54 protein-coding genes (1 of these 54 only partly in view) are annotated in these 56,301 nt (G+C 63.9%); 18 read left to right on the top strand and 36 right to left on the bottom strand.

Going from position 1 to position 56,301, the window contains the following annotated elements; genetic code table 11:
* The 11 genes from FZZ93_RS12695 to FZZ93_RS12645 form a co-directional block, all read right to left on the bottom strand.
* Window positions 1–715 carry the 5' portion of a TRAP transporter large permease gene (locus FZZ93_RS12695; protein ID WP_149322689.1) on the bottom strand. It extends 602 nt beyond the left edge of the window, so 715 of the gene's 1,317 nt are visible here — the first part of the coding sequence; its start codon is at window positions 713–715; its stop codon lies beyond the left edge, outside the window.
* Window positions 716–758: 43 nt separating this feature from the next.
* Window positions 759–1,271: a TRAP transporter small permease gene (locus tag FZZ93_RS12690; RefSeq protein WP_149322688.1), complete on the bottom strand. Its 513-nt coding sequence runs from the start codon at window positions 1,269–1,271 to the stop codon at window positions 759–761.
* Between the two features lie 64 nt (window positions 1,272–1,335).
* The gene (gene dctP / locus FZZ93_RS12685; RefSeq protein ID WP_149322687.1) at window positions 1,336–2,313 is read right to left on the bottom strand and encodes a TRAP transporter substrate-binding protein DctP; all 978 of its coding nucleotides are present in this window, start codon (window positions 2,311–2,313) and stop codon (window positions 1,336–1,338) included.
* A 57-nt stretch (window positions 2,314–2,370) separates the two neighbouring features.
* On the bottom strand, window positions 2,371–3,498 hold the full coding sequence (locus tag FZZ93_RS12680) for an FAD-dependent monooxygenase (RefSeq protein ID WP_149322686.1): 1,128 nt from the start codon (window positions 3,496–3,498) through the stop codon (window positions 2,371–2,373).
* 314 nt (window positions 3,499–3,812) lie between these two features.
* The gene (locus FZZ93_RS12675; RefSeq protein ID WP_149322685.1) at window positions 3,813–5,018 is read right to left on the bottom strand and encodes an NAD(P)/FAD-dependent oxidoreductase; all 1,206 of its coding nucleotides are present in this window, start codon (window positions 5,016–5,018) and stop codon (window positions 3,813–3,815) included.
* A 12-nt stretch (window positions 5,019–5,030) separates the two neighbouring features.
* Entirely contained in the window at window positions 5,031–5,786 is a 756-nt protein-coding gene (locus FZZ93_RS12670) for an SDR family oxidoreductase (protein ID WP_149322684.1), read from the bottom strand.
* Window position 5,787: 1 nt separating this feature from the next.
* Window positions 5,788–6,813, bottom strand: a complete 1,026-nt coding sequence (locus FZZ93_RS12665; RefSeq protein WP_149322683.1) for an aromatic ring-hydroxylating oxygenase subunit alpha — start codon at window positions 6,811–6,813, stop codon at window positions 5,788–5,790.
* 49 nt (window positions 6,814–6,862) lie between these two features.
* Window positions 6,863–7,168 (bottom strand): recombinase-like helix-turn-helix domain-containing protein, encoded by a 306-nt coding sequence (locus FZZ93_RS12660; protein ID WP_149322682.1) that lies wholly within the window; start codon window positions 7,166–7,168, stop codon window positions 6,863–6,865.
* A 3-nt stretch (window positions 7,169–7,171) separates the two neighbouring features.
* Window positions 7,172–7,489, bottom strand: a complete 318-nt coding sequence (locus FZZ93_RS12655; RefSeq protein ID WP_149322681.1) for a non-heme iron oxygenase ferredoxin subunit — start codon at window positions 7,487–7,489, stop codon at window positions 7,172–7,174.
* A gap of 303 nt (window positions 7,490–7,792) precedes the next feature.
* A complete protein-coding gene (locus tag FZZ93_RS12650; protein WP_246146211.1) occupies window positions 7,793–8,575 on the bottom strand; it encodes a GntR family transcriptional regulator in 783 nt (260 codons plus the stop codon).
* A gap of 274 nt (window positions 8,576–8,849) precedes the next feature.
* Window positions 8,850–9,626, bottom strand: a complete 777-nt coding sequence (locus FZZ93_RS12645; protein ID WP_149322680.1) for a ferredoxin--NADP reductase — start codon at window positions 9,624–9,626, stop codon at window positions 8,850–8,852.
* 145 nt (window positions 9,627–9,771) lie between these two features.
* Between FZZ93_RS12645 and FZZ93_RS12640 the strand changes: the two genes are divergently transcribed.
* Window positions 9,772–10,698, top strand: coding sequence for a LysR family transcriptional regulator (locus FZZ93_RS12640; RefSeq protein WP_149322679.1), 927 nt, complete (start codon window positions 9,772–9,774; stop codon window positions 10,696–10,698).
* A gap of 187 nt (window positions 10,699–10,885) precedes the next feature.
* Window positions 10,886–11,377, top strand: coding sequence for a hypothetical protein (locus FZZ93_RS12635; RefSeq protein ID WP_149322678.1), 492 nt, complete (start codon window positions 10,886–10,888; stop codon window positions 11,375–11,377).
* Window positions 11,378–11,398: 21 nt separating this feature from the next.
* Here the strand turns inward: FZZ93_RS12635 and speE are convergent, their stop codons facing one another.
* Both speE and hemE read right to left on the bottom strand, forming a co-directional pair.
* The gene (speE, locus tag FZZ93_RS12630) at window positions 11,399–12,259 is read right to left on the bottom strand and encodes a polyamine aminopropyltransferase (protein ID WP_149322754.1); all 861 of its coding nucleotides are present in this window, start codon (window positions 12,257–12,259) and stop codon (window positions 11,399–11,401) included.
* 85 nt (window positions 12,260–12,344) lie between these two features.
* Window positions 12,345–13,409, bottom strand: a complete 1,065-nt coding sequence (gene hemE / locus FZZ93_RS12625) for a uroporphyrinogen decarboxylase (RefSeq protein WP_149322677.1) — start codon at window positions 13,407–13,409, stop codon at window positions 12,345–12,347.
* Between the two features lie 129 nt (window positions 13,410–13,538).
* On the opposite strand from hemE, the gene ribA reads away from it, so the two are divergent.
* Both ribA and FZZ93_RS12615 read left to right on the top strand, forming a co-directional pair.
* Window positions 13,539–14,174 (top strand): GTP cyclohydrolase II, encoded by a 636-nt coding sequence (gene ribA / locus FZZ93_RS12620; protein WP_013330846.1) that lies wholly within the window; start codon window positions 13,539–13,541, stop codon window positions 14,172–14,174.
* A gap of 123 nt (window positions 14,175–14,297) precedes the next feature.
* Window positions 14,298–14,588: a hypothetical protein gene (locus FZZ93_RS12615; RefSeq protein ID WP_149322676.1), complete on the top strand. Its 291-nt coding sequence runs from the start codon at window positions 14,298–14,300 to the stop codon at window positions 14,586–14,588.
* Between the two features lie 98 nt (window positions 14,589–14,686).
* Here the strand turns inward: FZZ93_RS12615 and FZZ93_RS12610 are convergent, their stop codons facing one another.
* The 5 genes from FZZ93_RS12610 to FZZ93_RS12590 all read right to left on the bottom strand — a co-directional run bounded on the left by FZZ93_RS12610 (window position 14,687) and on the right by FZZ93_RS12590 (window position 20,450).
* Window positions 14,687–16,240, bottom strand: a complete 1,554-nt coding sequence (locus FZZ93_RS12610; protein ID WP_149322675.1) for a Na+/H+ antiporter NhaC family protein — start codon at window positions 16,238–16,240, stop codon at window positions 14,687–14,689.
* Between the two features lie 213 nt (window positions 16,241–16,453).
* Window positions 16,454–17,224: a co-chaperone DjlA gene (gene djlA / locus FZZ93_RS12605; RefSeq protein WP_149322674.1), complete on the bottom strand. Its 771-nt coding sequence runs from the start codon at window positions 17,222–17,224 to the stop codon at window positions 16,454–16,456.
* A gap of 118 nt (window positions 17,225–17,342) precedes the next feature.
* Window positions 17,343–19,283 (bottom strand): 1-deoxy-D-xylulose-5-phosphate synthase, encoded by a 1,941-nt coding sequence (dxs, locus tag FZZ93_RS12600; RefSeq protein ID WP_149322673.1) that lies wholly within the window; start codon window positions 19,281–19,283, stop codon window positions 17,343–17,345.
* Between the two features lie 14 nt (window positions 19,284–19,297).
* Window positions 19,298–20,182: a (2E,6E)-farnesyl diphosphate synthase gene (gene ispA / locus FZZ93_RS12595; protein ID WP_149322672.1), complete on the bottom strand. Its 885-nt coding sequence runs from the start codon at window positions 20,180–20,182 to the stop codon at window positions 19,298–19,300.
* The gene (locus tag FZZ93_RS12590) at window positions 20,166–20,450 is read right to left on the bottom strand and encodes an exodeoxyribonuclease VII small subunit (RefSeq protein WP_149322671.1); all 285 of its coding nucleotides are present in this window, start codon (window positions 20,448–20,450) and stop codon (window positions 20,166–20,168) included. The genes ispA and FZZ93_RS12590 overlap by 17 nt, the downstream gene beginning before the upstream one ends.
* Window positions 20,451–20,719: 269 nt before the next feature.
* Between FZZ93_RS12590 and serA the strand changes: the two genes are divergently transcribed.
* On the top strand, window positions 20,720–21,970 hold the full coding sequence (serA, locus tag FZZ93_RS12585) for a phosphoglycerate dehydrogenase (RefSeq protein ID WP_149322670.1): 1,251 nt from the start codon (window positions 20,720–20,722) through the stop codon (window positions 21,968–21,970).
* A gap of 48 nt (window positions 21,971–22,018) precedes the next feature.
* On the opposite strand, the gene FZZ93_RS12580 is transcribed toward serA, so the two are convergent.
* From FZZ93_RS12580 to FZZ93_RS12560, 5 genes are all read right to left on the bottom strand, one after another.
* Window positions 22,019–23,029 carry a Csu type fimbrial protein gene (locus FZZ93_RS12580; RefSeq protein WP_149322669.1) on the bottom strand — a complete coding sequence of 337 codons (1,011 nt, stop codon included), beginning with the start codon at window positions 23,027–23,029 and terminating at the stop codon, window positions 22,019–22,021.
* A complete protein-coding gene (locus FZZ93_RS12575) occupies window positions 23,029–25,338 on the bottom strand; it encodes a fimbria/pilus outer membrane usher protein (protein WP_187774528.1) in 2,310 nt (769 codons plus the stop codon). Before FZZ93_RS12575 ends, FZZ93_RS12580 begins: the two co-directional genes overlap by 1 nt.
* Window positions 25,339–25,417: 79 nt before the next feature.
* The gene (locus tag FZZ93_RS12570) at window positions 25,418–26,155 is read right to left on the bottom strand and encodes a fimbrial biogenesis chaperone (RefSeq protein WP_223111789.1); all 738 of its coding nucleotides are present in this window, start codon (window positions 26,153–26,155) and stop codon (window positions 25,418–25,420) included.
* Between the two features lie 26 nt (window positions 26,156–26,181).
* Window positions 26,182–26,655, bottom strand: a complete 474-nt coding sequence (locus FZZ93_RS12565) for a Csu type fimbrial protein (RefSeq protein ID WP_223111788.1) — start codon at window positions 26,653–26,655, stop codon at window positions 26,182–26,184.
* Between the two features lie 56 nt (window positions 26,656–26,711).
* On the bottom strand, window positions 26,712–27,269 hold the full coding sequence (locus FZZ93_RS12560; RefSeq protein WP_149322665.1) for a Csu type fimbrial protein: 558 nt from the start codon (window positions 27,267–27,269) through the stop codon (window positions 26,712–26,714).
* Between the two features lie 452 nt (window positions 27,270–27,721).
* On the opposite strand from FZZ93_RS12560, the gene FZZ93_RS12555 reads away from it, so the two are divergent.
* Both FZZ93_RS12555 and FZZ93_RS12550 read left to right on the top strand, forming a co-directional pair.
* Window positions 27,722–29,077, top strand: a complete 1,356-nt coding sequence (locus FZZ93_RS12555) for an 8-oxoguanine deaminase (protein ID WP_149322664.1) — start codon at window positions 27,722–27,724, stop codon at window positions 29,075–29,077.
* Between the two features lie 62 nt (window positions 29,078–29,139).
* Window positions 29,140–30,486 carry a uracil-xanthine permease family protein gene (locus tag FZZ93_RS12550; RefSeq protein WP_149322663.1) on the top strand — a complete coding sequence of 449 codons (1,347 nt, stop codon included), beginning with the start codon at window positions 29,140–29,142 and terminating at the stop codon, window positions 30,484–30,486.
* 81 nt (window positions 30,487–30,567) lie between these two features.
* On the opposite strand, the gene FZZ93_RS12545 is transcribed toward FZZ93_RS12550, so the two are convergent.
* From FZZ93_RS12545 to FZZ93_RS12535, 3 genes are all read right to left on the bottom strand, one after another.
* Window positions 30,568–32,304: an OFA family MFS transporter gene (locus tag FZZ93_RS12545; protein ID WP_149322662.1), complete on the bottom strand. Its 1,737-nt coding sequence runs from the start codon at window positions 32,302–32,304 to the stop codon at window positions 30,568–30,570.
* Window positions 32,305–32,550: 246 nt separating this feature from the next.
* Window positions 32,551–34,560: a cache domain-containing protein gene (locus tag FZZ93_RS12540; RefSeq protein ID WP_149322661.1), complete on the bottom strand. Its 2,010-nt coding sequence runs from the start codon at window positions 34,558–34,560 to the stop codon at window positions 32,551–32,553.
* 1 nt (window position 34,561) lies between these two features.
* Window positions 34,562–35,938: a sigma-54-dependent transcriptional regulator gene (locus FZZ93_RS12535; RefSeq protein WP_149322660.1), complete on the bottom strand. Its 1,377-nt coding sequence runs from the start codon at window positions 35,936–35,938 to the stop codon at window positions 34,562–34,564.
* Between the two features lie 245 nt (window positions 35,939–36,183).
* Here FZZ93_RS12535 and bhcR point away from each other — a divergent pair, with 245 nt between their 5' ends.
* Window positions 36,184–37,020 carry an HTH-type transcriptional regulator BhcR gene (bhcR, locus tag FZZ93_RS12530; protein WP_149322659.1) on the top strand — a complete coding sequence of 279 codons (837 nt, stop codon included), beginning with the start codon at window positions 36,184–36,186 and terminating at the stop codon, window positions 37,018–37,020.
* A gap of 24 nt (window positions 37,021–37,044) precedes the next feature.
* Here bhcR and FZZ93_RS12525 read toward each other — a convergent pair whose 3' ends face one another.
* A complete protein-coding gene (locus tag FZZ93_RS12525) occupies window positions 37,045–37,503 on the bottom strand; it encodes a MarR family winged helix-turn-helix transcriptional regulator (RefSeq protein WP_149322658.1) in 459 nt (152 codons plus the stop codon).
* 114 nt (window positions 37,504–37,617) lie between these two features.
* Between FZZ93_RS12525 and hmgA the strand changes: the two genes are divergently transcribed.
* From hmgA to maiA, 3 genes are all read left to right on the top strand, one after another.
* Window positions 37,618–38,925 carry a homogentisate 1,2-dioxygenase gene (gene hmgA / locus FZZ93_RS12520; RefSeq protein WP_149322657.1) on the top strand — a complete coding sequence of 436 codons (1,308 nt, stop codon included), beginning with the start codon at window positions 37,618–37,620 and terminating at the stop codon, window positions 38,923–38,925.
* A 179-nt stretch (window positions 38,926–39,104) separates the two neighbouring features.
* On the top strand, window positions 39,105–40,124 hold the full coding sequence (locus FZZ93_RS12515) for a fumarylacetoacetate hydrolase family protein (RefSeq protein ID WP_149322656.1): 1,020 nt from the start codon (window positions 39,105–39,107) through the stop codon (window positions 40,122–40,124).
* A gap of 19 nt (window positions 40,125–40,143) precedes the next feature.
* Window positions 40,144–40,788 (top strand): maleylacetoacetate isomerase, encoded by a 645-nt coding sequence (gene maiA / locus FZZ93_RS12510; RefSeq protein WP_149322655.1) that lies wholly within the window; start codon window positions 40,144–40,146, stop codon window positions 40,786–40,788.
* Window positions 40,789–40,877: 89 nt separating this feature from the next.
* Here maiA and FZZ93_RS12505 read toward each other — a convergent pair whose 3' ends face one another.
* The 3 genes from FZZ93_RS12505 to lhpI form a co-directional block, all read right to left on the bottom strand.
* Window positions 40,878–42,146, bottom strand: a complete 1,269-nt coding sequence (locus FZZ93_RS12505; protein ID WP_149322654.1) for an FAD-binding oxidoreductase — start codon at window positions 42,144–42,146, stop codon at window positions 40,878–40,880.
* Window positions 42,143–43,600, bottom strand: a complete 1,458-nt coding sequence (gene nhaC / locus FZZ93_RS12500) for a Na+/H+ antiporter NhaC (protein WP_149322653.1) — start codon at window positions 43,598–43,600, stop codon at window positions 42,143–42,145. The genes FZZ93_RS12505 and nhaC overlap by 4 nt, the downstream gene beginning before the upstream one ends.
* A gap of 75 nt (window positions 43,601–43,675) precedes the next feature.
* Window positions 43,676–44,638: a bifunctional Delta(1)-pyrroline-2-carboxylate/Delta(1)-piperideine-2-carboxylate reductase gene (lhpI, locus tag FZZ93_RS12495; protein ID WP_149322652.1), complete on the bottom strand. Its 963-nt coding sequence runs from the start codon at window positions 44,636–44,638 to the stop codon at window positions 43,676–43,678.
* A gap of 120 nt (window positions 44,639–44,758) precedes the next feature.
* Between lhpI and FZZ93_RS12490 the strand changes: the two genes are divergently transcribed.
* From FZZ93_RS12490 to FZZ93_RS12470, 4 genes are all read left to right on the top strand, one after another.
* Window positions 44,759–45,544 carry a helix-turn-helix domain-containing protein gene (locus FZZ93_RS12490; RefSeq protein ID WP_149322651.1) on the top strand — a complete coding sequence of 262 codons (786 nt, stop codon included), beginning with the start codon at window positions 44,759–44,761 and terminating at the stop codon, window positions 45,542–45,544.
* 234 nt (window positions 45,545–45,778) lie between these two features.
* The gene (locus FZZ93_RS12485) at window positions 45,779–45,985 is read left to right on the top strand and encodes a ParD-like family protein (RefSeq protein ID WP_149322650.1); all 207 of its coding nucleotides are present in this window, start codon (window positions 45,779–45,781) and stop codon (window positions 45,983–45,985) included.
* Complete coding sequence (map, locus tag FZZ93_RS12480; protein ID WP_149322649.1) at window positions 45,978–46,763, top strand: type I methionyl aminopeptidase; 786 nt, start codon at window positions 45,978–45,980, stop codon at window positions 46,761–46,763. The genes FZZ93_RS12485 and map overlap by 8 nt, the downstream gene beginning before the upstream one ends.
* Before the next feature lie 380 nt (window positions 46,764–47,143).
* A complete protein-coding gene (locus FZZ93_RS12470) occupies window positions 47,144–48,361 on the top strand; it encodes a multidrug effflux MFS transporter (protein WP_149322648.1) in 1,218 nt (405 codons plus the stop codon).
* Between the two features lie 13 nt (window positions 48,362–48,374).
* Here FZZ93_RS12470 and FZZ93_RS12465 read toward each other — a convergent pair whose 3' ends face one another.
* Together FZZ93_RS12465 and FZZ93_RS12460 are read right to left on the bottom strand one after the other, a co-directional pair.
* Window positions 48,375–49,244: a PhzF family phenazine biosynthesis protein gene (locus FZZ93_RS12465; protein ID WP_149322647.1), complete on the bottom strand. Its 870-nt coding sequence runs from the start codon at window positions 49,242–49,244 to the stop codon at window positions 48,375–48,377.
* Between the two features lie 113 nt (window positions 49,245–49,357).
* Entirely contained in the window at window positions 49,358–49,525 is a 168-nt protein-coding gene (locus tag FZZ93_RS12460; protein WP_149322646.1) for a DUF1127 domain-containing protein, read from the bottom strand.
* A 167-nt stretch (window positions 49,526–49,692) separates the two neighbouring features.
* On the opposite strand from FZZ93_RS12460, the gene FZZ93_RS12455 reads away from it, so the two are divergent.
* From FZZ93_RS12455 to FZZ93_RS12445, 3 genes are all read left to right on the top strand, one after another.
* Entirely contained in the window at window positions 49,693–51,144 is a 1,452-nt protein-coding gene (locus FZZ93_RS12455; protein ID WP_149322645.1) for an aminotransferase-like domain-containing protein, read from the top strand.
* A gap of 43 nt (window positions 51,145–51,187) precedes the next feature.
* On the top strand, window positions 51,188–52,216 hold the full coding sequence (gene pyrB / locus FZZ93_RS12450) for an aspartate carbamoyltransferase (RefSeq protein ID WP_149322644.1): 1,029 nt from the start codon (window positions 51,188–51,190) through the stop codon (window positions 52,214–52,216).
* A gap of 127 nt (window positions 52,217–52,343) precedes the next feature.
* A complete protein-coding gene (locus FZZ93_RS12445) occupies window positions 52,344–52,988 on the top strand; it encodes a hypothetical protein (RefSeq protein ID WP_149322643.1) in 645 nt (214 codons plus the stop codon).
* Here the strand turns inward: FZZ93_RS12445 and ruvX are convergent.
* The 4 genes from ruvX to FZZ93_RS12425 all read right to left on the bottom strand — a co-directional run bounded on the left by ruvX (window position 52,985) and on the right by FZZ93_RS12425 (window position 56,119).
* Window positions 52,985–53,419, bottom strand: coding sequence for a Holliday junction resolvase RuvX (gene ruvX, locus FZZ93_RS12440; protein WP_407650276.1), 435 nt, complete (start codon window positions 53,417–53,419; stop codon window positions 52,985–52,987). The genes FZZ93_RS12445 and ruvX overlap by 4 nt on opposite strands.
* Before the next feature lie 56 nt (window positions 53,420–53,475).
* A complete protein-coding gene (locus tag FZZ93_RS12435; protein ID WP_149322641.1) occupies window positions 53,476–54,033 on the bottom strand; it encodes a YqgE/AlgH family protein in 558 nt (185 codons plus the stop codon).
* Between the two features lie 181 nt (window positions 54,034–54,214).
* Entirely contained in the window at window positions 54,215–55,174 is a 960-nt protein-coding gene (gshB, locus tag FZZ93_RS12430; RefSeq protein ID WP_149322640.1) for a glutathione synthase, read from the bottom strand.
* A gap of 204 nt (window positions 55,175–55,378) precedes the next feature.
* Window positions 55,379–56,119: a CvfB family protein gene (locus FZZ93_RS12425; RefSeq protein ID WP_407650277.1), complete on the bottom strand. Its 741-nt coding sequence runs from the start codon at window positions 56,117–56,119 to the stop codon at window positions 55,379–55,381.
* Window positions 56,120–56,301: the final 182 nt, after the last annotated feature.

The raw sequence follows: 56,301 nt of genomic DNA, 5'->3' as shown, positions 1-56,301 counted from the left end.
CGACCACGGCGAAGACGATGATGCCGATGGGCAGGATGTTGCGTGCCCCGGCCTCGAGTTTGACCCGCATCGGCGTGGGCGCGACGTCGAAGGATGGCGCCACTTCCGGCTGCAGCGTGCAGCGACCGAGGATGTAGATGGTATAGAGCACCGCCATCAGCAAGCCGGGCAGAATGATGGCAATCAGCAACCGGCCGATCGGCAATTCGGCCACGACCCCCAGCACGACGGCCAGCGAGCTTGGTGGAATCATGATCGCCAGGCCGGCAGAGCCAAGAATCGGCCCCAGCGACATGGGCTTCTGGTAACCGCGCTTCTCCATCTCGGGCACCAGGCTGGAGCCCAGCAGCGCGATGGAGCCCATGCTGTTGCCGGTCAGGGTGGAAAACAGCACCCCGCCGCCCACGGCCATGAAGGCCAGGCGTCCACGAAGCTTGCCGAACCACTTGTCGAGCGTGTCCAGCAGGTCATTGGCAATGCCCGAACGGAACATCACCTCGCCCATGATCATGAACATGGCAATGGGAACCAGCGTGAAACTGGTCAGCGCGCCGGTGGTGTTGATCACCAGTTGCTCGACGCCCGACATGCCGCCCAGCAGCACATAGGCGCCCACCAGATTGACAACCAGGAAGGCGAACGCCACCGGCATGCCAAGCATCATCAGTAGCAGGAGCGGTCCCATGAGCAGGAGCAGCGTCAGCCACCAGTCCATATCAGCCTCCAGAGGAGATTATTGTTGCGCGAGCCGACGGGGCTCAGCGCTTGAAACTGTCGAAAGTCTGCGCCACGAACTGGATCGCGAGCAGCAGCATGCCGAGGGGAAAGACCAGGGTGATCAGGTAGCTCGGCGGGCGCATCAGTGTGGTTTCGCGCATCCCGTGCTCGAGCTGGTCGAGCGTCACCAGCCCGCCTACCCAGGCGCAGTAGCCGCAGGCCACCGCGGCCAGCGCGCTCATGGCCGCGACCAGCAGGCGCCGCGGCCACTCGGGCAGGGCTTCGGTCACCAGGTCGATGGCCACATGCCGATGCTTTTCGAGCAGGTAGGGCGCGCCGAGAAAGGTCATGTAGAGCAGCGCATACTCGCTGAGCTCGACGACCCAGACCAGCGAACGATCGAAGATCAGCCGCGACAGGATTTCCAGGAATACCAGCCCGGTGGCGAGCACCAGCACCAGGCCACTGAACCAGGCCAGCCACAGGTTGAGTCGACTGACGCCACGCATGAAGGCGTTGGACGTCGCGTGCTCGACGGTGAGGGAATCATCCATAGCGAAAGCCCCGGGAAGTGGATGGATACCGGCGCCACGACCGGCACCGGCATCGGGTCACATTTCAGTCGACGAGCATCGCCTTGAGTTCGGCATGCAGCTCAGGGTCGACATCTTCGGCGAGATGCTGCCAGGCGGCCTCGATCGCGGTATTCAGGTACTCGTCGGCAGCGTCCCCGGTCAGCTTGACCTCCTGGAACCCGGCGTCTTCCATCTGCTGGTAGCCGGTAGCGATGATCTCGTCCCAGCTCTGATCGATCTCCGACGCCAATTCCTCGCGCAGATAGGTTTGCACCCGGCCGCGCAGTTCCTCGGGCAGTTCGCTCCAGGCATCCGGATTGACCAGCACGCTGAAGCCGGCGCGATAGTAGGGGGGCGTGATGTAGTAGTTGACCACGTCCTCGAACTGGTCGACCCAACCCAGGTTGCTCTGGGCGAAGCCATCGATGACACCCCGCTCCATGGCGGTGTAGATCTCGCCCATGGGCATCACCAAGGGTTCGGCGCCCAGGGATTCCACGAACGGCAGGATGGTCGGGAAGACACGAATGCGCTTGCCTTCCAGGTCGTCGAGGCCGGTCACCTCATCCTTGAAGAACAGGAAGAACTTCACCGGGCTGGCCGGAATCTCGCCGAGCAAATGCAGGCCACGCTCGGCATGCACCTGGGTCATGCGCTCCAGGTAGTCGGTTTCGGCGATTTCCTCATAGGTCTTGAAGGAAAGGTTGGACGCCGTGGCCGACGGCACGAGCCCGGAATAGTAGCTGGGACTGGTCAGCGCCATGTCGATGGAGCCATTGCGCACGGCATCGGCCAACCGGAAAGGCGGCATCACCTCGGGGCCACCGCGCCAGTTGATCTCGAGCTCACCATCGAACTTCTCGTTGATGGCCGTGACGAATTCTTTGAAACCGTGGGACACCACCGCCGTCTTGGGCGTGAAGGAAACGGCGTTGAGCGTTACCTCCTCGGCGTGAGCGACCGTGGCCGCCCCGATCAACGACAGGCTCAACAGGGACTTGAACAGGAGCTGCTTGGTCATGGTCGGTCTTTCCTCGGGTGTTGTTATTGAGTTCGATGAGTCGGTGCCCGGGCGATATCAGGGCAGTTCCAGGCCCCAGGCATCATAGCCATAGACCCAGTCGGCATTGCCTTCGCCCTTGAGCCAGTCATTGGCGCGCGAGCCTCGCTGTACCTGAGCGGTACGCTCTTTCCTGGCCTGCTCATAGCGCTCCAGGGCCAACGTCAGGTCATCGCGACCGACACCTTCCAGGCAGCGCGACAGCACCACGGCATCCTCGATCGCCATGCAGGCCCCCTGGGCCATGAAGGGCACCATCGGATGAGCCGCATCGCCGAGCAGGGTGGCGTGCCCAACCGACCAGCGCGACATGGGTTCCCGCACGTAGAGCGCCGACTTGGTCACGCTGTCACAGGCCGCCAGCAGGGCGCGAACATTGGGATGAAAGTCCTTGTAGACTTCTCTCAGTTCCTCGACGTCGCCGGGCAACGTCCAGGATTCATCGCGCCAGTCGTCCTGAGGGGTGGTCGCGAAGACGAAAACCTCTTCGCCGCGCGTCAGGGGGAAGACCACGACCTGGACGTCGGGCGTCGGTCCCCACCACTTGGTGAAAGCATCCAGGTTCTCGACCTCGGGCACGGCGCTACGTGGCACCACCGCGCGATAGGACACCAGGCCAGTGAACTCGGGCCGATCCGCACCGAACAGCTCGCGACGCACAGCCGAGTGAATACCGTCGCCGCCGACCACCAGGTCGACGTCCTCGTGGCTGCCATCGGCGAAGTGAATGCGCATCGGCTCGCCATCTTCGATGCGCTCGGCCTGCTTGCCCAGGCGAATGGCCTCCTGCGGAAGCGACGCCTCGAGGGCCGTGAGCAAGTCGCCCCGATGGATCGTCAGTTGCGGCGCACCATAGCGCTGCTCGGCGGCCTCGCTCATGGGCAGACGCGAGGTCTCCTCCCCGGTGTCCCAGGTGCGACTGATGCGATGGGTGGGACGCGCCGCCGTCTCGCGCAGGACCTCGCCGACACCCAGACGATCCAGGGCGCGTACGGCATTGGGAGTGAGGTTAACGTCGGCACCGATGCGCAGAAATTGTTTGGCGCGCTCGAAGACGACGGCCTCATGGCCCTGCCGACGCAACGCCAACGCCGCGCACAGCCCACCGATACCACCACCACATATTCCGATTTTCAGCTTTGTCATATTCTTGTTCCTGCCCACGACTGCGGGCTGATGGATCATATTTGAAACTTTGTTTATTATTTGATTAAGGCAAAGATAAGTCGCTGCACCCACGTTGTCAAACAGCGGTTATCGATGCGCATGAGGCTCGGTAATTCTGCCGGCATACCGACGGATGCGGGGCCGTCGACAAGGCTGGCTCGGCAAGGTGACAGAAGCGAAGGATGCTGGCCCATGACCGGCACGCCAGTCGGGTGGATGAGGCACGGTAGTTGGCCAGGAGCGAGATGGCGGGAGCCGCAACTCCCGCGACGATCAATGTGGCTCGTCCGTTTTCAACGTAATTGCATCAGGTTGTACTCGGGATCTCCCAGCGCCTCCGGATCGAGGACCCGCCCGGCGGCCAGCCAGCGCTTGCCGAGCTTGATGGCGCGCGGCTGATCGAATGCCACCATCTGGGCCAGCCGCTGCTCGCCATCCAGATAAAAGAATACCGTTCCCTGAGCATCCCGACGCTCCACGCACCGCACCTGCCCTCCCGGCACCCCGAGAATCTGGATATTGACGCCGTGCTGGTCCGACCACAGCCAGGCCGGCTCATCGTAATGCGCGTCCTTGCCGAGCATGGCATCGGCCACCACGCAGGCCTGGTTCTGGGCATAGGCCCAGGACTGCAGGCAGAGCCCCAGGTGAGGATGCTGGGCGACATCGCCGGCGGCGAAGATTCGCGGGTCCGAGGTACGCCCCGCAGCGTCGACCACGATGCCCTGGCCGATCTCGAGCCCCGCCTCGCTCGCCAGCTCCCGGTTGATCTCGACACCGACGCCGACCACGACCAGGTCGTAGGGCTCACGGGCCTCGCCGTCAGCCGTGATCGCCACCCGGCCGTCGACCTGCTCGTCGAGCCGGGTATCCTGTCGCTCAAGCGCCAGGCCCACACCGTTACGCTCGTGGAGCTCACGGATCGCTTCCGCCACCTCGGCACCCACGCTGCGACCGCACAGCGCCGGGGCACGCTCGAAGACATCCACCTCGACGCCCAACTTGCGGGCACTGGAGGCCACCTCGAGACCGATCCAGCCACCGCCGATGATGCCGATGCGACGGCTCTGCTCAAGCTGTTTCCTGAGCCGGGAGGCATCGTCCCAGGTCCGCAGGGTCATGACATTGCCGATCTCGGCCCACTCGGGTACCGGCATGCGGGGGCGGCTGCCCGTGGCGATCAAGAGACGGTCATAGGGAAGGCTCTCGCCATCATCGAGCACTACCTCGCGCGCGTCGCGATCGATCGCGGCGGCATGTCGCGGACGCCGCCATTCGATGTCGAGGGCAGCCTGGCTGTCCTCGGGGAATAACCTGGGCAGTGGTGCGTCGTCGGTCACCACGCCCTTGGAAAGCGGCGGCCGCTCGTAGAAGTCATGGGGTTCGTCGGCGACCACCATCAGCCTTCCCGCGAAGCCCTCGCCCCGCAATGCCTTGCAGGCATGTCCGCCGGCCTGACCGCCACCGATCACCACGATGCGCTGGATATCGTCTGTCATGTTCGCCGCTCCTCAGTTGAAGACGAAGCCGCCATTGACGGGAATCACCTGGCCGGTAACGAAGGTCGACCAGTTCGACAACAGGTAGAGAATGGTGCCGTCCACGTCGTCGGGCTGCTGTTCGCGTTTCAGGGCTCGGCCCTGGGCATAGAAGTCGTAGCGTTCCTGGGGCACGTACTCGGTGGCCTCGCAGTGGGTCAGCCCCGGCGCCACGGCATTGACGCCGATACCACGCTCGCCGAGCTCGCGGGCCATGGCTCGCGTCATGGAGATCACCGCGCCCTTGCTGGCCACGTAGGCCATCAGCCTGGGAGCGCCCCACAGGGCGGTATCCGAGGCCAGATTGACGATCCGGCCGCCATCTCCCGACTCGAGCAATGGCATCGCTGCCCGTGTCATCAGCCAGGTCCCTTTCACGTTGACCGTCATGACGCGGTCCCAGAGGTCCGCGTCGTAGTCCATCAGGGTCTCGCCGCCGACACCCGTAGCAATGGCGGCATTATTGACCAGGCCATCCAGGCCTCCACCCCCGGCAACCCTGGCCATGCCCGCCTCGATGGAGGCCGGGTCGGCCTGGTCGATGCTCAGGGCCTCCACCTCGGCACCCCGGGCGCGCAACGCCTCGGCGGTCGCTTGCAGTTCGTCGGCGAGGATATCGCTGATCACCAACCGCGCCCCTTCGGCGGCGGCGGCTTCGGCGACGCTACGTCCCAGGCCGCGGGCGGCACCGGTCACCAGGATGCGCTTGCCGGATAGCATCTCGGTCATCTCAGGCCGCCTGCTGGCGCTCGGCCAGCTGCTTCTTGGCTGCCTTGAGCATCACACGCCGCAACCGGGAAAGGCCCACGTCATGCTGATAGAGGTTCTCGTGATGGCGGGCGTCCGGCGCGAGATTTTCGAGAATGACACGATCCTGCTCGAGCACGTCCCAGTGCAGTCCTTCCAGCTTGGTGCGATAGAAGAAACGCCACACTTGGCGTTGCCAACCGTCCGCCTTGCGGATCCGCCAGAAGAAAACCCGGGTGTTCTCCTTGTCCTCGGGCACGGCCATGCCCACGATCCAGAAGGGACCGCCCGGTCCGAAGCGCTGCTGATAGGGGATCGAAAGGCGCAACCACATGACACCGGTGTTGCCGTATTCCACCCAGTCGAAGTTGACCCCGGCCTGCCCCGTCTTCTTGAAGATGAAACCGCTCGGGGTGGGCTCGAGCTCCATCTCGGCCTGACGATCACCATCCGCCATGGAGTGGGAATCGGCATGCAGGTAGGTGCCATGCATGGGGTCCATGACATTGTCGATGGCATACTGGTAATTGCACTTCCAGGTCGCGGTGCACAGGAAGTGGCCGTATGTCTCGCCATCGGTCAGTTGCTCCGGCAATTCCAGCTCGCCGGGCGCCTCGTCGGGAGTGACACCAAAGTAGACGAAGATGGCGCCCTGAGCTTCCTGCACATGATAGCGGCGCACGCAGGGTTGCCCGACCAGGGGGCTGTTGCTGATCGCCGGCACGTCGCAGACCTCGCCCGCACCATTGACTTCAACACCGTGATACCAACAGGCCAGACGGTCGCCCAGATTCCAGCCCTTGGAGAGGCGAGCGCCACGGTGGGGGCAGCGATCCTCGATGGCATGCAGGGTGCCGTCGTAGCCGCGCCACAACACCAGGTTCTCGCCCAGCCGGGTGATTCCCAGAGGGTGGCTGCCCACTTCCCAGCTGGCGGCAACGGGATACCACAGCGAACGCAGGCCGCTGTCCAGATAGTCCTGCACGGCGTCGGTAGATGCACTAGTCATGATCGACCTCGTTATTGATTGTGTACTGACAGGCGTGGCGTGAAGGGGATTACTGGCCCAGGATCGCCATTTCCTGGAGAAAGCTCTCCTGGGTCCAGGGATGCCCTTGGCGATCATGGCACTGGCGGGCATTAAGGCCTTCGACCAGGGCATCCAGCTCGGTGACGCCATCGGCGAAGACCACTTCCAGGGCATCCACCAGCGCCAGCTCGAATGGCCCCGGCGCACTCGGCCGGGTCTGCCACACCGGGTTGGCAAAGTCTCCCGGCGCTTCGATGTATCCCTGATCGGGCTCGCTGGACGGAATGATGCGCTGCCAGTTCTTCAACTGGGGGTTGTAATCCTGCTGGGCCATGGCTCAGTGCTCCTCGCTGACTTGGAGTTGTATCTGATCGTCGATGATGCGGACCGGATAGACATGCAGGTCACGGTCGGCCGGCTCACGAAGGCACTTCCCGGTCCGGATATCGAAGGTCGCCTCGTGCAGGGGGCATTCGACCTGCCCGTCCTCGACGAACCCCTGGGACAACAGCGCATAGGCGTGAGGGCAGACATCCTCGAGGGCGTAATATTCGCCATCCAGCACGTACACGCCGACTTCCTTGCCATCGAGCTTGGCGGAATACGGGAAATCTTCCTGCACCTGGGCGGTCTTGCAGACGGTCGTCCAACTCATGACGTAGTCCTCATCGGTCGGATGCATGAGCTGCATGCATCAATTATGGAACTTTGTTTTTTATATGATCCTTGGCGGCAGTATAGGAGCACTGCCGCGCATGTCAATACTATATAGTATTAAGGGCACACGAAATGCCCAGCACCTGACGACCTGGGGACAGGTCTTGTACGAAAAGTCGACGAACGAAGGTGAGGCTAGGCGAAATCGGCCGAGAAAAGCGCAGTCTACGAGGGGTAAATGAGCATTTTCAGGCCGATTTCAACGCGGTAAGCAGCGAGTGCAGGCACTGTTCGTACAGCCTTAGCGCAATTCAGTATGCAGCGAGAGAGAGTAATCGTTGGCGGGAATGTGCATGACTTGCCAGGCGACGACCGTGCCGTCCTGATGGCAATAGAAGGTTTCGAGCCGCAGGCCGGATGCCGGCTGCTCCGCATCGGGTGCGATAGCCCTGGCCACGGCTCGGGGCAGGCGCACCAGGCGCACTCGATTGTCGGCATGGTCGACGACCATACGAGTACGTGCCTGCAACAGGGGCAGGACGCTTTCGTGCTCGAATGCCTCGACCGGCGCCTCAAGCAGGGCCTCGGCCTGGTCCGCACGTAGATAGATCTCGGTGTGGCAGTCGAAGGCGCCATCGATACGATCCTGACGCACCAGGCGAACATAGCCCGCTTCGCAGTGGCCGAGCGCTTCGCTCCACCCTCCGGGCCGCTCCGCTCCGACCCGTTCCCGCTTCATCAGTCGGATGAAGACCATGCGTACCCGAGAACCATCGGGACGCAGAAAGCGGAAGGCCGGCGTGGTGATCTCGCGCCGATGATCGCCCGCGGCGACGAAGGTCCCCAGACGACGACGCCGATACAGTTCGCCGCTCTCCACCAGATCCCGCAGCGCCTTCTGTACCGTACCCAGGCTAAGGGGAAGTGCCTCGGCCAGCGCCTGTTCGGTGGGCAAGCGAGTGCCCTCGCGCAACTGCCCTTCGACGATCAGCTCGATGAGCGCATCACGCATGCACAGATACTTGGGAGACTTGGGGGAGCGCTCGAGATGTCGCGAGACACGCTCGGCAAGCAGCGTCAACACGGCAACGTCCTGACCGGGAACATGAAGGAGAGACATGGTAGCAAGGTTGGGGGCTCGAAGCTCGAAGAGGAAAGCATACGAGCGGCGGGACACGAGATACGAGCGGCGAGCAACGAGTCGTTCGGAGCCGGGGTTGATTTTCGTGGCTCGTTTCCCGTATCTCGCAGCTGAGTTGCTTCCAGCGGCGAAGCCGCGTTCTTCAGACTTCCCGCCCGGACAACGTCCGGGCGTTCTTCCAACTTACGGTTTACCGCTCCCGGCGCAGCCGGGCGGCTTACTTCTCGACGAAGGCCCGTTCGATGACGTAGTCGCCCGGGTCGCCCATGCGCGGCGAGATGTTGAAGCCCAGTTCGTCGAGCAGCGAGCTGGTCTCGTCGAGCATCGCCGGGCTGCCGCAGAGCATGGCGCGGTCCTGCTTGGGGTCGATGGTCGGCAGGCCGGTGTCCTCGAACAGTTTTTCCGTACGGATATGATCGGTCAGGCGGCCGGTGGTGTGGAAGTCTTCCCGCGTCACCGTCGGATAGTAGACGAGCTTTTCGCTGATCTCCTCGCCCAGGTATTCGTGCGCGGGCAGCTCCTTGGAGATGAAGTCGGCATAGGCAAGCTCGCTGACGGTACGCACACCATGGACCAGCACGATCTTTTCGAAGCGCTCGTAGGCCTCGGGATCCTGGATCAGGCTTATGAACGGCGCCAGCCCCGTGCCGGTGGACAGCAGGTAGAGGTTGCGGCCTGGCAGCAAATCGTCGGTGACCAGCGTACCGGTGGGCTTGCGGCTGACCATGATCTTGTCGCCGACCTGAAGATGCTGGAGCCGTGAGGTCAGCGGGCCATCCGGTACCTTGATGCTGAAGAACTCGAGATGATCCTCGTAGTTGGGGCTGGCGACGGAGTAGGCACGCATCAACGGCTTGCCCTCCACCTCCAGGCCGATCATCACGAACTGGCCGTTCTTGAAGCGCAGGCTACGCTCGCGGGTGGTGCGAAAGCTGAACAGCGTGTCGTTCCAGTGATGCACGCTGAGGACTTCTTCCTCGGCAAACTTGCTCATGTCGACTCCTACATATTCCGGAAGCGCATATATGCGCCATTCACTCTTTGCAACTGATTCTAAGCAAGGCCAGAATATCTGTTAAATGGATTGTATGGATAAAGCTTATCTATACTTTGGATAGAAATGCTCTGGAGCCAGCCGAATGCGCTATACCCTGCGTCAGCTCGAGGTCTTCGTGGCCGTGGCCCAGCACGAGAGTGTCTCCCGAGCCGCCCGCGCCCTGGCACTCTCCCAGTCGGCCGCCAGTACCGCCCTGGCCGAGCTCGAGCGACAGTTCGACTGCCGATTGCTGGACCGCATCGGCAAGCGGCTCAAGCTCAACGCGCTGGGCTTCCAACTGCTTCCCAAGGCCGTGGCACTGCTCGACCGTGCCGAAGAGGTCGAAGAGTTGCTGCGCGGGCAGCAAGGCATTGGCACTCTGGACGTAGGAGCCACGCTGACCATCGGCAACTACCTGGCCACCTTGCTGATCAGCGACTTCATGCAACGCCATCCCGGCAGCCGCGTTCGTCTGCAGGTCCGCAATACGCGCACCATCATCGAGGAGGTTCGCCAGCATGAGCTCGACCTGGGGCTGATCGAAGGCCAGTGCGAGGAGGACGATGTCATCACCCAGCCCTGGGTGGAGGACGAACTGGCAGTGTTCTGCTCACCGCGCCACCACTTGGCGAACCAGGGGCCGGTGGAACTGGATCGCCTGCTGCGGGAGGCCTGGATCATGCGCGAACAGGGGTCGGGCACCCGCCTGACGCTGGAACAGGCCGCACGTCATCGCCGCGGGCGCTTCAACACCCTGCTCGAGCTGGAACATACCGAGGGCATCAAGCGTGCCGTGGAGTCGGGGCTGGGTATCGGCTGCGTCTCCAAGCTGGCCCTGCGCGACGCCTTCCGTCGCGGCAGCCTGGTGCAGATCCCGACGCCCGAGCTGGACCTGAGCCGCCAGTTCGCCTTCATCTGGCATCGCCACAAGTACCTGGCGACCGGCATGCGGGAATTCCTCAAGCAATGCCGTCACATGACGGAAGGCATTCGCAGCAGCGACCAGATCGACCTGCCCTATTATTCTTGAGGATCTGTACTCCTGAGGGCCCACCGCCCGTTCGGCGGCACGATAGACGGCAGTTGGCGACACCCGGCGTCGGTCTTCGCGGACACTGCCCGACCGTCGTCGTCTAGGGTAGGATGCGGGCTCACCGGCAAGGAGCGCCGGCGCAACCTCGGCACTTCAACCGCCGATGCTATTCAGAGGACTCAACATGCGGCAATTCCTGTTTCCGCGCCAACCCCTGCCACGGCGCACCCTGCTGTTCTGCCACGCCGTCATCCAGCTCGGCTTGCTGGTGGCCGGCGGGCTGTGGCTGGCGCCGCGCACCCCCTGGCTCGCCGATACCACCTGGTTGGCCGCCTGGCCACACCTCGCCCTCGGGGGCGGTGTGCTGTTGCTGGCCATGGTCGGCGTTCGCTTGATCGCCGAACTGTGGCTGCTGCCCTACCACCTGGCGGGCCTGCGCTCCGGCTTCGCTCCGGGCGATGTGGTCACCCGCTCCTTCGATCGGCGCCCGGCCGTCCACGACAACGAGCGCGCCTGGACCTCCGCGGCACGCTCGGTATCGATGGACGATGAGGTCATCGGCAGCGCTCGCGTCGCCCAACCGGGATCACGCCAGCGCCACGCGGGCAACGAACCGACCCTGAACCCGAGCGACGGCGAGGCGGAACCCGACTCTCGTCACGAACCACGACTATGAAGGCACCGCCGGCGTCGGGCCTCAATCAAATGCCCGACGCATGAACGGCGGCAATGCCAGGGCGCCACGGTGAATGTCGGCGGTGTAGTAGTCGAGCGGCAGGCCAGCCTCTCGTGCATCCTGCTCGCGGAAGTCATTCACCTCGCCGCCCTTGCCGGCCAGGGTGACGCTCCACCAGCCGGAGGGATAGACAGGCTGCGGAAATGGCAGGGTCGCCACGCTGTCGAACCCCGCCTCGCGCATGTCGCGACGCAATGAGCGGATGATCGAGCCGCTATGGTAGAGAGGCGACTCGCTCTGCTGCACCATCACTCCTCCGGGGCGCAGAATGCGATGACAGCGACGCAGGAAGTCGGTCGTGAACAGCCCTTCTGCCGGCCCCACCGGGTCGGTGGAGTCGATGATCAGCACATCGACGCTCTCGGCCTCCGCCTCGTCGACCCAGCGCACGCCGTCGGTAAAGGCCAACTCGGCGCGGGGATCGTCGTTCGACTCGGTCAGGGAAGGGAAGAAGCGCTCGGCGGCCCGGGTCACCTCCTCGTCGATGTCAATCTGGGTCACCTTCTCGACACCGGGATGACGCAGCACTTCACGCAGCGTACCGCAGTCACCACCGCCGATGATTACCACGCGTTTCGGATCGGCGTGGGTAAAAAGCGCAGGGTGCGCGATCATCTCGTGATAGAGAAAATTGTCGCGGTCGGTCAGCATCACGCAGCCATCGAGCACCATCAGGTTGCCGAAGGTCTCGGTCGCATAGACCTCGAGATGCTGATAGTCGCTCTGCACATCGTGCAGCTTGCCGGTGACCTTCAACGAAAAGGCACTGCCCTGGCTGTCAAAGACTTCGGTAAACCAGCCGGAATCAAGAGACGTGCTCATCATGAACCCTCGAGGTAAACGAATGGTGACGGGCCGCGCATGCATGTCCGCGACGGCCCGCAAGATAGTGTGATCCGGCACGCCATCATCCCCGATGGTAGGCGGGGCTCAGCTCGTGCAGCGCCTCGACGAAGGCCGTGACACGCTCGGGGTCGGTGAACTGGCTGATGCCATGCCCCAGGTTGAAGACATGGCCAGGTCCCGCACCGTAACTGTCGAGAATCCGCGCCACTTCGTCACGGATCGCCCGGGGATGGGCGAACAGCACATTGGGATCCAGGTTGCCCTGCAGCGCGACACGCTGCCCGACCCGGGCCCGGGCGCCGGAAAGCTCGGTGCTCCAGTCCAGGCCCAGCGCATCGGCGCCGGACTCCGCCTGGGCCTCAAGCCACTGGCCACCGTTCTTGGTGAACAGGATCACCGGCACGCGCCGTCCCTCGCGCTCGCGGATCAGGCCATCCACGATCTGCTTCATGTAGCGCAGCGAGAAGGCCTCGTAGGCCGGCGTCGATAGCGCTCCGCCCCAAGTGTCGAATATCTGCACGACCTGGGCGCCGGCGCGGATCTGGGCATTGAGGTAATCCGTCACCGCCCGGGCCAGCAGGTCGAGCAGTCGATGCATGGTGTCCGGCGTGTCGTAGAGCATGGCCTTCACATGGCGGAAATCCTTGCTCGAGGCGCCTTCCACCATATAGGTGGCGAGCGTCCAGGGGCTGCCGGAAAACCCGATCAGCGGCACACGTCCATTCAACTCGCGACGGATGGTGGTGACGGCATTCATCACGTAATCCAGGTCGCGTTCGGCATCGGGCACACTGAGCGCTTCCACTGCCTCGGGCGTGCGCACCGGCTTGCGGAATTTCGGCCCCTCGCCGGTCTCGAAATACAGGCCCAGGCCCATGGCATCGGGAATGGTCAGGATGTCCGAGAACAGGATGGCGGCATCCAGCGGATAGCGCTCCAGTGGCTGCAGCGTCACCTCACAGGCCCTGTCACGATCACGACAGAGATCCATGAAGCTGCCCGCCTGGGCGCGAACTTCGCGATATTCCGGCAGGTAACGGCCTGCCTGACGCATCATCCAGACCGGCGTGCGGTCCACGGGCTGACGCGCCAGGGCGCGCAGCAGGCGGTCGTTCTCGAGTTCCATGCGTTCGCTCATCCACGGAAAATGTGGTCGCCATTGTAACCCATCCGGCTCGACCGTGAGCCCGCCTCACCTTCCTGATAGAATGAAATCATCCCGACGGCCACGCCCGGTCCTTCATCGAGGTATATCGTGACGATTCGCTACATCGCCGCCTCCCGGCTCCCCACACCCTGGGCCACCTTCACCATGCACGGCTTCGAGGACGAAGCCACCGGCAAGGATCACGTCGTCCTCACCCTCGGTGAGGTCGGCGACGGCCAGCCGGTGCTCGGCCGTGTGCATTCCGAATGCCTCACCGGTGATGCCCTGTTCTCGATGCGCTGCGACTGCGGCTACCAGCTTCAGGAGGCGCTCAAGCGCATTGCCGAGGCGGGACGCGGCGTGCTGCTCTACCTGCGCCAGGAAGGTCGCGGTATCGGCCTGCTCAACAAGATCCGCGCCTATCATCTTCAGGACCAGGGCGCCGACACCGTCGAGGCCAACGAGCAACTGGGCTTCTCCGCCGACCTGCGTCGCTACGACCTCTGCCTGCCGATGCTTGAGCACCTGGGCATCGACTCGCTCAGGCTGATGACCAACAACCCCCGCAAGGTCGAGGCCCTGACCCGTGTCGGCGTGGATGTCGTCGAGCGCGTGGGGCTGACCACGGGCCTCAACCCGCACAACGAACACTACCTGTCCACCAAGGCCGGCAAACTCGGCCACATGATGGCACTAGGCGATTTCACTCCGGCCAGCGATGTGGACATAGAACGCAAACCCTGAGATCGCGCTCCAGCAGTCCAGATAGCCTGTATTGATCGAACCGATCGAAATATTTCTCTGGCCTTACACTTAGCTTGCTAATAACATGCAAGTTATCAAATCATCGCAAGCGAGGACCCAGAGATGAAAGCCAAACTGATGACCGCCAGCCTGCTGTTCGCCGCCCTGCCCCTGGCCGCCCAGGCCGATCCGGCCACCGAGCGGACCCTGCAGCTCAACGAGCCGCTGGCTGCAGTAAGCCAGCACGCACCGGCCACCCAGGCCCAGGCCGACGCCTCTTCCGACATCGTCGCCGAAGGTGGCAGCGATGCCATGGCCAAGGCCCGTCTCAAGCTGCGCGCCCAGCAGCAGCACGAGACCGATATCGCCGACAGCGGCGATTCCCTGGCGCCGGCTCGCGAAGCCACCACCTGAGCCGCCGGCACTGAAGCGCTCAGACTTGCTCCAGACGCAAGAAGGCCCCTCATCGAGGGGCCTTTTTCATGGGCGAGCGCCGTCATGCGTGGACTCTCTCAATCGGCAAGCGCCTCGTCACGCGACTTCACTCCGCCCCAGAGGAGGCGCAGCAGCACCACCGTCGTCACCAGGGCCCCGGCACCGGCGAGACCACCGACCAGAGCGCTACCGGTCAGGCCGGCGACGAAGAAGGCCAGGATACCGGCCAATCCGGCGGATATCGCGTAGGGCAGTTGGGTGCGCACGTGGTCGATATGATCGCAGGAGGAACCCGCCGAGGAGAGAATCGTCGTATCGGAAATCGGCGAACAGTGATCGCCGAAGATGCCGCCGCTGAGCACTGCGGCGATCGCCAGCGACAGCGGTAGGTCCATGGCCATCGCCACCGGCATGGCGATGGGAATCATGATCGCGAAGGTGCCGTAGGACGTACCGGTCGTGAAAGCGACCAGGGCACCGATCAGGAACAGCAGCACCGGCACCAGGCTGGGCGCAATGTTCGCCTCCGCCAGGGTCACCAGATAATCAGCGGTGCCAAGCTCCGAGGTCACGCTGCCGATCGACCAGGCCAATGTCAGGATGATGTAGACCAGCGTCATGCTCTTGATCCCGGAGACGACGATGTCCATGGACTCACGGAAGTCGAAGAGCTTCTGCTGCATGCCCATGACCAGGCCGACGACCACTGCCACGAAGGTGGCGATCAGGATCGACAGGCCGCCATTGGCCTCGCCCACGGCGGTGACCAGGTCGTTCTCGGGATAATTGCCGGTCCACAGGAACATCGGCGGAATCATCAGCACCAGCACGGCGATCGGCACCAGCATGTTGCGCTTGCGTGCCTGGGCCTCCGGAATCACCTCCATCTCGGCGACCTCCCGGTCGGAAGGCGGCGTGGCGTCCTTGGCCAGCACTTCGCCGGTGGTCCGGGCACGATGTTCGGCGCGTGCCATGGGCCCGAAGTCCCACTGGGTGATGACGATGAAGGCGATCAGGCCAAGCGCCAGCCAGGCATAGAAGTTCAGCGGAATGGAAGAAAGATAGATCAGGTACTCCGAGCCGCTGATATTCATCTCCGTCAGCTGCGTGCCGATCAGTCCCATCACGAAGACGACCCAGGTGGACACCGGACCCAGCAGGCACATCGGGGCCGAGGTCGAATCGACGATATAGGCCAGCTTCTCCCGGGAGACCCTCATGCGGTCGGTGATCGGGCGCATCACGCTGCCCACCGTCAGGGCATTGAAGTAATCCTCGAAGAAGATCAGCACACCGAGCCCCAGGGTCGCGCCCTGGGCCCCACGGCGCGAGACGACCCGCTCGGAAATCGCCCGGGCAATGGCCTGGGCACCGCCGGTGCGCTGCAGCACCATGATCAACACGCCGAACAGGCCGCAGTAGATCAGGACGGTAACGCTCCACTCATCGCCCACACTCGGGATGATGAAGTCATTGAAGCTGGCATAGAGGCCAGCGGCCGGGTTGCCACCGCTGAGCATGGTGGCACCCAGCCAGACGCCACAGAACAGCGCCGGAATCACGTTGCGCGTCGCCAGCGCCAGCACGATGGCCAGCACAGGCGGCAGGAGGGAAAACGGACCGAAAGACATCGAGGGTCTCCTTGGAATTCTTGTCGATCACCACAAGAATGCCTCGGCATCCGTTGTTTGGCCGGATCGAGGCAGAGGCGTCGTCCCCACCGGGTCGGCGGGTCGCCGCGCATCCTAGGCGGGTACGAGCGCCCCGGCAACCGTCATGTCACATTCCGGAAAACGCGGGCCGTCGTGAAGAAAGGTCATCGAGAGGAATGCGCCGCGTATCGATCAAGCGGCGTCAGCGGAGCGCGCCTTGCGGATACGCTCATAAGCATTGCCGATCTCGCTGGTGCGCTCCTTGGCCACTTCGCGCATGTTCTCCGGTAGCCCCTTGGCGGCCAGCTTATCGGGATGGTTCTCGCTCATCAGGCGACGGTACTGACGCTTGATCTCGGCATCGCTGGCCTCCGACGATACGCCCAGCACCTGGTAGGCATCCTCCAGCGAGGTTTCGTGCGGGGCACCGCCGCCCTCGGCCGCGCCTCGCAGCATGGCCTCGATCTGGGCAATCTCGGCCTCAGAGCAACCCAACCCACGCACCACCCGCATCAGCATGTCACGCTCGGCGGGATGAAGCTGACCGTCGGCGGTGATGGCCGCGAGCTGCACTTGCAGGAACACTTGCCGCAAGGCCGGCTGGCTGCCCACGATCTGACGAATCTTGGCCAGCTCAGCTTCGAGGTCGAAATCCTCGCTCTTGCCACGGTTGAAATCGGCCCGCGCCTTGGTACGTTGTTCCTCGCTCAGCCGCAGGCGGTCCCACAACTGACGGGACGCGTCCAGCTCGGCCTCGGAGACGCGCCCATCGGCCTTGCACATGCAGCCCATGACCGCAAAGGTCGACTCGAGAAACTGGGCTTGCACGCCGGCCAGGCGGCCCAGCATGCTCCGGCGCAAACGCCGGACGAGCCAGTAGCCGAGGCCCCCCCCGATCAACAGACCCACGGGACCACCGATCAGGAATCCCAGCACCCCACCAATCAGCACCATGGCCAGCATGTCGACTCCTTGAAACACGTCTCGCAAAAAAGATGGCGGGAGCATAGCACTCCGCCAAGGACGGGCGCGATGCGCGATATCTCATCCAGGAGTGCGCGCATCGAGTCCAGGAGGATATTCAACCGAGGCGGCGCCTGATCGAGGCCTCGATTCCTTCGGCATCGAGGCCGCATTCGGCCAGCAGTTCCGCCGGCTTGCCATGCTCGACGAAGACATCGGGCAGGCCCAGATGCAGCAGCGCCGTGCGGCGGCCTGCCGCGGCCAGCAGCTCGCCGACGCCACTACCGGCACCACCGGCGACCACGTTTTCCTCCAGGGTCACCAGCAGGTCATGCTCGTCGGCCGCAGCCAGTACCTCCTCGCGATCCAGCGGCTTGACCGAGCGCATGTTGAGGTGGGTGGCATCGAGGCGCTCGGCCACCTCGGCGGCCGGCCCGTTGAGACTGCCGAAGGCCAGCAGCGCCACTTTCGGGCCCTCGCCGCCGGCCCGGCGACGCATCTCGGCCTTGCCGATGGGCAGCGCCTCTAGATGCTCGGGAATCAGCGTGCCGGGCCCGGTACCGCGCGGATAACGCACCGCAGCCGGGCCGGGATGATGATAGGCGGCACTGAGCAGTGCACGGCACTCGGCCTCGTCGGCCGGCGCCAGCACCACCATGCCCGGTACACAGCGCAGGTAACTCAGATCCAGCGCACCGTGGTGAGTCGGACCGTCTTCGCCCACCACACCGGCGCGATCGATGGCGAAGGTCACGTCCAGCTCCTGCACCGCCACGTCATGAATGAGCTGGTCGTAGCCGCGTTGCAGGAAGGTGGAGTAGATGGCCACCACCGGCTTCATCGCCTCGCAGGCCAGGCCGGCCGCCAGCGTCACCGCGTGCTGTTCGGCGATCGCCACGTCGTAATAGCGTTCGGGATATTCCTGGGAGAAACGGACCAGATCCGAGCCCTCGCGCATGGCCGGCGTGATGCCAATCAGACGCTCGTCCGCCGCCGCCATGTCGCACAGCCAGTCGCCGAAGACGTTGCAATACTTGCGCGGCTTCGGGGGCGATGCCTCGTTCTTTTCCCCGGGCGTGGCGGCCGGCTGAGTCGGTTTGAACGGTGGCGGCGTTTCGCCGTTCTTCTCGAGCTTGGTGATGGCGTGGTAGCCGATGGGATCGGCCTCGGCGGGCAAGAAGCCCCGCCCCTTGCGCGTCTTCACGTGCAGGAACTGCGGCCCGTCCATGTCGCACATGTTGCGCAAGGTCTGGGCCAGGGTCGGCAGGTCATGGCCATCGATCGGGCCGATGTAGTTGAAGCCCATTTCCTCGAACAGCGTGGCCGGGCTGACCATGCCCTTCATGTGTTCCTCGGTGCGCCGGGCCAGCTCCAGGGCGCCGGGCAGGTGCGAGAGCACCTTCTTGCCGCCTTCGCGCATGCTGGTGTAGGGCTTGCTGGCCAGGATGCGCGCCAGATAACTGGCCATGCCGCCGACGTTCTCGGAGATCGACATCTCGTTGTCGTTGAGAATCACCAGCAGATTGGCATCCACATGACCGGCATGGGCCAGGGCTTCGAAGGCCATGCCGGCGGACAGGGCACCGTCGCCGATCACCGCGCAGACCCGACGCTTCTCGCCGCGCGTGCGAGCGGCCAGCGCCATGCCCAGGGCGGCGGAAACGGAGGTGCTGGAATGCCCCACACCGAAGGTGTCGTACTCCGACTCGCTGCGTCGCGGGAAGGCTGCCAGGCCGCCGAACTGGCGGATGCTCTGCATCGCCTCGCGGCGGCCGGTGAGAATCTTGTGCGGATACGCCTGGTGGCCCACGTCCCAGACAAGACGGTCGTGGGGCGTCTCCAAGGCATGATGCAGCGCCACGGTCAGCTCCACGACGCCGAGCCCGGCGCCGAAATGGCCGCCGGAAACGCCCACGCTGTAGAGCAGGTAAGCACGCAACTCGTCGGCCACCTGTACCAGCTGAGCCTCGTTCATGGCGCGCAGTGCGGCCGGTATTTCCAGGGTGTCGAGCAGCGGCGTGGCCGGACGCTCGACCGGGATGTCATCGAACAGCTTCATGTTGGCCCTGTGGTTCAGTGGTCACGCTCGATCATGTATCGGGCCAGGTTAGCCAGCACGCTGCCGGCCTCGCCCAGCGGCGCCAGGGCCGATACGGCCTCGTCCACCAGGGATCGGGCCTTGTCATCGGCCCCCTTCAGCCCCAGCAGGGTGGGATAGGTCGGTTTGTCTCGGGCGGCGTCCGCCCCCGAGGTCTTGCCGAGGACGGCCGTGTCGCCGGTTACGTCGAGCACGTCATCGCGAATCTGGAACGCCAGCCCGATGGCGGCGGCGTATCGCCCCAGCGCCAGCAGACGTTCATCGTCCTCGGGTACCGCCACCAGGCCTCCCAGGCGCACGGCGGCATGGATCAGCGCGCCAGTCTTGTGGCGATGCATCGTCGCCAGCGCCGTCAGGTCGGGGTGGCCCCCCACGGCATCCAGATCCAGTGCCTGGCCGGCCGCCATGCCATCACGCCCGGCGGCTTGGGCCAGGGTGCCGACCATCGCCGCCAGACGCGGGTGGCCGGTATCGGCCAGCACTTCGAAGGCCAGGGTCTGCAGCGCATCGCCGGCCAGGATGGCGGTGGCCTCGTCATAGGCGCGATGCACGGTGGGCCGGCCACGGCGCACGTCATCGTCATCCATGGCCGGCAGGTCGTCGTGCACCAGGGAATAGGCATGCACCAGCTCGACCGCCATCGCCGGACCGTCGAGCGCTTCGTCGCTCGCCCCCAGGGCACGCCCCGTGGCATAGAGCAGCACCGGCCGCAAGCGCTTGCCACCGACCAGCACGCCATGACGCATGGCCGCGTCCAGCTGCTCCGAAGGCGCCGACTCACCGCGCGCGAAGAGCGTTTCCAGGCATTCGTCCACGCGGCGACGATCCGCGGCCATCAAGCGTTCAATGTTCACCGTCATCCTCCTCGGGTGACGCGAAGGGCTTGAGGTCGATGCCGCCTTCCTCTCCCTCGGTCAGGGTGCGGACCTTGAGTTCCGCCTCGTCGAGCCGACGCTGGGCGTCGCGGGTCAGGCGAATGCCCTGCTCGAAGGCCGTCAGCGACGCCTCCAGCGACAATTCACCGGATTCCAGTCGTTCCACCAGCGCCTCCAGACGCTCCACGGTCGCCGCGAAATCCTCCGGCGCCGTCTCTTCGCTATCCTGCCGCTGCTTGTCCTGTCCCGCCATGGCTACCCTCGTCGGCCATCTCACCATGAGGGCGATAGTATACACGCTCCCCCGGGGGGGTCGTCTGCCCCGCGCCCGGCGCGTCTTGGTCATCATGCACGCCACTCATCCAGACGACGCGGCATTTTCATCCGCAACGGGCCGGGCTGTGGTAGCATGTTGGCCCTCGTTTGGAGCCTGTCGCGGCCAGGGCCAAGGGCGTCTGGCAAGCTCGGGCTTCACCTGCTGAACTGCATGCGGCGCGCACCATAGAAGGGGTTGATTCGACCATGGCCAAAACGTCCCTGGACAAGAGCAAGATCAAGATCCTGCTGCTCGAGGGCGTCCACCAGAGCGCGGTGGACAATTTCTTGAATGCCGGGTACACCAACATCGAACACCTGTCGACTTCGCTGGACGAAGAAACGCTGATCGAGAAGATCCGCGACGTCCACTTCATCGGCATCCGTTCACGTACCCAGCTCAACGAGCGCGTCTTCGCCGCCGCCGAGAAGCTCGTGGCCGTGGGCTGTTTCTGCATCGGTACCAATCAGGTCGATCTCGACGCGGCACTGGTGCGCGGCATCCCCGTCTTCAACGCACCCTATTCCAACACCCGCTCGGTGGCCGAACTGGTACTGGCAGAGGCCATCATGCTGCTGCGCGGCATCCCCGAGAAGAGCGCCAGCGCCCATCAGGGAGGTTGGCTGAAGTCAGCCAAGAATTCCCACGAGGCCCGCGGCAAGACGCTCGGCATCATCGGTTACGGCAGCATCGGCGCCCAGCTCTCGGTACTCTCGGAAGCCCTGGGCTTCGACGTCATCTACTACGACGTGGTAACCAAGCTCGGCATGGGCAATGCTCGCCAGGTGGGCAGCCTCGAGGAGCTGTTGGCCCGCGCCGACATCGTCACCCTGCACGTGCCGGACCTGCCTTCCACACGCTGGATGATCGGTGAAGAACAGATCGGCCTGATGAAGCCGGGCAGCATCTTGATCAATGCCTCCCGCGGCAGCGTGGTAGTGATCGAGGCACTGGCCGAGGCCCTCCAGGCCGGCCGCCTCAACGGTGCGGCCGTCGATGTCTTCCCGGTCGAGCCCAAGGGTAACAACGAGGAGTTCGTCAGCCCGCTGCGCGGCCTGAACAACGTCATCCTCACGCCTCACATCGGCGGTTCCACCCTGGAGGCCCAGGAAAACATCGGCATTGAAGTCGCCGAGAAGCTGGTGACCTTCTCCGACAACGGCACCACCATCACCTCGGTGAACTTCCCCGAGGTCGCTCTGCCGGCCCACCCCGGAAAGCACCGCCTGCTGCACATCCACGAGAACGTGCCCGGCGTGATGTCCGAGATCAACCGGGTGCTTTCCGAGGACAACATCAACATCCTCGGCCAGTACCTGCAGACCAACGAGCGCATCGGCTACGTGGTCATCGACGTGGACAAGGAGTATGGCCCCCGCGCCCTGGAGGCCCTGAGCAAGGTGACGCACACCTTGCGCGTACGGGTGCTCTACTCGGAAACCAGCTTCGAGGGTTGATCCGCTCTCCTCCCGCCGCAGGCGCCGCCAGAAGGCGGCGCCTTGCGTTCAGAACTCGACATCCACGACGACGGTATCCGTATAGACGCCAGCGGGTGGCGTCGATTGAGTCTCATCGATGATGCCACGGTAGATGAACCCCTGAGCGGTCACGCCATCATGGTTGCCCGGCGCGTTGTCAGCCTGGGTCGAATCGCGTCGCTCAGCCCCTTGGGGTCCCCAGCGTGACAGCCCGCTGGCCCCCTTGTAGAGCTCATAGCGCAGATACTCTCCCGACGATGCCATGCGCCGTTGGCCGGACGCAGCATGCTGACCATCGCTCAACCCCACGCTGTAGGCCTGCCCTTTGGTACAACGCACCGAAAGCGTCCGGGTGACCGGGCTAAAGCCGGCCACCAGCGGTGCCGAGCCGAAATCCAGATCGGGGGCATCAATCACGCAATCCGGCAGGACCTCGAGCTGCAGAGTGATAGTACTGGTACCACTCCCGTTGTCTCGCCCCAGGCATAACCCACCGATCCCGATCCCCTCGCAGACGGACCAGTTCCAGTTGACGGTCAGGGTATCGATATAGAGACCGGCGGCGACATTATCCGCAGAGCCCGGCAGGGTGCGGAAATACATCGGCAGTTCGATCGGGCCGCTGCTCCCCAGCAGACCGAGCAAATCCAACAAGGTAGCGTTGTAGTAATCGTAGGTAGTACCAAGCGTCAGGGGCACCTCGCCGCCGGGGTCGGCCGAGATGTCATAGTCGATGGTGTCGCCGGTTGGCACCTGGAGTTGGCCGCCGTTGGCGCTGGTGATCGTCGCATTCACGTAGTCGCTGCCAAGCACCGACAATAGCGGAGCCGAGCACTCCACCCCGGCGTTGGGCTGTGCCGATGTCTGCTGGGCACTGCCGGCCACCGTCAGCGAGCTCGCGACACCAAAACTCGCCAAAGGGTTCGGCGCCACCACATCGCAAGCCAGAGCGGAGTTCGTGCCACATACCACGGCCAGCAGCAGGCAGAACGTGACGAGACTCCGCCAGCCAAGGCGGATTACGCCGGTATGACCCATCACGTCTCCTCCATACGACACGTCACAGACGCCAGATCCAGGCGCCCCGACACCTCATCGGGCAAGGACAGAGGTGCCAGGCACTCGCTGCCATCCGGTAGCGACACCCTCAGGCGCATTCCCATCGACACCGTCTCGAGATACGTCATGCCATCCCAGCCGACCACGGCGCGTTCGCCACTCGACGAGCGCACCTTCGCACCAAGCGGCAGATCCTTGCCATCGGCATCCACCAGGTGAAGACTGGCGGATGTACGACGCGGCAGATCAAACGATAGCAAGTAACCGCTGCGCGGCTCGACGGCCACACGCCGCTCGACTTCCGGTGTGGCCACCTCGACAGGCAGCTCAAGCGGGTCGATTTCGTACTTGCCTGGATAATAGGCGGTCCCCCAGGGCACCAGCAGGTAGCCATCCTCATCAGTGTGGCCGACCGTCTGATTTTCATAACGCACCGGCACACCGGCCTCGCCGTCTGTGGACACCACCACAAAACTGTCATTGACCTCGTTGGCCAGAAAGCTGCGCCCGGCCATGAAGACGGCCGACCCGCTCAGGCCGCCGAAATAGGTATCGTCCTCGCCGGCCCCTTGCAGGCCCAACCGCCAGGAGGCGCTTTCCCCACGGTGGCGAACATCCGCCTGACGATAGATTGCTTGCCCCTCGCGGCGACGTACTCCCAGATTCCAGCCCCAGCCCCCTTCCAGGGGGGCGGCGCGCGAGTACTGCAGCTGCTGTGCCGCATTGCCCTCGGCATCGCGCTCCATGCCAGCGCTCACAACGCCACGGCCATGGTCGAGGGCGAGCGTGACCTGCAGCAACCCGCCCCAGCCCCCGGCCCCACCCATCTCGCGGTTGGCACTCAACGACAGATGCGCGTTACGCCACAGCGGACGCTGATAGGAGAGATTCAGCAGCCGGGTCGACACACCGTCGTCGACCTCGAAGTATCCGGCGGCCATGCTGCCCCACCTCCCCAGCGACGTGCTGGCGGTCACTTGGGTCCGAGTGCGGGCATGTTCAGGGATCTGCCGAGCCAAGACATCGGACAAATCGGCGAACCCCGCCTCCCTGCGCTCATGACGCGCCCCCAGACTGACGTTTCGGCCCCGGTACTGATACCCCAGGCTGTGAGCCGCCGCCGTGCCGAATTCACTATCGCTATATTGGTAGGCCATCTCCAGAGTGCCGGCACGCCATAAACCGAGAGTCACGCCCGCGCCGCCCAGCGCCAGGGAATCGGCCAACTCGGCATGTCCGCCAAGCGACAGTTGATCGGTGACCCCGATGCGCTGCGAGACACTGGCCGCCGCTTCATCGTAATCAAAACTGCGCTGCCCATAGCCTCGCCTCAACGCGCCGGCAGCAATGCTGAAGCTCGCCAGCCCCGGCCGCAGCAGCTCGTTGGTCACATAAAAAGGCAGGGTCCTGACTTCCCGACGCCCCTGGATATCCTCGGTGACCAGCGTTGCCTCGCCGGCCCCGTTGATACTCGGGACATCGGACAGCGTGAAGGGGCCTGGCTCGATATCCCGGCGCTCGACCCGATTGCCGTTGACGAACAGGTCCAGGGTGGTGGGTACCTCGGCATCGCCGGAGAAGCTCGGCAGCGGGTAGGTGATCAGATCCGGGCGAATCGCAAAATCGCGCGACACCTGCACACCGCCCAACCGCACGGCCCGCGTCCAGCTTAGAGGACGGGTGACGACATCCCCTGCTTCGTAGCTCAACAGGCGTTGCTGATCATCATGGCGCCAGGTCGTGTCGTAACGCACATAGGCCGATTCGTCGCCTGAACCGTCAGGCACCGACTCCAGAGCCTCGCGCCAGGCACCACTACTGCGCCAGCTTCCTCCCAGGCCGAACAGCCGCGCCTCATGCCATAGCGAAGCGCGCGTGGTTCCCTGACGCGCCTTGCTGACATGCAGGTCGTAATTGACCAGTGCACCGGGGCTGCTCAACGCCTCGGAGGAGGCTCCTGCCTGCCGGCCGCCCAACTGCTGTCGGGGCAACCATGCCGTTGGCACTGTCACCTCCAGGCGCTGGCGAAGCGCGTCATAGTGCGCCTCGACCTCCTCAAGGTGCATCAGATCAAGGTGCTCCATCGACGCCAGCCGTTCGGGAAACCTGATCTCACCAAACGCCTCCGGCGTTACCAGTAGATGCCCCCCGCGACGCGTCACCGATATCACCCGTCCGGTCGGCCGCTGGTTGAGCACCAGTTCCAGGTGCAACAGAGCCTCACGGTTCTGGGCGGCATCGGCGACCGGTGGCGGTGGCAAGTCCTGGCCGACAGCATGAGGTGACACGGCGAGCCATCCCAGGCAGAGGCCATCTCGGCACAGTCGTTGCAGCCTTTGCATCGGCAAGCCCTATCCGAATCCGGGATCAAGGTGCCGAAGACCATCTCGCGAGGCGCACTGGCTCCCCACCATTGACGCGGGCGAACAGGGTGTCGCCTGGAGTCGTCTCTTCGAGTGGCCAGCGACGGTAGCTGTCGGCCAGCACATACCCCAAAAGCCCCTTGGTGATGGTGGCTCCCTGATCAAACGCCACTTCGGTGAGACGCGCATGTCGCTCGCCACGATTGCGCACCTCCAGGTAGCGTCGACCGTTCTCGCGAATGATGCGCCAGCCGAGCATGTTCGCAACCTCACTGGCCTCAGCGCCATCCTCGGGCGCGGCACCCTCGCCGTAATCGAACAATGGCAAGGAGTAGCGCATCTGCAGCTCGACACCGGCTCGGGTCTGACCAGCCGGCTCGTCGGATGAGGAGGAGGTCGGAACCTCGTCCAGGATGACGCGCCAGGCCCGCTCACCACCCGAGGGCGGTGGAGATGTCCTCCGAATCAGGCGCACGAGTTGCTGCTGTCCTGGCGCTATCTCCATCATCGGGGGACTGCCAACGAGGTCGTCCTGACTCTGGTACTGATCCTTGCCATCACGCTGCTGCCAATCGAAGATGCGTAGCTGAATCAGTGTCGGCTCGCTGCCACGGTTCTCCAGCCACAACGCCGTCGCCGATCGCCCGTTCTCGATGACCGGATGAATCGGCCAGATCAGCAAGGCGCTAGCGCTGGCCGGCAAGGCCATCACCAAAAGGCCAGCCATCAGCAAGCCTTTCATCGCGAGACTCCACCGTCTCATTGTCATTACCACTCCAGCGTCACCGCTAAACGATCCGTGTAAACACCCGGCGGTCGAGCGCCGGGCAACGTCAGCCGCCCATGTATCGGCAGGGAAATATTGTTCGGGTCGGAAAATGTGTCGACGGCAACCGAGGCGTCGATACCAATGGCCTGCTGATGGCTGGCATCAGCAAACAGGGCATAGGCCAGGCCCACACCAGCATCGTTCTCCATGTGGCGTACGCCACCACTGGCGTGAAGCCCGCCGTCAATACGCATGATCAGAGCGAGCCCCGGCGTGCAGCTCAGGGTCACACCGGCGGTATCGACCAACATCGACGTACGGGTTTGTTGCGATAATGAAGAAGCAGTGCCGAAATCCAGCGACCCCAGACTTCCCAGCGATGCACCATCCCCAGGGATTCCGTTGTCGACCAGGCAACCCTCGCTGATGGTGGCAGCGACCTGAAAGCTGGTCTGGGGGGCTGTCTGCGCCATCCCCTCCTGCACCGGCATTAAGCTCGCCAACAGCGCCGCCCACGACGCACTTCGACTCAAAATGACAGTTCGACGTTCAAGGTGTCGCTATAGCTGCCTGCCGCCAGCCCTGACTGGCCATAGGCCCGGCCATACAGCGGCAAGGTCTGGGGCGTTATGCCATCGGCCGTGCCAGACAGATCATATGGCGTACCGGACTCAAGGGCGCTGGTGCGCGCGGCATCGGTGTAGATCGAGTAGGGCACGAAGCTGCCACTGCCATTGGCCATGGCATGATTCTGTGCGCCGCTTTCGACATCGTTTGCCCCGCCGGTGATCTGGAAGGAGGGCGTGACCCCAGGCGAACATAATACCTCGATGGCGGCGCCATCATTGAGCACCTCGGAGTCAGCTTCAGAGAACAGCGTGGTATGGCTGCCAAACTCCAGACTCCCGAAATCCACGCCGCTGGTGGCCGTCGAACCATTGACCTCACAAGCTGCCGCCAACTCGATCGAGACATCGACGGTACCGGTGACGCTCTGGGCAAACGCCGAGCCGGTCATCAAGAATGGAAGGAGAGATGGAATGAGAACACCCCTCTTGAGCAGTAGGCCACATTGCCATTTCAACATGACATTTCTCCTTTGTCCCTTGCGCGCAATGCATGCTTCGACCGCCTGCCTTCAACATGGTCGACGTCATGTGAGGAAACAGTAATTCATATTTATATTGCCGTAGCTATGGTGGAAAATCGTCGCCACGTCAAGGTAGTGCCAATCCACATTCCACCCCTGATTCCCGGCAGGCCCACACGAAGCCAAACCTTTTCATCAAGTTAAACATCCGTGCTGGATCACGAAGCGTTGAAAGCAGGATCCACAGCGCCTGCTCCCACCGGTATGACTTGACAGCCGCGCCTGCGACTCGCATTTTGTACACAATCACCACCCATTATTGTTGAATGGTGGGTACACACAAATACAAAGGCACCTGAACCAAGGCTCAGGTCGGATCGTGAGACTTGGGTAACCCTTTGCCACTGGCAGGGGCCGCGTGCGCGCGGGACCCGAGGAGGACTCCACTGATGACCTCGAACGAACAGACTCTCTGGATCAAACATCCACTCGCCTGCAGTGACACGGGCGCCGCCGGCGGCGTGGTCGTCCAGGGCTCGCGTATCATCGAAGCGATACCCGCGGGAGCTCACCCCCAGAGCCGGGTCGATGCCACCTTCGATGCTTCTTGCCATGTCCTGTTGCCGGGGCTGGTCAACACCCATCATCACTTCTACCAGACCCTGACCCGGGCCTATTCTCCGGCCCTGAACAAGGAACTCTTTCCCTGGCTGACCACCCTCTACGACGTCTGGGCCAATCTCGACGAAGCGCAGATGGCCCTGGCCAGCGAGTTGGCCATGGTCGAACTGCTGATGTCCGGCTGCACCACGGTGGCCGATCACCACTACGTGTTCTCCGGTGCCCTGACCCGGGCCATCGACGTACAGGTGGAAACCGCCCGCCGCCTCGGCGTGCGCGCCGCCCTGACCCGCGGCTCGATGAGCGTCGGTCGCGACGATGGCGGCCTGCCGCCCCAGTCGGTGGTGCAGGATGAAGCCACCATCCTCGACGAGAGCGCCCGCCTGATCGACGCCTATCATGAGCGTGGCGACGGCGCCATGATCACCCTGGCGCTGGCCCCCTGCTCGCCCTTCTCGGTCAGTCGCGAACTGATGCAGGAAAGCGCGCACCTGGCCGAGACGCGTGACGTGCGCCTGCATACCCACCTGGCCGAAACCGAGGACGAAACGGCTTACTGCCAGCGCTTGTTTGGCATGCGTCCGCTGGACTACCTGGAGGCGACCGGTTGGCTGGGCGACCGTACCTGGCTGGCCCACGGCATCCACTTCAATGACGATGAAGTGGCACGCCTCGGCGCCGCCGGCACCGGCATCGCCCACTGCCCTTCGTCGAACATGGTGCTCGGCTCCGGCATGTGCCGCACCCTGGACCTGGAAGCTGCCGGCTGCCCGGTGGGCCTGGCCGTGGATGGCTCTGCCTCCAACGACCATTCCAACCTCGCCGAGGAGATGCGCCAGGCGCTACTGCTCGGACGCCTGCGTTATTCCCCCAGCCAGGTCACCCACGACGACGTGATCCGCTGGGCGACCCGCGGCTCCGCCGCCTGTCTGGGGCGTACCGACATCGGTGGCCTGGCGCCCGGTCAGCAGGCCGACCTGGCGCTGTTCAGCCTGGACGAGGCGCGCTTTTCCGGCGCCGATCATCCCATCGCCGCCCTGCTGCTGTGCGGCGCCCATCGCGCGGACCGCGTGATGGTCGCCGGGCAATGGCGGGTGACCGAGGGTCAGCCGGTGGACGTCGATCTCGACGCCCTGCTGGCCCGCCACGATGCAGCCGCCACCGCGTTGAGACGGGCGCTCTGAGATAGCGCCATCGCGGGACGGCTCACCAACGGGTTCCCAACAACGACAACAGGAGATACCCAATGTCGACACCCGATGCCGCCACCGAGGCCAAGCAGCCGAAGGTACGCAGCACCCACGACGTCAATGCCATGCCGCCCCTGTCACGGGCCATTCCACTGGGTATCCAGCACGTGCTGGCGATGTTCGTCAGTAACGTCACCGTGCCCATCATCATCGCCGGCGCCGCCGGTCTCTCGGAGGCCCAGACTACCCTGATGATCCAGGCGGCGATGTTCGTGGCCGGTGCCGCCACTCTGGTGCAGTCGCTGGGTCTGGGTCCCATCGGCGCCCGCCTGCCCATCGTGATGGGCACCAGCTTCGGCTTCGTGCCAGTGTTGATTCCCATCGCCGTGGGCATGGGCGTGCCTGCGGCCTTGGGCGCTGCCCTGTGCGGCGGGGTCGCCATGGCCCTGGTGGGCCTGTTCCTGCCCTGGGTGCGCTTCCTGTTCCCGCCAGTGGTGACCGGCACCTTCGTGATCATGATCGGCACCTTGCTGATGCCGGTCGGCTTCGCCTATGCCGCCGGGGGCTTCGGCGCCGAGGACTTCGGGGCCGCCCACAACTTGATCCTGGCGGCCCTGGTGCTGGTGATCATCCTCGGGCTGCACCAGTTCGGTCGCGGCATCTGGTCCGAGACGGCGCCACTGATCGGGCTGATCATCGGCTTCATCGTCGCGGCGGCCATGGGCTATGTGGACTTCGGCTCGGTCGCCCAGGCGGACTGGTTCTCGCTGCCGGTACCCTTCGCCATCGGGCTCGAATTCCACTTGGCCGCCATCGTGCCAGTGGTCCTGCTGGCGGTGGTCACCTGCGCCGAATCGATCGGCGACATCGTCGGCACCACCTCGGGTGGCATGGATCGCGAGCCCACCAAGAAAGAACTCTCCGGCGGCGTAATGGCCGATGGCCTGGCCAGTGTCTTCGCCGCCATCTTCAACGCCTATCCGCAGATCAGTTTCAGCCAGAACGTCGGCATCGTCGCCCTGACCGGGGTGGTCAGCCGCTATGTGGTGGCCATCGGCGGTGGTTTCCTGATGTTGGCCGGGCTGCTGCCCAAGCTGGGCGGGCTGGTCTCGGGCATTCCGAATGCCGTACTGGGCGGCACGGTGCTGATCATGTTCGGCATGATCGCCAGCGCCGGCATCAAGATGCTTTCCCATATCGACTTCAACAAGCGCAACATGGTGATCATCGGGGTCTCGCTGTCGGCGGCCATCGGCCTGCCGGCTCAGGAAGGCATCTACGCCGACTACAGCGAGAACGTCCAGGCGATCATCGAATCCGGCCTGATCCCTGGTGCGCTGTGCGCCATCGTGCTCAACCTCGTGCTGCCGCGCCAGGATCGCGTCTTCCGCGACGACGTCTGAACCGCAGCGACCCTACCCTTCGACACAACGGGGCCTCGCGCGCAGCGAGGCCCCGTTTTTGTGAGCGAGACCCGAACGCCGTTATTTCGCCGGCGCCGCCTCGGGGTGCGTGTTCTCCACATGATGCCGCTCACCCACCGGACGGATGAACAGATTGGCGAAGAAGGCGATCACCAGCAGTGCCGCCATGGCATACATGGTGGTGTTGTAGAGGCTGGACGTCGGGTCCACCGTTCCGGGCGGCGCGATCTCCATCAACCGCGCGATGGTGACCGTATTCGCCTCGACCAGCGCCTCAAGCTGTGCCACCGGCGCCCCGAACGCCTCGCGGAACACCGCTGGATCGATCTTGGCAACCAGCTCGGTGATGGCATTGTGGCGCGACATGTCACGCAGGAAGGTGATGGCGAAGGGCCCCAGCACGCCGGCGGTCGACCAGGCCGTGAGAATACGCCCGTGAATGCCGCCGACATGCAGGGTGCCGAAGACATCGGCCAGATAGGCCGGAATGGTCGCGAAACCGCCCCCGTACATGGTGAAGATCACCATGGTCGCCGCATAGAAGCCCGCCAGATAGATGACAGTCGGATTGCTGCTGACGGCCGATGCCAGGAAGGGAATCGACATGTAGAGCAGCGTGCCCAGCACGAAGAAGCAATGGTAGGTGTTCTTGCGGCCGATATAGTCCGATGTCGAGGCCCAGAAGAAGCGCCCCACCATGTTGAAGACCGATATCATCAGCACATAGGTCGAAGCGAAGGCCGCGGTGACGATGCCCGGCATCGTGGAACCGAATATCTCGGTCATCATGGTCTTGGCCACGCCGATAACACCGATGCCCGCTGTCACGTTGAAGCACAGCATGATCCACATCTGCCAGAACTGCCGTGTCTTGAGTGCTTGATTGATGTGCACGTGATTGCGGGTGATCATCGCCTTGTCATCGTGCTTCTCGGGCGGCGTCCAGCCCTCCGGCTTCCAGTCGGCCGGCGGCACCCGATAGCTGAAGGAGGCGATCATCATGATGACGAAGTAGACAACGCCAAGAGTGAGGAAGGTCGCGGCGGCCCCGGTGTCCCCCGTGCCCACTGCGTAGACACCGGCCTCGCCACCGCCCGGCAGCTCCGCGGCCTGAGCAGCCGAGGCAACGACCACCTCGACCTGGCCGTTGGCCGTCTCGGCGAAACGGCGCCCCGCCTCGGTCATCAGCTCCATCGTATCCGCGCTGCCGAGATAGGTCGGCGCCTCGGCGAAGGTGTTCAACAGGTAGCCGATCAGCGGCGCACCGATCATCGCACCACCCCCGAAGCCCATGATCGCCATGCCGGTCGCCATCCCCCGACGATCGGGAAACCAGCGGATCAAGGTCGAGACAGGCGAGACGTAGGCCAGCCCCAGCCCACAGCCGCCGATGACCCCATAGCCGAGATAGATCAGCCACAACTGATGGCTGACGATGCCCAGCGAGCCGACCAGGAAACCGCCACCCCAGCAGAAGGCAGAGACCACGCCGACCATGCGCGGCCCAACCTCCTCGAGCCACTTGCCGCCGAACGCCGCAGCAAGACCGAGGGTGAAGATGGCCACGGAAAAGATCCAGACGACGGATGACAGGTCCCAGTCACCGGCGGCCGGCGCCACCACCCCGAACTGCTGGGTCAAGGCCGGATTGAAGACGGACCAGGCGTACACCGAGCCGATGCACAGGTGTATCGCGATCGATGCCAAGGGCACCAGCCAGCGATTAAAACCAGGTTTGGCGACGATGTGCTCTTTCAGCAGGAAAGAGAACATGCCGCGAGAGTTGGCGTTGCTCATTGTTGTCATATCTCCCGTGTTGACCGCGCGTCCTCTTCGGAAGCGCTTTCTGGTCGTGATGCGACACGCTGTCACACCCACGGAAGAATGGGTCTCCGGCCCATCGCCGTCAAATCAAACCCCTTTATTATCAACTAGATAGAATGACATCTTGTCATCACCACCACGCCCTCGACAGCATTGTCGTGGTCGAATAGTCCTCGACCCTCCACTCGATCGCAGTAGAACAGGACATTCTGACCCTTTTCACTGGCAAGCCGGTATCCAGACGGTGAACCGGCTGCCGGAGCCCTCCTCGCTGGTCGCCTCGATCCAGCCCCCAGCACGGCCCATGAGCGTCTGACTGATCGACAGACCGAGCCCCGTGCCCTGGGAGCGCTTGGTGGTAAAGAAGGGATCGAAGATACGCTTGAGCACTTCGGGCGCCATTCCACGTCCGGTATCCATCACGATGATCGCCACCCAAGGTGCGCCCTCGACATCGCGATCCTTGGTCTCCAGGGTCAGGGTACCGCCTTCGGGCATGGCGTGGATCGCATTCACCACCAGGTTGATGATGACCTGCTGCAACTCGGTTCGCTCCACCAGGATGCTGGCCATGCTCCGATCATCCCGCTCGACGGTGACGCCGGCCTTGCTCGACAGGTGGCGGGTCAGCACCAGGCAGTCGTCGATCACCTCGGCAGGCACCAGGCGATTGGCCGAGCCCGAGAACTCACCGGGGCGCGCGAATTGCAGCAGCTTGGAGATGATCGCCGAAATGCGATGCACCTGGTCATCGATCAGATCGAACTCGGTGGCGACCTCATCGACCCGCGAACCGAGGCTCTGGCGGGCCACATCCAGATTGCCCTGGATGACCGCCACGGGATTGTTGATCTCGTGGGCGACACCGGCGGTGATTTCACCGACCGCCGCCAGTTTCTCCGACATCACCAACTGCTCGGTGGTGCGCTCCAGGCGCCGGTTGGCCTCCTGGAGATCACGGGTACGCTCCTCGACCTTGTCATTCAGTTCGCTCGCCCAGTCACGCAGCCGACGATCCCGCTCCTGGACCTGATCGAGCAGGTCATCGAGATGACGGGCCACCCGACTGATCTCGCCACGGCCGCCTCCCGTTCCGATGCGCGCGCCCAAATCGCCCGACTCGACGCGTCCGATAGTGTCGTTCATGCGTTCCAGCGGGCGAAAGATGCGCCGCGCCCAGCGCAGGAAGATCGGCACGGAGATCGCGGTGATCGCCAGGAAGATCACGGCGATGAGAATGATGCTGGAGGTGCGCGCCTCGCGAAATGGTGCCTCGAGGAAGCCGACATAGAGCATCCCGACCCGCTCGCCATGGCTATCGACGATGGGTTCATAGGCGGAGACATACCAGTCGTTGACCACGAAGGCACGATCGAGCCAGACCTCGCCCCGCTCCAGCACCTGCGACCGGACTTCGGCCGAGACCTGGGTGCCGAGCGCCCGCGAGCCCTCGAAGAGTCGCACATTGGTCGACACGCGAACATCGTCGAGGAACAGGGTGGCCGTGCCCTGGCTGCCCTCGGGCAGGCTACGATCGCGATAGACCAGGTCGTTGATGGTATCGATGAAATCGAGGTTGCGGTTGAGCAAGCGCCCTCCGACCAGAGCCGCACGCCGACCGTCCGGCAGCCGGACCGGCGCCGCCGCATGCAGCACCATGCCGTTCTCGACCACACGGCGAGAGGTGGGTGCCGCCGCGCGGGTCGGGACAACCTCGACCCGTGCCCGCTCGGCCAGGGTCGGTGACAGGGCCGTCAATTGCTCATGATCGAAGACATCGACCGCACTGCGCGTTGTGCCATCGAGCGCCGCCCGCACCACCGGCCAGCCCTGGGCCGCAAAATCCGTCCCGGACGGCGTATCGGAAGGAATGATGCGCCCATCGCGGGTCGTCACGTAAAGGAAATCGAATCCCAGCTCATGGCGACTCTGCTCGAGGAAATCCGCCGCTGAACCGGTTTCCGGCCGAGCCATTCCCTCGGCAAAGGCGACGGACGCGCCCAGGGCCTCGATACGGTCCCCCGAATTCTCGCGGAGCCGAGCCATGTACTGATGGGCGATGGTCAGATCGCCATTGACCTTGACCGTCAGCAGGTCATCCACCTTTCCGGACCAGCGCCATACGGCCATGCCCAGCAACAACGGCAACAGCACTAGCATCGGCAGCAGGGCAATGACCAGCAGGCGCACACGCACCGACCGCGCCCAGGAAGGCAGCAGCCGCTTCATGTCAGAGGCCCCAGGCGGCGCACTTGCGATCCACGGTCTTGCGCGAGACTCCTAGCCGTCGAGCGGCCTCGGCACGATTGCCATGAGTCGCCTCCAGGGCATCGAGAATCTGGCGGCGCTCGACGACCTCCAGCGTCTCGATCTCGGTCTCTGGCGGAGGCGCCAGCGTCTCGAGCGGAAAGCGACCGAAGATCAACGAGCGCTCGATGAAGTTCAGCAACTCGCGGATATTGCCCGGCCAGCGATGGCGCAGGATCGCCGTTCGGGTCGAGGCATCGATTTCCAATCGAGCGAGCCCCAGCTGGCGGGAAATTTCGCACATGAACAGCTCAGCCAGTGCCAGGGTATCCGCGCCGCGCAGTCGCAGCGGCGGCATCTTGATCTCGATGACATTGACCCGAAAATAGAGGTCCTCCCGGAAACGCCCCGCCGCGACCTCATGGGCCAGATCCTTGGACGTCGCACACACAAAGCGCAGGTCCAGCGGCACCTCCTGCTCGCCGCCCACCGGCCGCACGGTGCGATCCTCGAGCACTCGGGTCAGCGCCAACTGCGCGGCAGACGACAACTCCCCGATTTCATCGAGAAAGACCGTGCCGCCCTGGGCGGAAACCAGCAGGCCCTCGCGATGCTCTTCGGCACCGGCAAAGGCATTGCGCGTATGACCGAACAGCTCGATTTCCAGCATGTCGGCAGGGATCGCCGCGCAATTCACCGCCACGAAGGGACGCGAAGCCCGCTCCGAGGCAGCGTGCAGGTGTCGCGCCGCCACCTCCTTGCCGGTACCGGACTCGCCTCGGATCAGGATCGGCGTCGGCATGTTGGTCACCCGGTCGAGGGTGCGTCGAACGTCCTCGATCTCTTCGGAATCGCCGATGAGCTCACTGCGACGCCGTCGCCAGATATCAACGCTCTGCAGCTCGTGGCGCAGCAGGGCGTTCTCCCGCTTGAGCTGGCCAAACTCGATGCAGCGACGCACGGCATTCAGTACCTGGTTGGAACGCACCGGCTTGAGAATGAAGTCCCGGGCCCCGGCGCGCATGGCCTCGATGGCGGTATCCAGATCGGCGTAGGCCGTGACGACGATGGTATCGGCGATGGCACCCTGGCGATGTCGCTCGGCCAGCCACTCGATACCATTGCGCCCGGGCATGACGTTGTCGAGCAACACGACATCGAAGCTTGCCTGACGCATCCGGGCCTCGGCCTGCTCGACATCCTCGGCCTCGACGACCTCGCGACAATAGAGTCGCAACGTCTTCACCAGGAAGTTGCGCATGCCCGGCTCGTCGTCGATCACCAGCACGGCAGCCTGGGCCAGCAGCCCGGTCAATTCATTCGGGCGCACTCCATCATGCTCTTGATCTTGTTCTGGCATCGCCACTCTACTCCCGATAACGAGGCGAACGCTCGATGATACGTCAACCGAAGCGCCGAGCGGGCACATCTTCCACCAAAGGTGAGTCTGGAAACCATTTCCGAAAGCGAGACAGATCGGCCACGACACGGTATGCTGACGAGTCATCGAGCCGGTACGCTTTCAAGCCGGCTCCATCAAGGCGATCAGGAGCAACGCCTTGACGCCAGGTCAATAACAACGGCAGCAATGCGGGAGACGACGAGGTGACCGAAGGCAGGCGCAGAACAGCGGGACGACCGGCAACCGGCAAGAGCAGCGGCGGGCATAGCCAATCGCTGGTGCGCGGGCTCAATCTGCTCGAACGCCTGGCAGGCAGCCCTGGCGGCCTGGCCCTTTCCGAGATCGCCGAACAGTCGGAACTCGCCCCCTCGACGACCCACCGGCTGCTGCAGGCCCTGCAGAGCCAGGGCTATGTCACCCAGGACAACGAGCTCGGCGTGTGGAAGATCGACGTCAAGACCTTCCGCATCGGCAACAGCTTCCTCGAAGCGCGGGACTTCGTCGGCACCAGCCGCCCATTCCTGCGCCGACTGACCAACCAGACCGGCGAAACCGCCAACCTCGGTGTCCGCGAGGGCAGCACGGCCGTCTTCCTCGCCCAGAGCGAATCGCCGCAGATGATGCGCATGATCACTCGCCTGGGTTCCCGTGCTCCCCTGCACGCCTCCGGCGTCGGCAAGGCGTTGATGGCCTGGCTGCCGGACGATGAACTCGAGCGCATTCTCGAAGAACGAGGCCTGGCGCGGGTCACCAACAATACCCTGCACGACCCCGTGGCGCTGCGCGAAAGCATGGCTCAAATCCGCGAGCAGGGTTATGCCTGCGACCGCGAAGAACATGCCGTCGGCCTGCACTGTGTGGCCGCCTGCATTCACGACGAACACGGCACGCCGCTGGCCGCTATCTCCGTTTCCGGCCCGGTGGCCCGCATTCCCGAAGCCCGGCTGTTGGAACTCGGCGAGCTGGTTCGCGATGCCGCCAGCGACATCACCGCCCAGCTCGGCGGTCGCGTGCCCGCCCCGGACGAAATTCCGGCCTGATACCCGGGGTTTTCCGCGCGCCGGCTACTCGTCGTCTCTCAGTGGCCGCTCGAGCCGCTCCATCATGTCGAGCAGCCGGTGGTATTCCTCCGTCGCCAGCGGCGCGACCAACTCCGCCTCCCATGCCCTTACCTGCGGGACCAATTCCACCATCAGCGCCTGGCCGGCCTCGGTCAGGCGTAGATCTTGCCAACGCTGGTCCCGGGGCGACGGGCGGCGAACCATCAAGCCGCGCCCCTCGAGAACCTGAATAGCCCGCGACACCCGAGCCTTGTCCATTCGGGTCGCCGCACAGATCTGCTTCGCGGTCAGCTCGTGGCGATGATGCAGCCAGGCCAGCACCCGCCATTGCGCCACATTCAAGTCGTAATGGGCTTCATAGAGCTGTGCCAGGGCCTCGCTGACGCGATCCGCCAGTCGATCCAGTCGATAGGGAAGAAAATGCTCGAGGTCGAACTCCGTCGATAGATTCTCGTCTGTCATGGGTCATCCTGGTGGCGGCAGGTGCGTCGAACTAATAGTTGCACATGAAACCATGCACGACTAACCTTCTCCATATAGTTTCACATGAAACCATATGCCGTGAGGTCGTCCAGAATGACAACATCGCTCGACTATCAATGTGGCTTTCGCAACCACTTCGCCACTGAAGCCCTCCCCGGAGCGCTTCCCCAAGGACAGAATTCACCGCAACGCTGCCCCTATGGCCTGTATGCCGAACAACTCTCCGGTTCGGCATTCACCGCGCCGCGCCATCACAACCTGCGCAGCTGGCTATATCGCATTCGTCCCTCGGTGGTACAAAGTGGCTACGAGCCGTTGGAGATGGGCAAGGTGGCGACCTCGCCACTGGATAATCCCGCCGCCGATCCCAATCAGATGCGCTGGGATCCCGCCCCGCTGCCCGAGGCGCCCACCGACTTCATCGATGGGCTGCTGAGCGTGGCCGTCAACGGCGATGCCGACGCGCAGCGCGGCTGTGGCGTGCATGTCTACGCCTTCAACCGCGACATGGTCGAGCGCTTCTTCTACAACGCCGATGGTGAACTGTTGATCGTTCCGCAACAGGGCGGCCTGCGCCTGCGCACCGAGCTGGGCGAGCTAGACGTCAGCGGCGGCGAGATCGCCGTGATCCCGCGTGGCGTCAAGTTCCAGGTCCGCCTCGCTGCCGACTGCGACGCCGCCCGCGGCTATATCTGCGAGAACTACGGCATGCCCCTCGAGCTGCCGGGCCTGGGGCCCATCGGCGCCAATGGCCTGGCCAATCCGCGTGACTTCGAAAGCCCGGTGGCCGCCTATGAGGATCGCGAAGGCGACATTGAGCTGGTGGCCAAGTTCTCCGGCCACTTCTGGACCACCCGCCTGGATCACTCGCCCCTGGATGTGGTGGCCTGGCACGGCAATTACGCGCCCTACAAGTACGACCTGGCGTGCTTCAATACCATCAACACGGTGAGCTTCGATCACCCCGATCCCTCGATCTTCACGGTGCTGACATCGCCGTCGGACACCGACGGCATGGCCAATATCGATTTCGTCATCTTCCCACCGCGCTGGATGGTCGCCGAGCACACCTTCCGGCCGCCCTGGTTCCACCGCAACCTGATGAGCGAATTCATGGGCCTGATCCACGGCACCTACGATGCCAAGGCCGAAGGTTTCCGGCCCGGCGGCGCCAGCCTGCACAACTGCATGTCGCCCCATGGCCCGGATGCCGAGACGTTCGAGAAGGCCTCAACGGCAGAATTGACGCCGCAGCACCTTGGCAACACCTTGGCGTTCATGTTCGAGAGCCGCTATGTCTTCCACCCCACGAAGGCCGCCCTGGACGCCGACTTCCGGCAACGCGACTACGTTGATGTCTGGTCGACCCTGCGCTCGCACTTCGACCCGACGACCCGCTGAGCTGACGACGGTGATGAGCGCCGGGGACAAGATGCAGCGAGGGTCTTTTGCCAGGGATGGCAAAAGTAGCGCCCAGGGAAGGGTTTACAGCGCCCTCGCGGAGTCTTGTCGACGGACAAGCTCATCACTTTCCAGCAATCGACATCCGCACTCCCTCTGACAGCACAGGAACGACACCCATGAAACTCGCTTCTCTCAACCAAGGCCGCGACGGCGAACTGATCGTGGTCTCGCGCGACCTGACCCGCGCCGTGCGCGCCACCGACATCGCACCGACCCTGCAAGCCGCCATCGAGAACTGGGATGCGCTGGCGGCGCGCCTCGAGCAGCGCTATGCCCAGCTCAACGACGGCCAGGCCGAAGCCGCCTTCGAGCTCGATCAGGCCGCACTGCATTCCCCCTTGCCGCGCACCTACAACTGGGCCGACGGCTCGGCCTACCTCAACCACGTCCAGCTGGTGCGTCAGGCGCGGGGCGCCGAGATGCCGGAAACCTTCTGGACCGACCCGCTGATGTACCAGGGCGGCGGCGACCGTTTCATCGCCCCCACCGAGGACATCGAGGCGGTCAGCGAGGAGCACGGCATCGATTTCGAGGGCGAGATCGCCGTGATCACCGACGACGTGCCCATGGGCGTCGGTGCCGAGGCCGCCGCCGACCACATCAAGCTGGTGATGCTGGTCAACGACGTCAGCCTGCGCGGCCTGATCCCCGGGGAACTGGCCAAGGGTTTCGGCTTCTTCCAGGCCAAGCCGGCCTCCAGTTTCTCGCCGATCTGCGTGACACCTGACGAGCTGGGCGACGCCTGGCGTGACGGTCGCGTCCACCTGCCGCTCAGCGTTCATCTCAACGGCGACAAGTTCGGCGAGCCCGAGGCCGGCCCCGACATGATCTTCGGCTTTCCCGAGCTGGTCGCCCACGCCGCCCGCACCCGCCATCTGGGCGCAGGTGCCGTCATCGGCTCGGGGACCGTCTCCAATCCGGATGCCAATGGTGGACCCGGCAAGCCGGTCAAGGACGGCGGAGTCGGCTACAGTTGTCTGGCCGAGGTGCGCATGGTCGAGAAGATCCTCCACGGCGACAGCAAGACGCCCTTCATGCGCTTCGGCGACCGGGTGCGCATCGAGATGTTCGACCGCGAAGGCCAGAGCATCTTCGGCGCCATCGACCAGCAGGTCGTGAAATATCAACCGCAATGACCCTCAAGGAGGCAGGCAAATGACGACACTCTACGGCTATTTCCGCTCGTCGGCCGCCTACCGGGTACGCATCGCGCTTAACCTGAAGAACCTGGCCTATGACCAGGCCCCGATCAACCTGGTCAAGGGCGAACAGCGTGACGACGCCTTTCTCGCCCACAACCCACAGGGCCTGGTGCCGATGTTAATGACCGACAACGGGATCCGGCTCACCCAGTCGCTGGCGATCTGCGAGTACCTGGACGAGCGCTACCCGGAGCCGGCCCTGCTGCCCAGCGAACTCGAGGAGCGCGCCCGGGTCCGGGCGCTGGCTCAGGTGGTGGCCTGCGAGATCCACCCGCTCGACAACCTGCGAGTGCTCAAGTATCTGGTGAATGAACTCGGGGTCGAGGACGACGCCAAGCAAACCTGGTATCGCCACTGGATCCACCAGGGCTTCTCCGCCCTGGAGAGCATGCTCAGCCGAGAGGCCGGCAGCGGCGACTTCTGCCACGGCGATGCACCAACCCTGGCCGATATCTGCCTGGTGCCGCAGGTCTTCAACGCCGAACGCTTCGAATGCGACCTCTCGGCCTACCCGCGGATCCGGCGCATCACCGAGAACGCCCGCGCCCTGGATGCCTTCCGGCTTGCCGCCCCCGGCGAGCAGCCAGATGCCAGCTGAGCAAGCCTCTGTATTATGAGCAACCGGGTCAGGCCAAGAAAGTGGCCTGACTCAAACCAACGGCTCTTCGAGAAAGTCGGTACGCTTCACTACGAGCCATTCATGAACCTCGTGATGCGATACGGGGAGAGGTCGATCGCAGGGGCTCTCTCACCTACCAAGGCGCCCATGAGCTCCGCCGTGATTGCCGCCTGGGTCAAACCAAGATGCTGATGGCCAAAGGCGAAAAATATCTGGGAGTGATCCGGGTGGCGGTCGATCACCGGCAGGGAGTCGGGCAGCGTCGGACGAAAGCCCATCCACTCCTCGGCACCATCATCGAGGTTAGCGGAGTCGCATAGCAGCGCCTGGACATGATGGCGCAGCGAAGCGTAGCGCCGCGCCCGCGGCGGCAGCGTCAAGCCTCCAAGTTCGGTGAAACCGACCACCCGCAGGCCACAACTCATCGGCGTCATCACGCAGTGACGCTCCGCCGAGCCTACCGGCTGGCACAGCGCCTCCCCGCGCGTAGGCAATGTGAGGTGGTAGCCGCGCTCGGTCTCCAGCGGCACTTCGAGGCCCAGGCTCTCGGCCAGGTAGTGGCTCCAGGCGCCCGCCGCGACCACTGCCCGGTCCACGTCCCGCTGGCCCGCATCGGTATGCAACCGTACGCCTTCGTCACGGGGTTCCAGCCGGGAGACGCTCGTCCAGCACAGCCCACCTCCACGGGCCTCGAATACCTCCGCCAGACGTCGTACCAGGGCGTGGGGGTCGCGCACTTGGTGGGCGCCGGGAAAGTAGAGTCCGTGGCTGAGCTTACCGGCGAGCCCCGGTTCGCGTGCGCGAATCTCGGCCGCTTCGAGCCATTCCACCTCGTATCCCCAACGCTGCAGATGTTCCATCTGCGCCTTGGCCGCAACCCGACCTCGGGTGGACTCCCAGACCAGGAGATATCCCGATGCCAGCAATTCTTCCTCCGCCCCGATCTCGGCCAGGCAGCGCTTCCAGGCAGCCACCGACACTCCGTTCAAGGCCGCCAGTGCCTGGCGCCCTTTGGTGGCCCGGGCGGGACGGGCGGCCGCGATAAAACGTCCCAACCAGGACACAAGTCGCGGCAAATAGCGAAGCGGCAAGGCCAGGGCTCCGTGGGGATCAAGCCACAAGCGTGGCGCCTTTCTCAGGGTAGCCAGCGTCGACAATGGATCGATCAGTTCGGTGGCCAGAAAACCGGCATTACCGTAGGAGGCACCTTCACCTGGCCCACGAGGGTCCAGCACGCTGACCGTATGCCCCTGGCGCTGCAGGGCCAGGGCAATGGTCATCCCCACCACGCCGCCACCAATCACCGCAATCCGACTCGGGGAAGTGGCCTGATTCATGCCTGGTCCTCCGCCACACCCGTCTCAGTTGGAACCTCGGATTCGGCCCGTCGGGAGAACCAGCCGAGCTGGGCGTAGAGGATGCCGATAAGGGGAGACAACCAGCAGGCGAAGGCCAAGGGAATATACAGCAGCTGACTGAAGTCACCGGCGGTCACGGTCAGCCCCAGGGCTCCCATCACGAAGGCACCTCCCGCATTCCACGGCACCAACGGCGAAACTAGGGTACCGCCCTCCTCGACGGCCCGGGCCAAATTCAGTCTCGAATAGCCGATCTGATCGTAGGCTGGCTTGTACATGCGCCCCGGCAAGGCAATGGAAAGGTACACATCGCCAGATACCAAGTTGGTCGCCATAGAAGTCATGATGGCACTGGTCTGTAACCCGCGGAAGCTCTTTAGCCTTGCCATGATGGTGTTGACGATGGCTTCCAGGCAGCGGGTACGTTCCAGGGCGCCACCATAGGCCAAAGCGAACATCATCAACGTCACCACCCAGGTCATCGAGGTGACTCCACCGCGGTTGAGCAGGTTGCCCAGCGCCTCGTTGTCGGTGGCGATAGAATAGCCGCTGTGGGCGAAGGTCAGAGCATCGTGAATGGATGCCCCTTGGGTCAGGATGGCGACACCGCCACCCAGCATCACGCCGATGAACAGTGCCGGGATCGGTGCCACCTTGAAGAAGGCCAGGCCGATGACCACCACCAGCGGCAGCAGTTGCCAAATGCCCATCTCGAAATTGTTAGCCAATCCCTGCTTGATGACATTGATGCGCTCGAGGGAATGTCCCACACCGGCTTCCGCACCGCCGACAAACCAGTAGATTGCCAGGGCAATCAGCATGGCAGGGACGGTGGTCGGCATCATGTAACGGATATGGTCGAAAATATTGGTCTCGGTGACCGCTGGCGTCAGGTTGGTGGTATCGGACAGGGGCGAGATCTTGTCGCCGAAGAAGGCTCCCGAGACGACGGCACCGGCAGTCCAGTAGATGGGCACGCCGAAAGCATCCCCGATGCCGACCAATGCCAGGCCTACGGTACCGACGGTGGTCCAGGAAGAGCCGATGGACAGTGAGACCATCGTGCATAGCAACATGGCGGCCGCCAGGAACCAGCTTGGGTCGATCAATTCGAGGCCCAGATAGATCAGCATTGGCACGGTGCCACTGGCGATCCAGGTGCCCACCAGCATGCCGACGATGATCAACGTGGCAATGGAAGGCATCGCTACGTGAAGTACCTTGAAGGCACCGGCTTCGATGTCCTTCCAGCGATACCCCTGCAGCCACCCGACCACGGCGGTGATCCCGAAGCCAATAGCGAGCGGGATATGCGGAGTGAAGTCATCATAGTAGAAGATTTGTACGCCGAGTAACGCGATGGTCAGCACGATGGGGATCAATGCCAGCGGTAGACTCGGCACGGGAATGTCAGGAGTCGAATAGTCTTTCATGCCTTTATGGCCTCCTGGGTGGGTGTTGCCCACCCTGTTGTCGTTGTGTCAGGAGTTCGGGAAACTTGCCTCTGCTCAGGACTGTTCTCTACAGCGCTCATAGGCCAGGATGGCCGCCGCCAGGTCTTCCACCGAGGCACCCACCGACTTGAACACCGTGATGGCCTGTTCGGGATCCTGGAGTGAACTGCGACCGGCATGGCGCTTGCTGCACAGGTCAGGGAAGTCGGCCAGGATGTCGGACTCATGGATGACACCAGCCGTCAGAGGATCGATCAGGTCGCCGGTTTCACTCGTGGCCCCCTCACGGGTATCGACGAAGATCGCACTACGACGCATCACCTCATCATCGGCCTCGCGCATGAAGGGGGTGAAGCTACCGACCAGGTCCAGGTGCGTACCAGGCGACAGCCACTCACCACGGATCAGGGGTTCGCGACTCAAAGTGGCACAGCTGATGATGTCGGCTCGACCAGCAGCCTCGGCCAAGCTCTTTTCCGGCACCGCCTCGGCATCGATCCCCTCAGCCTGGAGTTCATTCGCCAGGTCGCGAGCCGAAGCCTCACGAATATCCCAGATACGTACTCGTTGGATCGGCCGCATGGCTTGGTGCGCAGGAATGAGACGACGGGCCATGCGCCCGGCACCGACCATCAGTAGCTCGCATGCGCCCTCGCGGGCCAGGTAACGGGCCGCCAGAGCGGAAGCAGCCGCCGTGCGGCGGGCGGTCAGCTCATTGGCCTCGAACTGTGCCAAGTGATGGCCGGTACGCGCGCAGCTCAGCAGGTAGTGACCTGTGAGTCCGGGTAGCCCCCGGGTACTGTTGCCAGGGAAAACATTGACCTGTTTGACGCCAAGGTATTTGCCTTCGATCCAGGCCGGCATCAGCAGCAGAGTGGCGTCCGGATCACCAGGCACCTGTAGGTGATGGTGGTGACGTACCGGGGAGTGAACGGTTCGGGTGAAGACGTCATCCAGTGCTTCCACGAGGGCAGACCAGGGCAGCGCCTGGCTCACTTGCTCGGCATTCAGAAACATGTCAACCTCATTTGGAGTTGGCCAGCAACCAGTTTATGAGGCCTAACGGCAGGTTTTTTGGCCCAGGTTCCGAAAGCGTTGTCCCAGGCTCCGCAATCGCCACTCGCCCGGAACATTCCCATGCAGCAGACCCAAGCTCGATGCAATCCAATTGCCCGCACATCTGGCGAACATTGTCATGATACGGCCCAGTTGATGTTGGGCTGGCAGGGAGCCATGGATTACGAATTCACCCGTGGTGGAGGGAGGCTGGTTCTGGGTGAAGCCGCTGTTCTACCAGCCGGCGAGCCGCATTCCTATCTGGGACGGCAGGAAGAGTGCGAGGTCTTCGTGATTGACCTCGATACAGCCGATCCCTGCCTGAGATCCTTGGAACAAAGCTGTGCGTTGGATCTTCGCGAATCCCTGTTTGCCGAGCCTCGTACACTCAGTTTGCCACCGACACTGCTACCCATGGTGGAATTCGCCGCCGCCCAAGTGAAATCGATCAGCGACGAATCTCGAATTCGCCTGATCAATCATCAATTGGCCATGTTGTTTGTGGGGCAATTCAGTCAACTCATAGGGGATGTTGACGCGACGCCCATACCACATCAGCGACTCTCTGCCGAAGCCATGGATCAATTTATCGACCAGCATCTCGAGTCTCCTCCCAATAATGCGGAGTTGGCAGACGCCATGCACCTCGGTCAAAGCCAGCTCCACTTGCTATGCCAGCGATTGTTCGGCATGTCGCCCCAGCAATATGTCATGCACCGGCGACTTCTGTGGGCAAAATACTGGCTTCGCCAGACCAAACGCCCCATCGGCGTCATCGCCATGGATTTGGGATTTGCAGATGTCTCGAGCTTCTCGCGAGCCTTTCGACGGCGCACAGGTTACTCACCAAGGAAAGAGCGCAGCTAACTCAAACCACTTAATGGGAGGGTCGAGCTAGGCTCTGCCTCGCCTGGTGTCTGACAGCCGCCGGCGCTACCGATCGCCAGGACTAAGCCGCGCAAGTCGCGCTATTCACTCCCGACGGCAAACCGTTCCGCCCCACCGCGCCCGGCGCCGCTCCCTGACTGACCCACTACTGAGCTTGCGATTTCCCCAACCGAAATATACGATATGTATACATATCGTATATTAGGTATACCTATGGGAATCGTGAAGATCAGCGATGTCTTGCATGATGAGATTCGCAAGGCCAGCGGCCCCATGCTGCGCTCTATCAATGCCCAGGCCGAGTATTGGATCAAAATCGGCATGCTCGCCGAGGCCAATCCCCAGATGACCTTCCACGATCTTCTGAAGGAGCAAATGAAGCAGGCCGCAGTAAACACAAGGCAGGTCATCCATGAGTGAGGTTGTGATCAAGGGGCCCGACGAACTCGCATTGATGCGCCGATCAGGCCAATTACTCGCTTCGGTTTTCGCCTACCTCGACACCCGGATCGAGGTAGGCATGTCAACGATGCAGATCAACGACCTGGCGGAAGCGTTCATCACTCATACCCTGCAGGCGCACCCTGCCAGCAAAGGGCAATACGGATTCCCCTTCGTCCTCAACACTTCCCTGAATCAGGTCGTCTGCCATGGTGTGCCATCGCCAAAGCAACGCCTCAAGTCCGGTGATATCGTCAATGTCGACATTACCCTGGAAAAGCATGGCTATATCACCGACTCCAGCAAGATGTACCTGATTGGCGCCGTGTCACCAGCAGCCAGGCGCTTGGTGGACAAGACCTACGAGGCCATGTGGCAGGGCATTCGCATGGTGAAGCCAGGGGCGACTCTCGGCGATGTGGGACATGCGATCCAGCGGCATGCCAGTGCCAATGGCTATTCGGTAGTTCGCGACTACTGCGGGCACGGTATCGGTCAGGAGATGCATGAGCCTCCCGAGGTACTGCATTACGGTCGCCCTGGGCAGGGCCTGGTACTGCAAGAAGGCATGACCTTCACTATCGAACCGATGATCAATCAAGGTAAGGCCAAGGTGAAGTCGAAGCGCGATGGATGGACCGTGGTGACTAGTGACAAGCAGCTTTCCGCCCAGTGGGAGCACACTATCGCGGTGACGGCAGATGGCTATGAAGTCCTCACCCTGCGCGAGGATGAATGTCCCCATCACGCATCCTAGAGATGATCTCGCTTAGAGGGTGTTTACAAAAGTCACGAGCGACGGCCAGACCAGGTGGAATTCGGCGCATCACAGAACCAGCCGCAGACGCTTGAACGCTGCGAATGCGACCTTTCGGCCTACCCGCGGATCCGGCGCATCACCGAGAACGCCCGCGCCCTGGATGCCTTCCGGCTCGCTGCCCCGGCGAGCAGCCAGATGCAAACTGAGTTATAATGAGCGGTCTAAGCAATCTCGTCACCAGCGCCATGCCCAGGCGATCACGCTGACGAGTCTGGAACAGCTCGATCCATCAGGCGCCGCAGACGACAGGCGGGTACGGCACAGGCCGGCCCGCCTGTCGCGTCCCTGACGATCATCACTCATCCATGGAGCAGCACGTGCTGAGGCTGACCTCGACCGCGACCATAGCGCTACTGGCCACCCTGACCGCACTGGGCCCCTTGGCCACCGACATGTACCTGCCCGCCATGCCCAGCATGGCCGAGGCGCTGTCGACCGGACCCGACGAGATACAGCTGACGCTGAGCCTCTACATGGCCGGCTTCGCCCTGGCCCAGCTGTTCTGTGGCCCGATCTCCGACCGTTTCGGGCGCCGGCCGGTGATGATCGCGGGATTCGCCCTGTTCCTGTTCGCCAGCCTGTTGTGCATGCTGGCCAGCAATATCGAAACCCTGCTCGTCGGCCGCTTCCTGCAGGCATTCGGGGGCGCCACCGGGCCGGTACTGGCCCGCGCCGCGGTACGCGACATCTTCGGCCCCATCGAGGCCAGCCGAGTGCTCTCCTACATGGCCAGCACCATGGCGCTGGCACCGGCATTGGCGCCGGTCATCGGTGCCGGCCTACTGCTGTTCTTCGGCTGGCAGGCCATCTTCACGCTGCTGGCGCTGTACGCCGTGGCCATGCTGCTGTTGCTGGTGTTCGCGATGCCCGAACCACTCCCCATCGAGCGGCGCCAGTCGATCCAGCCCAGCGTGATCCTGGCCAACTTCCGCATGCTGCTGACCCAACGCACCTTCATCGGCTATACCCTGACCAATGCCACCGGGTTTGCCGGCCTGTTCGCCTTTCTCTCCGGCTCGTCCTTCGTGCTGATCGACTTCATGGGGTTGACGCCCTTTCAGTACGGCATCGGCTTCATGCTGATCGTCGCGGGCTTCTTCGTCGGGTCATTGGTCAGCGGCCGCTACAGTCATCGCCTGGGACGCGACCGCCTGCTGCAATACGCCACCCTGATGTGCGCCCTGGCCGGTACCGCCATGGCCAGCCTGGCCTTCGCCGGTGTCTACGCCGCCTGGGCAGTGATCGGCCCGCACATCCTGTTTCTCGTCGGCTTCGGCATCCTGATGCCCCAGAGCATGGCGGGAGCCCTCGCTCCCAACCCGCAATGCGCCGGCTCGGCCTCCTCGCTGTTCGGCTTTCTGCAGATGACCGTGGCAGCACTGATCGGCGCCCTTGTCGGCCAGTTCCATGACGGCACCTCCCACGCCATGGCTCTGACGATCGGCCTGGCCGGCGTGCTCTCGATGGCCAGCTTCTGGTGCCTGGCCCGGCCCGCCTCCCGGCAGGCCGAAGCCCGCCCCTCACTGGCGAAGTGAGGAAACCGCCGACTCAGTCCCGGGGGTAGAAGGCACCCTCACCGACGAGGCAGGCTTGCCCGGCGACCTCGACCCAGACCTGTTCGCCGTCGCGTCGGGCCCGGGCGATAATCTCGCTGGGGCGCCCCATGTCCACCCCCTGGCGAATGCGCCACTGGCGGTCGTCGAGCCGATCCCGGGTGCCCAGGTAGCCGGCCAGCGCCGATGCCGCGCTGCCGGTGGCCGGGTCTTCCTTCAAGCCGGCGAACTCGCGAATGAAGGTGCGTGTTGCCAGGGATTCACCTTTCTCCACATACAGATAGACCTGGTCGACCCCGCTGGGCGAGACATGCAGCGTCCACTGCCCGATGTCCGGCACCACCTTTGCCAGCGAGGCTTCACTATCCAGTGGAATGAGGTGGAACGGCAACCCGCAGGAGGCCTGGACCGGGTCGCCGGCGATCGCCGACGCTTCGAGGCCAAGCAACGTGGCAGCAGCGGCGCATCCCAGCGAACTCGCGCCGACCTCGGCCGGCACGGCAGTGGTGAAGCGCGCCCGCTCCCCCTCGAAACGTACCTCCAGAGGTCCCACCGGCGCCCTCAGTGTCAACGGCTGCGTGGTATCCACCAACCCCTGGGCAGCCAGCAGGTGTGCCGTACCTATGGTCGGATGGCCTGCGAACGGCAGTTCGCGACTCGGCGTGAAGATACGTATCGGAAAGTCGTTCTCTGCCTGCCGCGCCCCCACGAAGACCGTTTCCGCCAGGTTGAGCTCGTTGGCGAACGCCTGCATGTCCGAAGCCTCCATGCCCTCGGCATCGAGGAACACGGCCAGCGGATTGCCCGCCAGTGGTGTATCGGTGAACACATCCAGCAGGTAGTAACGCGAGAGTGGACTGGGCATGAAACCTCCTGTATCGAATTGTCGTGTTTCCCTCGAAGCCACCACCTCGGCCCCCCGGACCTTACAGCATAGGGGGTTTCAGCATAGAGGCCATGGCGCGACTCTGCCGATGTTCAACGTCGCCAGAACGGCTTGCGAGCTTCGCGTTCGGCCCGGGCCGCACTGATGCCGACATCGTCGAGAAGCCGCGCATCGAGGTCACCCAGCCGACGCCGAGTGTGATGACGCTGCCACTGGCGCTGCCAGGCCAGCCTCCAGTTCGCCAAACGAACATGCATCATGGCCGAACTCCTGTCGTTGCCCTTCGAGGGTGTCTCGACAGGTTAGGCTCGACATCATGAGCGATACAGATTCAGAATCACTCTTTATATAGGGTACAGTTGTATTGTCACTCCACCTGTACCGAGCGCTTTTCGCACATCTGTACCGCTTCTACCAGGGCTTCGCGATGACAGCCTCGACACGCTACGACGATATCGCCGACCTTCTCGCCCGCCGTATCGCTCAGGGCACCTATACGGTCGGTGACCGACTCCCTTCGATTCGCGAGTTGTGTCGCGAACAGGGCATCAGTGTCACCACCGCGCAGAGCGCCTATGCGCGACTGGAGGAAATGGGACTTGCCGCCGCACGCCCCCGCTCCGGTCATTATGTGTTGCCGCGCCCCCGGCCCCGGGACCTGCCGACGGTATCCCGTCCCGCCCAGCGGCCTCTCGAGGTCGCACAATGGGATCAGGTACTGGCCATGGTCGGCTCGGCGCCGAGTGCCGATCAGCCGCGTCGCCTGGGGGCCGGAACGCCCGCCCTGGACGCCGCGACCCTCAAACCGCTCGGCCGTCTGCTATCCGGTCTGCACCGTGATCCGGACCCTCGCGATCTCGGCTACGACAGCCTGGCCGGCCACCCACCACTGCGTCAGCAGGTGGCGCGCCTGGCCACGACATCCGGCTGCCTGCTGCATCCCGATGACGTGGTCATCACCACCGGCTGCCAGGAAGCCCTGGCCATCGCGCTGCGCATGCTCGCCGCCCCCGGCGACGTGGTGGCCGTGGACTCGCCCAGCTTCTACGGCGCCATGCAGATTCTCGAGGCGCACGGCCTCAAGGTGATGGAGATCCCCACCGACCCGCGCCGCGGCATCAGCCTCGAGGCACTGGAGCTGGCGCTGGATCAGTGGCCGATCCGGGCCATCCAGGTCACGCCGACCTGCAACAACCCGCTCGGCTACACCATGCCCGAATCACGCAAGCGTGAGCTGGTCAAGCTGGCCCGACGCTACGATGTGGCGATCATCGAGGACGATATCTATGGTGACCTGGCCTTCGAGTCGCCCCGCCCCAAGGCCATCAAGGCCTTCGACGACGAGGGACGGGTGCTGCTGTGCAGCGGCGTATCGAAAAGCCTGATGCCGGGCCTGCGGGTCGGCTGGATCGCACCGGGGCGATACCGCGACCGCGCCCTGCACGAGAAATACGTCTCCACCGGCGCCTCGGCGACCCAGCCCCAGCGCGCCGTCGCCGCCTTCATCGAAAAGGGGCATTACCAGCGCCACCTTCGCGAGATCGCCCGCCGCTACCAGCGCCAGCGCGACATCATGACCGACTGGGTCGGCGAGAGCTTCCCTGATGGCACCCGCATCAGCCAACCCCGGGGAGGCTTCCTGCTGTGGGTGGAGCTTCCCGGCCCCATCGACACTCCCCGGCTCAATGAACGACTCGCTGCCGAACGCCTGCACGTGGCACCGGGGCCGATGTTCTCCGCCTCGGGCAAGTATCGCCACTGCCTGCGGCTCAACTACGCCGAGCGCCCCACCGCCTCGCTCGAAGCCGCTATCCGCCGCGTCGGCGAACTCGCCGGGGAAATGCGGGAATACCAAGACAGTGAAGCGACCCTGCCGTGACGTTACACTAGGCTCGCCATCTCAACCGCCAGCCGAGGCCCGTATGAGCTCCCATCTGCTTTCCGTTGATTCCCTGTCACGCGATGATGTGGATCACCTGATTCGTGTCGCCGCCCGTATGGAACCGGTCGCCCAGCGGCGCAAGGTCACAAGAGTGTTGGAAGGCGCGGTCCTCGGCAATCTGTTCTTCGAGGCCAGCACCCGCACCCGAGTCAGCTTCCACGCGGCCTTCTGCCGGCTGGGCGGCAGCGTTTGCGACACCACCGGCTTCACCTTCTCCTCCATGGCCAAGGGAGAGTCGCTCTACGACACCAGCCGGGTGATGAGCGGCTACTGCGACGCCATCGTGATGCGCCACCCGGAGCAAGGCTCGGTGGCCGAATTCGCCCAGGCCACCAATGTGCCGGTGATCAACGGCGGCGACGGCCCTGGCGAGCATCCCAGTCAGGCGCTGCTCGACATCTACACCATCGACAAGGAATTCGCCCGGCGCGGCAAGCAGCTGGCCGGCGCCCATATCCTGCTCACCGGTGACCTCAAGTTCGGCCGCACCGTGCATTCGCTGATCAAGCTGCTGTCGCTCTACGCACCGATGCGGATCACGCTGGTCTCGCCGCCGGGGCTGGAAATGCCGCAGCACCTGGTCGAGCTGGTCGCCTCGCGCGGCCACCGCGTCGAGACCCGCGAGCATCTGGCCGCCGACTTCTCGGACGTCGACGTGGTCTACACCACGCGCATCCAGAAGGAGCGTTTCACCGCCGAGATGAGCGAGGGCTTCAGCCTCTCGCGGGACTACACCGTGGACAAGGCGTTCATGGACCAGCGCGTCAACGACCATGCCATCGTCATGCACCCGCTACCGCGCGACAGTCGCCCCGAGGCCAACGACCTGGACGTGGACCTCAACGGCGATCCTCGGCTGGCGATCTTCCGCCAGACCGACAACGGCATCCCCATGCGCATGGCGATCTTCGCGACCCTTCTCCAGGTCGAGGACCTGATCGAGAAGGACCTGCGCGACGTGTCCTGGTTCGTGCCGAAGACCGTCGGCGTGGACGACGTCGAGCGCTGAAGGACCGCTGACTGACAGGGGAGGCCTGATCGGCGAGTTTCGCCTAAGCTGGCAGGAAGGCCGCCGACATGAGTCGGCGGCCTGCACGGATTCAACGCGACAACCTGCGACAAGGAGAGGCGAGCCGATGAACCTGCAACGCGCCTATATCCTGCTGGCGATCTTCTATACTGCGCTACTCACCGTGGGCGTGATAGCCGTCGTGATGGGCGGCGGCACGACATTCTCGCTGGTCCAGCTAGCCATCGGCGTCGTGGCCGTCGCCGGACTCTGGGGCTACTTCCTCGGTCGCCAGGTCATGAGCTGGCGCACCTGGCGTCCTTTCGCCGGCCTGCTCGCCCTCAGCATCGTGGCGAACCTCTGGCTGCTGTTCACGACCTCTCCCTCTAGCGCTGAACTCACCTGGCTACTGGCCAACATCATCTTCACCGCACTGCCAACCCTGCTGCTGTTCCGCTACGGCAATCGCGACCAGGACATCTGGGCAACCCCAGGCGAGCTCGAAGGCGGTCAGACATTGAGCGAGCTGCTCGAGCGACAAGGCGAGCTGAAGGTGGAAAAGCGCGACACCACGCGCCCCGCCACCGTCAATGTCCGCCTGGAGGGCGAGCGCTATCGCGCCAGCGTGATTCGTGGCCAGGGCGACGAAGAAGAGCATTTCGAAGAGCGCTTCCAGCGCCCCTCGACCCTCGCCTTCTTCATCGAGAAGTTCACCTGCATTGAGGTGGGGGATTTCGTGGCCAAGTATCGTGGCGGGTCGGATCCGGCCTAGCGCGGCAGCCCCTCTCGGTCGGCCAGCCAACCTTCAAGGATCAGCACGGCCGCCAGGCCATCGACGCCGTCGTCACGGTAATTGCCACGATGCCCGGCGTCGCGGGCAATCGCCTTGGCCTCACGGGTCGAGCCACGCTCATCGGCCATCTCGAAGGGAATGCCGTAACGACCGAACAAGCGCTTGCCAAACTTGCGCGCCCGGGTGCTCATGTCGCTCTCGGTGCCATCCATGTTGAGCGGCAGGCCAACCACGAAAAGATCCGGCCTCCACTCATCGACCAGCCGGGCGACCCGCGTCCAGTCGGGAATGCCGTCGCGCGCCGGCAGCGGGTCCAGTGGCCTGGCGCTGCGCGTCAGCTCGTTACCCACCGCCACGCCGATGCGCCGGGTACCGAAATCGAAGCCCAGGATCAGGCGCTGGCTACTCATCGGCACCCTTCCCCATCGACATGTCTACCCCGCGAGCGCAGGCCGTTCCGTGCATATCAGCTATGCCCCGCCTCGCGGGTCATCAGGTTGAGGTCGACGCCAAGAATGCCGGCGCTGGCGCCGAGACGCTGCTCGGGCTCCACCTCGAAGAGAATATCGGCCCGACCTTCCACGGTGAGCCAGGCATTGTCCTTGAGTTCGGACTCGAGCTGACCGGACTCCCAGCCCGCACAGCCAAGGCAGACCAGAAAACGTTCCGGGCCACGGCCCGCGGCCAAGGCCTGCAGGATATCCATGGAGGTGGTCAGGGCGATGTCATCGGCCACCTGAAGACTCGAATCCCAGTCCTCGCTGCCCCCTTCGTGCAGGATGAAACCACGATCCTTGTGCGTCGGCCCACCATAATAGACGGGCACATTGCGATGCGGGCTATCGCCCCCCTCGAGTTCGAGCTGCTCAAAGAGCGCATCGAGGGTCAGCTCCAGTGGCCGGTTGACGATCACCCCCATGGTGCCTTTTTCGTCGTAATCACATAGATAGCTCAGCGTGCCGGCGAAATTGGGATCTTCCAGGTGCGGCATTGCCATCAGGAAGTGGTTTTTCAAACTTTGCATGGGACTCCCCGGCGGACCTAGTGAACGCCGTAATGTTTACCTTCGCCGAAGCGCCAGGCGCGCATGAATAACGACTCGCCGCTTGCCCATGCCCCCATCGAAGGGCCGGCAGGGCACGGCATTTTGAATGGTTCCAGCGCAGCCTGGCCGAGTTCGGCATTTCACGCCGATTGTACCACCCCTACCCGGCGAGACGCCGAGAGATAGCGTCCATCAAGGAGCTGGCGATATCGGTGCCGCGCTGATCATCGATCTCGCGCACGCAGGTCGGGCTGGTCACGTTAATTTCGGTGATGTAGTCGCCGATGACGTCGAGGCCGACGAACATCAGCCCCTTTTCGCGGATCACCGGCTGCACCTGCTCGACCAGCCAGCGGTCCCTGTCGGTGAGCTCGCGGCTGACACCCCGGCCACCGGCGGCCAGGTTGCCTCGCGTCTCGCCGGCCATGGGCACTCGGGCCAGGCCATAGGGTACCGGCTCGCCCTCCACCAGGAGGATGCGGGTGTCACCGTCCTTGATCTCCGGCAGGTAGCGCTGGACCATGGCCTGGCGAGCGCCCCGCTCGGTCAGCGTCTCGATCACCGCTCCGAGGTTGCGGCCTTCGGGGCCGACGTGGAAGATCCCGCTGCCACCCATGCCGTCCAGGGGCTTGAGGATAACGTCGCCATGTTCGGCGTGGAAAGCGCGGATCTCGGTATCGCGGCTGGACACCAGGGTCGGCGCGCAGCACTGAGGGAACTGCTGGGCGAACAGCTTCTCGTTGCACTCCAGCAGGGCGCGGGTCGGATTGACCACCAGCACACCCTCACGTTCGGCAAAGCCGAGCAGGTGCACGGCATCGAGGAAGCGACCGTCCACCGGCGGGTCCTTGCGCATCAGCACCACGTCCAGCTCGGCGAGCGGCGCGACCCGGGACTCGCCCAGCGCATACCAGTGCTCGGGATCGCGATACACTTCGAGTTCGCGCCAGCGGGCATGGGCCCGGCCATCGCGCAGGAACAGGTCTTCCTGCTCCATGTAGTGCAGCGACCAGCCGCGATCCTGGGCGGCCCAGAGCATCGCCAGGCTGGTGTCCTTCTTGTAGCTAAGATCGGCGATGGGATCCATCACCACGCCGACCTTGAGGGGACGATCGTTCATCGAATCGGGTTCCGGAGTCTAGGGTCAATACGGCCAGTATGCCGCATGGCCGGCAAGCGCACCAAGACGCTCGGGCTCAAGTAGTACGCAAAGCGCTGATCCGTCGGCAGGCCTTCAAGGAGGCGCTGTAAACCCATCCATGGGCGCTACATTTGCCATCCATGGCAAATGACCTCCTTTACGGCCTGCCCCCGGCGCGCTTCGCTACGAGGTGCCGTGAGAGTCCTGATTCCCGCCAGGCACCAGGCGGATACCCGTCGACTCCAGGCTGATGCGCTCTTGCTTGTAAAGCCGGCCGATGGCCTGCTTGAAGGCGCCCTTGCTGACCCCCAGCCGCGCCTTGATCTCGGCGGCCGAGCTCTTGTCACCCAACGGCAGATAACCGCCGCTCTCGCGCAACGCCTTGAGCACCGTCTCACCCACCGCATCGAGCCGCGCCGAGCCGGTCGGCAGCAGCGACAGGTCCAGACGACCATCATCGCGCACCCGTTTCACATGACCTTTCAGACGCTGACCACGGCGCAGTGGCCGCGTTACATCGTCATGGTAGAGCAGCCCCCAGAACCGGCCATCCACCGTCGCCTTGTAGCCCAGATCGGTCTGCTCGGCGATCACCAACGCCACGGAATCACCGGCGGAGAGCCCCTCGGCATGATCGTCGAGGTAGCGATCGAGCCGCTGGGAAGCGAACGGCCGGCCACGGTCGTCCTCGGCGATCATCACCAGCACCCGGCGGCCCACCGTGGGGCGAAAGCGCTGCTCACCAAAGGGCAGCAGGAGATCGTGGGCATGGCCCCAATCGAGGAAGGCCCCCGTCTCGTTGACTGTCACCACCGGCAGATAGGCCACATCGCCGACACTGGCCTTGGGCTCCCTGGCCCGGCGCATGGGCTCGCGACGGGAATGGCCAGCGCGGGAAGCGGAGCGATGGCGAGAGTCAGACATGGCAGACGTACCAAGCAGAGAAGTGTGGCGCCATTATGTCGTGAAGGGGCCAGCAGACAAAGCCGTCGGCCCGAGATATCACCATATCGGTCAGACAGAGAGCTTTCAGGCCTCGCGCTTGCCATCGACCAGGCGGCTGACACCGACCGGGTTGCCATCCTTGAGTGCCTCGGGCAGCAGGG

It is taken from the genome of Halomonas eurihalina, assembly GCF_008274785.1.
Taxonomy (GTDB): Bacteria; Pseudomonadota; Gammaproteobacteria; order Pseudomonadales; family Halomonadaceae; genus Halomonas; species Halomonas eurihalina.
This window is presented reverse-complemented; position numbering and strand designations above follow the sequence as displayed.

Excerpts from the sequence above, each read along its gene's own strand:
- FZZ93_RS12690 (WP_149322688.1), bottom strand. The coding sequence starts at position 1,271 with ATGGATGATTCCCTCACCGTCGAGCACGCGACGTCCAACGCCTTCATG.
- dctP (WP_149322687.1), bottom strand. The coding sequence starts at position 2,313 with ATGACCAAGCAGCTCCTGTTCAAGTCCCTGTTGAGCCTGTCGTTGATC.
- FZZ93_RS12680 (WP_149322686.1), bottom strand. The coding sequence starts at position 3,498 with ATGACAAAGCTGAAAATCGGAATATGTGGTGGTGGTATCGGTGGGCTG.
- FZZ93_RS12675 (WP_149322685.1), bottom strand. The coding sequence starts at position 5,018 with ATGACAGACGATATCCAGCGCATCGTGGTGATCGGTGGCGGTCAGGCC.
- FZZ93_RS12670 (WP_149322684.1), bottom strand. The coding sequence starts at position 5,786 with ATGACCGAGATGCTATCCGGCAAGCGCATCCTGGTGACCGGTGCCGCC.
- FZZ93_RS12665 (WP_149322683.1), bottom strand. The coding sequence starts at position 6,813 with ATGACTAGTGCATCTACCGACGCCGTGCAGGACTATCTGGACAGCGGC.
- FZZ93_RS12660 (WP_149322682.1), bottom strand. The coding sequence starts at position 7,168 with ATGGCCCAGCAGGATTACAACCCCCAGTTGAAGAACTGGCAGCGCATC.
- FZZ93_RS12655 (WP_149322681.1), bottom strand. The coding sequence starts at position 7,489 with ATGAGTTGGACGACCGTCTGCAAGACCGCCCAGGTGCAGGAAGATTTC.
- FZZ93_RS12645 (WP_149322680.1), bottom strand. The coding sequence starts at position 9,626 with ATGAGCAAGTTTGCCGAGGAAGAAGTCCTCAGCGTGCATCACTGGAAC.
- FZZ93_RS12640 (WP_149322679.1), top strand. The coding sequence starts at position 9,772 with ATGCGCTATACCCTGCGTCAGCTCGAGGTCTTCGTGGCCGTGGCCCAG.
- FZZ93_RS12635 (WP_149322678.1), top strand. The coding sequence starts at position 10,886 with ATGCGGCAATTCCTGTTTCCGCGCCAACCCCTGCCACGGCGCACCCTG.
- speE (WP_149322754.1), bottom strand. The coding sequence starts at position 12,259 with ATGAGCACGTCTCTTGATTCCGGCTGGTTTACCGAAGTCTTTGACAGC.
- hemE (WP_149322677.1), bottom strand. The coding sequence starts at position 13,409 with ATGGAACTCGAGAACGACCGCCTGCTGCGCGCCCTGGCGCGTCAGCCC.
- FZZ93_RS12615 (WP_149322676.1), top strand. The coding sequence starts at position 14,298 with ATGAAAGCCAAACTGATGACCGCCAGCCTGCTGTTCGCCGCCCTGCCC.
- FZZ93_RS12610 (WP_149322675.1), bottom strand. The coding sequence starts at position 16,240 with ATGTCTTTCGGTCCGTTTTCCCTCCTGCCGCCTGTGCTGGCCATCGTG.
- djlA (WP_149322674.1), bottom strand. The coding sequence starts at position 17,224 with ATGCTGGCCATGGTGCTGATTGGTGGGGTGCTGGGATTCCTGATCGGT.
- dxs (WP_149322673.1), bottom strand. The coding sequence starts at position 19,283 with ATGAAGCTGTTCGATGACATCCCGGTCGAGCGTCCGGCCACGCCGCTG.
- ispA (WP_149322672.1), bottom strand. The coding sequence starts at position 20,182 with ATGACGGTGAACATTGAACGCTTGATGGCCGCGGATCGTCGCCGCGTG.
- FZZ93_RS12590 (WP_149322671.1), bottom strand. The coding sequence starts at position 20,450 with ATGGCGGGACAGGACAAGCAGCGGCAGGATAGCGAAGAGACGGCGCCG.
- serA (WP_149322670.1), top strand. The coding sequence starts at position 20,720 with ATGGCCAAAACGTCCCTGGACAAGAGCAAGATCAAGATCCTGCTGCTC.
- FZZ93_RS12580 (WP_149322669.1), bottom strand. The coding sequence starts at position 23,029 with ATGGGTCATACCGGCGTAATCCGCCTTGGCTGGCGGAGTCTCGTCACG.
- FZZ93_RS12570 (WP_223111789.1), bottom strand. The coding sequence starts at position 26,155 with ATGAAAGGCTTGCTGATGGCTGGCCTTTTGGTGATGGCCTTGCCGGCC.
- FZZ93_RS12565 (WP_223111788.1), bottom strand. The coding sequence starts at position 26,655 with ATGGCGCAGACAGCCCCCCAGACCAGCTTTCAGGTCGCTGCCACCATC.
- FZZ93_RS12560 (WP_149322665.1), bottom strand. The coding sequence starts at position 27,269 with ATGTTGAAATGGCAATGTGGCCTACTGCTCAAGAGGGGTGTTCTCATT.
- FZZ93_RS12555 (WP_149322664.1), top strand. The coding sequence starts at position 27,722 with ATGACCTCGAACGAACAGACTCTCTGGATCAAACATCCACTCGCCTGC.
- FZZ93_RS12550 (WP_149322663.1), top strand. The coding sequence starts at position 29,140 with ATGTCGACACCCGATGCCGCCACCGAGGCCAAGCAGCCGAAGGTACGC.
- FZZ93_RS12545 (WP_149322662.1), bottom strand. The coding sequence starts at position 32,304 with ATGAGCAACGCCAACTCTCGCGGCATGTTCTCTTTCCTGCTGAAAGAG.
- FZZ93_RS12540 (WP_149322661.1), bottom strand. The coding sequence starts at position 34,560 with ATGAAGCGGCTGCTGCCTTCCTGGGCGCGGTCGGTGCGTGTGCGCCTG.
- FZZ93_RS12535 (WP_149322660.1), bottom strand. The coding sequence starts at position 35,938 with ATGCCAGAACAAGATCAAGAGCATGATGGAGTGCGCCCGAATGAATTG.
- FZZ93_RS12525 (WP_149322658.1), bottom strand. The coding sequence starts at position 37,503 with ATGACAGACGAGAATCTATCGACGGAGTTCGACCTCGAGCATTTTCTT.
- hmgA (WP_149322657.1), top strand. The coding sequence starts at position 37,618 with ATGACAACATCGCTCGACTATCAATGTGGCTTTCGCAACCACTTCGCC.
- FZZ93_RS12515 (WP_149322656.1), top strand. The coding sequence starts at position 39,105 with ATGAAACTCGCTTCTCTCAACCAAGGCCGCGACGGCGAACTGATCGTG.
- maiA (WP_149322655.1), top strand. The coding sequence starts at position 40,144 with ATGACGACACTCTACGGCTATTTCCGCTCGTCGGCCGCCTACCGGGTA.
- FZZ93_RS12505 (WP_149322654.1), bottom strand. The coding sequence starts at position 42,146 with ATGAATCAGGCCACTTCCCCGAGTCGGATTGCGGTGATTGGTGGCGGC.
- nhaC (WP_149322653.1), bottom strand. The coding sequence starts at position 43,600 with ATGAAAGACTATTCGACTCCTGACATTCCCGTGCCGAGTCTACCGCTG.
- lhpI (WP_149322652.1), bottom strand. The coding sequence starts at position 44,638 with ATGTTTCTGAATGCCGAGCAAGTGAGCCAGGCGCTGCCCTGGTCTGCC.
- FZZ93_RS12490 (WP_149322651.1), top strand. The coding sequence starts at position 44,759 with ATGCAGCAGACCCAAGCTCGATGCAATCCAATTGCCCGCACATCTGGC.
- FZZ93_RS12485 (WP_149322650.1), top strand. The coding sequence starts at position 45,779 with ATGGGAATCGTGAAGATCAGCGATGTCTTGCATGATGAGATTCGCAAG.
- map (WP_149322649.1), top strand. The coding sequence starts at position 45,978 with ATGAGTGAGGTTGTGATCAAGGGGCCCGACGAACTCGCATTGATGCGC.
- FZZ93_RS12465 (WP_149322647.1), bottom strand. The coding sequence starts at position 49,244 with ATGCCCAGTCCACTCTCGCGTTACTACCTGCTGGATGTGTTCACCGAT.
- FZZ93_RS12460 (WP_149322646.1), bottom strand. The coding sequence starts at position 49,525 with ATGATGCATGTTCGTTTGGCGAACTGGAGGCTGGCCTGGCAGCGCCAG.
- FZZ93_RS12455 (WP_149322645.1), top strand. The coding sequence starts at position 49,693 with ATGACAGCCTCGACACGCTACGACGATATCGCCGACCTTCTCGCCCGC.
- pyrB (WP_149322644.1), top strand. The coding sequence starts at position 51,188 with ATGAGCTCCCATCTGCTTTCCGTTGATTCCCTGTCACGCGATGATGTG.
- FZZ93_RS12445 (WP_149322643.1), top strand. The coding sequence starts at position 52,344 with ATGAACCTGCAACGCGCCTATATCCTGCTGGCGATCTTCTATACTGCG.
- ruvX (WP_407650276.1), bottom strand. The coding sequence starts at position 53,419 with ATGAGTAGCCAGCGCCTGATCCTGGGCTTCGATTTCGGTACCCGGCGC.
- FZZ93_RS12435 (WP_149322641.1), bottom strand. The coding sequence starts at position 54,033 with ATGCAAAGTTTGAAAAACCACTTCCTGATGGCAATGCCGCACCTGGAA.
- gshB (WP_149322640.1), bottom strand. The coding sequence starts at position 55,174 with ATGAACGATCGTCCCCTCAAGGTCGGCGTGGTGATGGATCCCATCGCC.
- FZZ93_RS12425 (WP_407650277.1), bottom strand. The coding sequence starts at position 56,119 with ATGTCTGACTCTCGCCATCGCTCCGCTTCCCGCGCTGGCCATTCCCGT.